The organism is Streptomyces sp. NPDC052687, from assembly GCF_040678395.1.
GTDB lineage: Bacteria > Actinomycetota > Actinomycetes > Streptomycetales > Streptomycetaceae > Streptomyces.
Genome location: NZ_JBFATR010000033.1, coordinates 1 through 56,497 on the forward strand (window position 1 = coordinate 1; position 56,497 = coordinate 56,497).

Below are 56,497 nucleotides of genomic sequence, written 5' to 3' on the forward strand. Positions count from 1 at the left end.
TGCCGGGGCTGTGGACAAACGCAGGCGCCGGGTGCGTCATGGGATGGTGAAGGAACGTGCGCGCATTCTCGTTGTCGGTGGCGGCTACGTCGGGACCGCGCCCCGTCGCACCCGTCACAGCCCGCGCACCCGGCGCAGTCCGCCTACCCGTCGCACCCGGCGCGCGCCGAGCACCCCGCCCGGCTCCCCGGCCAGAGCCAAGGCCGAGGCCGGGTCCAAGGCCGGGACCACGGCCGGGACCAGAGCCGTAGTCAGGGCGGGAGCCAGGGCGGTCAAGGCCCGGCGGCACCGGACCTCCGTCACTCCTGGAGCGCCCCACCAGCCCCCGGACTCTCGATGACCCACGCCCTCGGCGACCCCTTCGGCGATCGCCCGCCGTTCCGCCCGCTCGGCGGCCGGGTGCGCCGGCACACGGTCGCGGCCGCCGCCTGCGTCGTCCTCGGGCTCGGCCTGATCGGCGGCGCGGTCACCGGCAGCTGGCTCGTCGGCGACTCCTCGGAGGCGGGTGAGCGCGGCGCCTTCGCGACGGCCGCCGGACTCTGGCACAACGTGCCCGTCGACCGGCTGTTCCCGCCCACCGTGGCCGGCCGCGGCGCCGGTCCCGGCGGAGCCGACCGCACCTGGACCCGGATCGCCGTCGCCCCGGACGGCGGCTGCGCGGACGCCTTCGACCCGCTGCTGCGCAAGGCCCTCGCCCCCGCCGGCTGCGCCCGCCTGCTGCGCGCCACCTACACCGATGCGACCCAGAGCCACGTGACCACCGTCGGCCTGCTCTTCACCAAGGCCGACGCCGCCGGTATGCGCTCCCTCGAAGCGCGCTTCAAGGACGAGGGCCTGTACCGCCGTACCGACCTCATGCCCCGCCCCTACGCCGCGAAGGGCACCGCGGCCGCCGGCTTCGGCGACGCCCAGCGCGCCTCGTGGACCCTCTCGGTCCTCACCGACGCCCCCGTCGTCGTCTACGCCGTCTCCGGCTGGGCCGACGGCCGCGCCGTGGACGAACCGCAGCCCGCCGCCGACGCGATGGCCTCCGGCGCCACCACGGCCCCCGCCCAGGCAGGCCTCGGCCACGAGGCGAAGGGCCTCGCCGACCGCGTCGAACGGAGCCTGCGCAAGTCCGTCGTCGCCGCCACGGAGCAGCCCTCATGACCCGCCGCACCACGCACCGCCGAGCAGCAGGCCGGGCAACCGGCCGGACACCCCGCCGCGGGACCGGCCGCGGGACCCGCCGCGCCGCCCTGCTCGGCGCCCTCCTCGCCGCCTCCGTCGCCCTGGTGCCGCCCACCGCCGCGCACGCCGACAGCATCCGCGCGCAGCAGTGGGCCCTGGACGCCCTGCACACCCGCGAGGCCTGGCAGACCACCAAGGGCGCGGGCATCACCGTCGCCGTGCTCGACACGGGCGTCGACGCCACCCACCCCGACCTCGCCGGGAACGTGCTGGAGGGCCAGGACATGGTCGGCTTCGGCGCGCAGCGCGGCGACCGCGCGTGGGCCCGGCACGGCACCGCGATGGCGGGGATCATCGCCGGGCACGGACACGGCTACGGCGGCACCGAGGGCGTCATGGGCATCGCGCCCGAGGCGAAGATCCTCCCCGTCCGGGTGATCCTGGAGGACGGCGACCCGGCGCGCGGCAAGGCCCGCAAGACCCGCGGCAACGCCCTCGCGGACGGCATCCGCTGGGCGGCCGACCAGGGCGCCGACGTCATCAACCTCTCCCTGGGCGACGACTCCGCCTCCGCGCACCCCGAGCCGGCCGAGGACGAGGCCGTCCAGTACGCCCTGCGGAAGGGCTCCGTGGTCGTCGCCTCCGCCGGCAACGGCGGCGAGAAGGGCGACCACATCTCGTACCCGGCCGCCTACCCGGGCGTCATCGCCGCGACCGCCGTCGACAAGTTCGGCACCCGTGCCTCGTTCTCCACCCGCCGCTGGTACGCCACGGTCAGCGCCCCCGGCGTCGACGTCGTCATCGCCGACCCGGACCGCAAGTACTACGAGGGCTGGGGCACCAGCGCCGCCGCCGCGTTCGTCTCCGGCGCCGTCGCCCTGGTCAAGGCCGCCCACCCGGACCTCACCCCGGCCCAGATCAAGCGCCTCCTCGAAGACACCGCCCGCAACGCCCCCGCCGACGGCCGCGACGACTCCCGCGGCTTCGGCTTCATCGACCCCGCCGCCGCCATCGAGGCCGCCGCCCGCCTCGACCCGGCAGGCCTGCACTCGACCGCCTACAAGAAGCCCTACTTCGGCCCCGGCCCCGACACCACCGCCCGCGACGCCGGCACCACCGCCTGGGCAGGCCCCCTCGCCGGAAGCGCCGGCGGCGTCCTCCTCGTGACCGCCGTGATCCTGTGGCGAGGCCGCCGCCCCCACCACACCGACTACTGAACCAACCCCCCACCCGCCGCACGCCCCACCCAGTCCCGACCACCGCACCGGCCCGCCGCGCCCCAGCCCGCTGCCGCATCGCCCGCGCCGAGGCGCCGTACGGCCCGCACCGAGATGCCGCATCCCCCGCGCCCAGGGCGCAGTATCGGCCTGCCGCCGCCGGGCCGCAGCATCACCCGAGTCCGGACGCCCCCTGCCCCCCACTTGGCCGGGACGGCCTCCGGCCCTCGGGCTCCGGCCCCGGCCCCCGGCCTCCGCCCAGCGCCCCCGGCCTCCGGCCTCAGCACCAGCCCCCAGCCAGCGGCCACGCCCCTCGCCGCAGCCGCCCCGCGCCGCAGCCGCCCCGCGCAGCCCCCACCGTCACGCCCCTGAGCGTGCCGATAGGGTCGGTGAGGTGGCGAACAAGAACATTCCCGACCCCGGCTTCTCCGACGACGACGGCTCCGCCGATCCGCGGCTGAGTGCGGCGCTCGCGGCCTGGGCGCAGGACCGTACCGCCGTGGAGCCGGTGCTGCGGGCCCTCAAGGGGGCCCGGCTGCTCGTGCCCGTCGTCGCCGTGCTCGGCGAGGTCGAGGAGGACGAGAACGGGCTGCGCCGCGAGAAGACCAGTGACATGGCCGTCCCCACGCTGAAGGCCGCGGGCCGCACCGCGCTGCCCGCGTTCACCTCCACCGACTCCCTCGCCCGCTGGGACCCGCAGGCCCGCCCCGTGGCCGTACCGCTGCACCAGGCGCTCCAGGCCGCCGCGCACGAGAAGGCGGACACGGTCGTCCTGGACCTGGCCGGACCCGTGCCGTTCGAGCTGACCGGCCCGGCGCTGCTGGCGCTGGCGGAGGGCCGTACGACCACCGACCCGCTCGCCGACCCGGCCGTCCTGGAGGCGGTGCGCACCGCCGTAGCCGCCGAGCCGTCCGTGATCCGCGCCCACCTCGGACCCGGTCAGGCCGACGGCACCCTCGCCCTCGTCCTGGACCCGGCCGCCGCCCCCGCCGACACCGCCCGCGCCGTGGCGCGGCGGCTCGCCGCCGACGAGACACTGAGGGCCCGCCTGGTGCGCGGCCTCGACCTGGCACTGCTGCCGGCCGGGACCACGCCTCCGGGCGAGCCCTTGTACGTACGCGGATGAATGGTGAAGCGGCAGCCGGCGCCTAGCCGTAGACCGGCCCGGTGTACTTCTCGCCCGGCCCCTGGCCCGGCTCGTCCGGGACGATCGACGCCTCGCGGAACGCCAGCTGGAGCGACTTCAGGCCGTCGCGCAGCGGCGCCGCGTGGAACGAGCTGATCTCGGTGGCGCTGCCGTCCAGCAGGCCGGCCAGCGCGTGGATCAGCTTGCGGGCCTCGTCCAGGTCCTTGTGCTTGTCGCCCTCCTCGGTCAGACCGAGCTTCACGGCGGCGGCGCTCATCAGGTTGACGGCCACCGTCACGATCACCTCGACGGCGGGGACCTCCGCGATGTCGCGGGTCATGGCGTCGAAGTCGGGCGTCTCTTCACTCATGGCGTTCACCATAGGTGCTGCGGAGGGACCGGTCGTAGTCAGCCTCGGTTAGCCCTTTGCGGGCGAGGCTGCTAACCTTGTGTAACGACCGGTCGGACACGTGTGCCTCACAGTTCACGAGCCCGGCCCACAAGTGGAGGCTTTCGAACTCCCACCTGACCGCCCCCAGGGGCGGCGGGTCACCGGTCAGACGGTCCCGTCCCCGAGGCGGCTATCCGTCCGAATGCGCGCCCCGCGGTGATCGCGGCGGTGCTCCGGTAGCAGTTCGAGGAGCCCCGCCTGTGATCGTCCGGGGCATTTTTTCTGCTTCGGCGCGGTTAGGTCTAACGAACACAGACGTTACGCGGCTGTCCGCCAGACCGTCGCGTGGTGCTACCGAGGAGGATCCATCAGCGCCGAGCCCCGCATCAACGACCGGATTCGCGTTCCCGAGGTGCGACTTGTCGGTCCCAGCGGCGAGCAGGTCGGCATCGTGCCGCTTGCCAAGGCCCTGGAGCTTGCGCAGGAGTACGACCTGGACCTGGTCGAGGTCGCGGCGAACGCCCGTCCGCCCGTGTGCAAGCTCATGGACTACGGGAAGTTCAAGTACGAGTCGGCCATGAAGGCCCGTGAGGCGCGCAAGAACCAGGCGCACACGGTCATCAAGGAGATGAAGCTCCGGCCGAAGATCGACCCGCACGACTACGACACCAAGAAGGGTCACGTCGTCCGGTTCCTCAAGCAGGGCGACAAGGTCAAGATCACGATCATGTTCCGTGGTCGCGAGCAGTCCCGGCCCGAGCTGGGCTACCGGCTGCTGCAGCGCCTCGCGGAGGACGTCCAGGACCTCGGTTTCGTCGAGTCGAACCCGAAGCAGGACGGCCGCAACATGATCATGGTCCTCGGTCCGCACAAGAAGAAGACCGAGGCGATGGCCGAGGCACGCCAGGCGCAGGAGGCCCGCAAGGCTTCCGCGAAGGCCAACCCCGGTCGTTCGCAGAACCCTGCCGACGCCGAGGCCGCCCCCGAGGCTGCCGCCGAGGAACCCGCCGAGGCGTGATCCCGGGGACTTCCGAGTCCCGAGGCAGTATCCGAAACAAGTACGACGCTCCACCGTGCCCGGTTCTCGCGACCGGGCACCGGAGCGCCACCGACGAGGAGAGAACGGCGCTATGCCGAAGAACAAGTCGCACAGCGGTGCCAGCAAGCGCTTCAAGATCACCGGCTCCGGCAAGGTGCTCCGCGAGCGCGCCGGCAAGCGCCACCTGCTCGAGCACAAGTCGTCCCGCGTGACGCGTCGCCTCACCGGCAACGCCGAGATGGCCCCGGGCGACGCCGCGAAGATCAAGAAGCTTCTCGGCAAGTGAGGTCGGGCGCCCAGCGCCTGATCCACCGAGACACCGGGACCCAATCGATTTCCGGGTCGTGTGAGGACAACCACGACCCCGCTACAAGGAGTTAAAAAGTGGCACGCGTCAAGCGGGCAGTCAACGCCCACAAGAAGCGCCGGGCGATCCTCGAGCAGGCCTCCGGCTACCGCGGTCAGCGTTCGCGCCTGTACCGCAAGGCCAAGGAGCAGGTCACCCACTCGCTGGTCTACAACTACAACGACCGCAAGAAGCGCAAGGGCGACTTCCGTCAGCTGTGGATCCAGCGCATCAACGCCGCTGCCCGCGCCAACGGCATCACCTACAACCGCTTCATCCAGGGTCTGAAGGCCGCGAACATCGAGGTCGACCGCAAGATCCTGGCCGAGCTGGCGGTCAACGACGCGAACGCGTTCGCCGCGCTCGTCGAGGTCGCGCAGAAGGCGCTGCCGTCGGACGTCAACGCGCCCAAGGCCGCGTGACACGGCGCCGGCGCTGAGCCGACGTGACGGAACGGACCCGTGGGCTGTGTGCCCGCGGGTCCGTTGCTGTGTCGTCCGTCGCTGTGCGGTGAAGACCGCAAGACAGCGAACCTGAACTGCTGAACTGCTGAAGGTGAAGAAGAGGATGCCCCCCGCCAGCCCCGAGCTGATCTCCCCCCGTTCCCCCCGCGTCTCCGCCGCCCGGCGGCTGGCCAAGCGGAACTTCCGGGGCAAGGAGCGGCTGTTCCTCGCGGAGGGACCGCAGGCCGTGCGCGAGGCCGCGGCGTACGGGGACACCCTCGTCGAGCTGTTCGCCACCGTCGAGGCCGCCGAGCGGTACGCCGACATCGTCGGCGAGGCCCGCGATGCCGGCGCCCGCGTCCACCTCGCCTCCGAGCAGGTGATCGCCGACATCTCCACCACCGTCACCCCGCAGGGACTCGTCGGGATCTGCCGGTTCGTGGACACCCCGTTCGAGGAGATCCTGAAGGCGCGGCCCAAGCTGGTCGCCGTCCTCGCGCACGTCCGCGACCCAGGGAACGCCGGGACCGTGCTGCGCTGCGCCGACGCCGCGGGCGCCGAGGCGGTCGTCCTCACCGACGCCTCCGTCGACCTGTACAACCCGAAGGCCGTACGCGCCTCGGTGGGCTCCCTGTTCCACCTGCCCGTGGCCGTCGGCGTGCCCGTCGAGCGGGCCGTCGCCGGGCTCAAGGACGCCGGGGTGCGCATCCTCGCCGCCGACGGCGCCGGCACCGACGACCTCGACGACGAGCTGGACAAGGGCACCATGGGCGGCCCCACCGCCTGGATCTTCGGCAACGAGGCCTGGGGCCTGCCGGAGGAGACCCGCGACCTCGCGGACGCCGTGGTCCGCGTCCCGATCCACGGCAAGGCGGAGAGTCTGAACCTCGCCACCGCCGCCGCCGTATGTCTGTATGCCTCGGCCCGGGCACAGCGCGCCTTCGGCGGGTGCCGGACCGTCACCGAGAGCTGAGGCGCTGCCGCCGGGCCCGCCCTTCGGCCGGACGACGGGAATCCGGCGGCAGCGCCTAGTAGGGTGACGGGCTCGGGGCCCACTCAACCATCGGAGAGGTGGGATACGGGGATGAGCGTCGGCACGAGCAGCGCACCGGGGGCACGGGACACGCGGCACCCGCCCGCGCCCCGGGCCGGTGACCCGGCCGCCGAGCTCGGCATCGATCCCGACGACCTGCCCGACGGCCTCGTCGTCGCCGACGAGCACGGCCGCGTCGTCTGCTTCAACGCCGCCGCCGAGCGGATCACCGCCGTCCGCGCCGCCGACGCCCTCGGGCAGCGCCTGGAGAAGGCCCTGCCGTTAGAGGACCTGGACGGACGGCGCTGGTGGCAGCTCACCGACCCCTACGGCGGGCTCGCCATCCGGGTCCGCCAGCCCGAGCGCAACCTGCTGCTGCCCGGCGGCCGGGAAGTCCTCGTCTCCGCCCGCTATGTGCGCGCCGAGCCCACCGGGCCCGTCCGCCGCGTCGTGGTCTGCCTGCGCGACACCGAGGCCCGGCGCCGCACCGAACGCAGCCACGCCGAGCTGATCGCCACCGTCGCCCACGAACTGCGCTCCCCGCTCACCTCCGTCAAGGGCTTCACCGCGACCCTGCTCGCCAAGTGGGAGCGGTTCACGGACGACCAGAAGCGGCTGATGCTGGAGACCGTCGACGCGGACGCCGACCGCGTCACCCGGCTCATCGCCGAACTGCTGGACATCTCCCGGATCGACTCCGGGCGCCTGGAGGTCCGCCGCCAGCCCGTCGACATCGGCGCCGCCGTCGGCCGGCACATCCAGGCGTACGTCGCCGCCGGGCAGCCCGCCGACCGGTTCCTGCTGCGCATCGAGCAGCCGCTGCCCGACCTGTGGGCCGACCCCGACAAGATCGACCAGGTGCTGAGCAACCTGCTGGAAAATGCGGTGCGGCACGGCGAGGGAACCGTCACCATCGACATCACGGCCACGGCGTCCCCCCGCGAAGGGGAGGAGGCCGGCACGTCGGTCACGGTGAGCGACGAGGGGCCCGGCATCCCGGAGGAGTCCATGAACCGCGTCTTCACCCGCTTCTGGCGGGGCAGCAAGCGCGGCGGCACCGGCCTCGGGCTCTACATCGTCAAGGGCATCGTCGAGGCCCACGGCGGCTCCATCACCGTCGGCCGCGCCCCCCAGGGCGGCGCCGAGTTCCGATTTACCTTGCCCGTGGGGGCACCGGCGTATCTCGCCCAGTGACCCACGGGCGCATTCGTCCACCCTCACCCCGTTAGACTCGGCCTTTGGCACCTTTGTGTCCTGCACACGGCCCAGACGAGCCAGCTCACCGGCCGGTCACGGGGACCATCCGCCAGCCAATCGGAAGCACGGGAAGAGATGTCGGCACCCAATAAGTCGTACGACCCTGTCGAGGTCGAGGCGTTGAAACCGGAAGAGATCGAGCGCATGCGGGACGAGGCGCTCGCCGCCTTCGCCGCCGCGGACTCCCTCGACGCGCTCCACGAGGCCAAGGTCGCCCACACCGGCCCCACCTCCCCGCTGGCCCTCGCCAACCGCGAGATCGGCGCCCTGCCCCCGCACGCCAAGGCCGACGCCGGCAAGCGGGTCGGCATGGCCCGCGGCGCCGTGAACAAGGCGCTCGCCGCCCGTCAGACGGAGCTGGAGGCCGAGCGGGACGCCCGCGTGCTGGTCGAGGAGGACGTCGACGTCACGCTGCCGTACGACCGCGTCCCGGCCGGCGCCCGCCACCCGCTGACCACCCTGTCCGAGCGGATCGAGGACATCTTCGTGGCCATGGGCTACGAGGTCGCCGAGGGCCCGCAGGTCGAGGCCGAGTGGTTCAACTTCGACGCCCTCAACATCGGCCCGGACCACCCGGCGCGCGGCGAGGCCGACACCTTCTTCGTGGAGGGTCCGGACGGCACCGCCGACTCCGGCGTCGTGCTGCGCACCCACACCTCGCCGGTGCAGATCCGCTCCCTGCTCGACCGTGAGCTGCCGGTCTACGTGATCTGCCCCGGCCGCGTCTACCGCACCGACGAGCTGGACGCCACCCACACCCCGGTCTTCCACCAGGTCGAGCTGCTCGCCGTGGACGAGGGCCTGACCATGGCGGACCTCAAGGGCACCCTGGACCACATGGTCCAGTCGCTGTTCGGCGAGGGCATGAAGACCCGGCTGCGGCCGAACTTCTTCCCCTTCACCGAGCCGTCCGCCGAGATGGACATGGTGTGCTACGTCTGCCGCGGCGAGTCCGTCGGCAACCCCGACCGCCCCTGCCGCACCTGCTCCAGCGAGGGCTGGATCGAGCTGGGCGGCTGCGGCATGGTCAACCCGCGGGTGCTCACCGCCTGCGGCGTCGACCCGGAGAAGTACAGCGGCTTCGCCTTCGGGTTCGGCATCGAGCGGATGCTGATGTTCCGCCACAACGTCGAAGACATGCGAGACATGGTCGAGGGTGACATCCGGTTCACCCGGCCCTTCGGGATGGAGATCTGATGCGGGTCCCGCTTTCCTGGCTGCGGGAGTACGTCGACCTGCCGGCCACCGAGACCGGCCGTGACGTCCAGGCCAAACTCATTTCGGCCGGTCTGGAGGTCGAGACGGTCGAGCAGCTCGGCCACGACCTCAAGGGCCCCCTGGTCGTCGGCCAGGTGCTGACCATCGAGGAGCTGGAGGGCTTCAAGAAGCCGATCCGCTTCTGCACCGTCGACGTCGGCCAGGCCAACGGCACCGGCGAGCCCCAGGAGATCGTCTGCGGCGCCCGCAACTTCGCCGTCGGCGACAAGGTCGTCGTGGTCCTCCCCGGCGCCACCCTGCCCGGCGGCTTCTCCATCGCCGCGCGCAAGACCTACGGCAGGGTCTCGCACGGCATGATCTGCTCCAGCGACGAGCTGGGCATGGGCGACGACGGCACCAAGGGCATCATCGTGCTGCCCCCGGAGACCGAGGTCGGCCGCGACGCCATCGAGCTGCTGGAACTGGTCGACGAGGTCCTGGACATCGCCGTCACCGCCAACCGCGGCGACTGCCTGTCCATCCGCGGCGTCGCCCGCGAGACCGCCATCGCCTACGGCCTGCCGCTGCGCGACCCGGCCCTGCTCGACGTCCCCGCGCCGAACGCCTTCGGCTACCCGGTCAAGATCTCCGAGCCGCTCGGCTGCGACCGCTTCACCGCCCGCACCGTCTCCGGACTGCGCCCCGAGGCTCGCTCCCCGATCTGGCTCCAGCGCCGGCTCCAGAAGGTCGGCATGCGCCCGATCTCGCTCGCCGTCGACGTCACCAACTACGTGATGATGGAGCTGGGCCAGCCGCTGCACGCCTACGACCGGGGGCTGGTCCAGGGCACCATCGGCGTGCGCCGCGCCGAGGAGGGCGAGAAGATCGTCACCCTCGACGGCGTCGAGCGGACGCTGCACGCCGAGGACCTGGTCATCACCGACGACCGCGGCCCCATCGGCCTCGCGGGCGTCATGGGCGGCGCCAACACGGAGATCGCGGACCACGACGACACCGAGGGCGCCACGACCGACGTGGTGATCGAGGCCGCGCACTTCGACTCCGTCTCCATCGCCCGTACCGCCCGCCGCCACAAGCTGTCCTCCGAGGCCTCCCGCCGCTTCGAGCGCGGTGTCGACCCGCAGGCCGCCGCCGCGGCGGCCCAGCGCACCGTCGACCTGCTCGTGCTGCTCGCGGGCGGCACCGCCGACGCCGGCGTCACGGAGGTGATCGCCCCGTCCGCGCCGCACACCATCACCCTGCCCGCCGACCACCCCGACAAGGTCGCGGGCGTCACCTACGGCCGCGAGACCGTCGTACGGCGACTGCAGGAGATCGGCTGCGACGTGTACGGGCAGGACGAGCTGATCGTCACCGTCCCCTCCTGGCGGCCCGACCTGCTGGAGCCGAACGACCTCGCCGAGGAGGTCATCCGGCTGGAGGGCTACGAGAACCTGCCCTCCACCCTGCCCAAGCCGCCGTCCGGCCGGGGCCTCACCCACCGGCAGCGGCTGCACCGCCGGGTCGGGCGCGCGCTGGCCGGCGCCGGTTACGTCGAGGCCCCGAACTACCCGTTCGTCAGCGAGCAGGTCTTCGACCAGCTCGGCCTGGACGCCGACGACCCCGCCCGCCGCGTGGTCAAGCTGGTCAACCCGCTCAGCGACGAGGAGCCCGCGCTGCGCACCTCGCTGCTGCCGGGCCTGCTCGGCGCGCTGCGCCGCAACGACGGCCGCGGCTCGCACGACCTCGCGCTGTTCGAGACCGGTCTGGTCTTCCACCCGCGCGCGGAGCGGCCCGTCGCCGGGCACGTCCCGGTCGACCGCCGGCCCACCGACGAGGAGATCGCCGCGCTCGACGCAGCCCTGCCCGAGCAGCCGCGCCACGTCGCCGCCGTCCTCGCGGGCGCCCGCGAGCAGGCCGGCTGGTGGGGCAAGGGCCGCCCGTCCGACTGGGCCGACGCCGTCGAGGCCGCCCGTCTCGTCGCCCGTGAGGCCGGCGCCGAACTGGTCGTGCGCAAGGGCCAGTACGGGCCGTGGCACCCGGGCCGGTGCGCCGAGCTGCTCGTCGTCGCCGACGGCACCGAGCAGGTCGTCGGGCACGCGGGCGAGCTGCACCCGCGCGTGCTGAAGGCGCTCGGGCTGCCCGAGCGGACCTGCGCGATGGAGCTGAACCTGGACGCGCTGGAGCGGGCCGGCGACGACACGCCGCAGGCACCGGGCATCTCCACGTTCCCCGTGGCCACGCAGGACGTCGCGCTCGTCGTCGACAAGCCGGTGCCGCACGCGGAGGTCGAGGCCGCGCTGCGCGAGGGCGCCGGTGAACTGCTGGAGGCCATCCGGCTGTTCGACGTGTACGAGAACGCCGAGCAGCTGGGCGACGGGAAGAAGTCCCTGGCGTACGCGCTGCGGTTCCGGGCTTCGGACCGGACCCTGACCGTGGACGAGGCGTCCGCCGCGCGGGACGCGGCGGTGGCGCTGGCCGCGGAGCGGACCGGGGCAGTGCTGCGGGGCTAGTCCCCGGCGCCTGCCGAGCGGGGTGCTGCGCGACCGTGGGCGGCGGCTTCAAGCCGTCCGTGCCGGTCGCGCAGCACCCCGCGCCCTTTTTCGGGGGGCTCGCCCGTCCCTTTGCGGGGGGCGCGCCCGTTCCTTTGCGGGGGGCCCGTCCCTTTGTGAGGAGGCTTCGCCCCCCACAGCCTCCTCACTCATTCGAGTGAGAAAAACGGGCGATCTGGCTCGATCGGGGCTTGCGGTCGACAGAATCGGACCGGCCTTTCGGGGTCGGTCTGCGCTGTCAGGGCCTACATGGGGGGCCATCCGCATGATCCGTATCAGGGCACGGGGGCCCGGCCGCCGAGTGCTCGCGCTGGGACTGCCCACGGCCTGGGGCGCCATGGCCATCACCTACAAACTGGGCTGCCCGCTCGCCCAGCAGACCGGGCTCGGAGCGCGGATCGCCACCAGCGCCGTCTTCTTCGCCGTCGGCACCGGACTGGTGCTGCACGCGCGGCACGTGCTGCTGCGCGAACTCAAGCAGGTCCGCGAGGTCGCCGGGGCCGCGCAGAGCACGCTGCTGCGACCGCTGCCGTCCGAGATCGACGGGTTGCGGGTGGCCGCCGCCCAGCTGTCCGCCGACCGGGGTGCCGCGGTCGGCGGCGACCTGTACGAGGTCGTCGCCACCGAGCACGGCGTCCGGGCGGTGATGGGCGACGTCCGCGGGCACGGGATCGGCGCCGTCGGCACCGTCGCCGCCGTGCTCGGCAGCTTCCGCGAGGCCGTGCACGACGAGCCCGACCTCGGCCGGGTGCTGCGCCGCCTGGACCGGGCCCTCGCCCGCCATCTGCGCGAACGGGCCGCGGCGGACCCGGAGAGCCCGGTCGCCGAGGACTTCGTCACCGTGCTGCTGCTGGAGATCGGACGCGAGGGCGAGGTGCGCGCCCTCAACTGCGGCCACCCCTGGCCGTACCGGCTCCTGGACACCCGGGTCGAGCCGCTGTCGCGAGCCGAACCCCTGCCCCCGCTCGGTCCGTTCCCGCTGCCGCCCGAACTGCCCGCGGTGGCCTGCCCCGCGCTGCGTCCCGGTGAGGTGCTGTTCCTGCACACGGACGGCGCGGAGGACGCCCGGGACCCGCACGGCCGGTTCTTCCCGCTGGCAGCCGTGCTCGCGGCGGCGCTGAGCGCGGGCGCGCGAACTCCCCAGGCGCTGCTGGCCGCCGTGTTCACCCGCCTGCTGCGCCACACCCAGGGAGCCCCGGCCGACGACGTCGCCTTCCTGGTCCTGCGCGACGAACGGCCGCGCAGACGCGCCCCCTCGGGCGCGCGGGCGGCCGCGCGCTCCGCCACGACCCGGCCGCAGCCCACGAAGCACCTGTAGCGGGTGTCCCGTCGACCGGGCGGACCGGGTCCGTGCCCGGCGGGCGAGCCGTCCGCCCCGCCACGGAGTGTCGGGCAGGCGACGGGGCGGACGGCGAACACGGGCCGCCGCACTGTACGAGGGGGAGCCGACGGCCCGGCCTCTTTCGAGGCATTTCAGTCAACCCGCCGGCGACTCCCCGCGACAGCGCGCGCACGGTCCGGATTCGGGCACTCCGTTCACACCCCGTGTGAAGCCGGATTCACTACGCTGTCAGCACCGAGCCACCACCGGGGGGCCTGACCCATGCAGCCCAACACCCTGCTCGACGCGATCCTGGACGAGGCGGGCATCTCGCACGCCGGGCTGGCCGCGCACGTCAACCAGGCCGGCCGGGCGCGCGGCCTCGCGCTCCGCTACGAACACACCGCCGTGGCCCGCTGGTTGAAGGGCCAGCGCCCGCGCGGCCAGGTGCCCGACCTGATCTGCGAGGTGCTCGCCGCCCGGCTGCACCGGCCGGTCACCCTCGACGACATCGGCCTCGGCGTCCCCGGCGGCGAGCCCGGCGGGCACGGCACCTCGCTCTCCGGCTTCGTGGAGCGGGCCACCGCGCTGTGGCGCTCCGACGAGCAACAGCGCCCGCACATCCTGGGCGCCCCCGCGGTCACCGGCACCCCCGCCGTGATGCCGGTGTGGGAGTGGGAGAACCCGCCCGAGGACGTCGACGTCTCCCGCGGCGGACGCCACCGGGTCACCCCGGCCGACATCGAGATGCTGCGTGCCGCGCGCACCCACTACGAGCAGATGTACCGCAAGGCCGGCGGGGTGGCGACCCGCACCCGGATCGTCGGCTTCCTCAACGCCGAGGCCGCGCCGCTGCTGCGCGGCGGCTACACCGACGCGACGGGCCGTCAGCTGCACCGGGCCACCGGCGGGCTGGTGGCCATCGCGGGCATCTGCGCCTACGACTCCGACGCGCACGGCCTCGCCCAGCGCTACTTCCACCAGGCGCTGCGGCTGGCGAAGGCCAGCGGGGACCGGGGACTGGGTGCGTACGTGATCGCGCTGCTGGTCAACCAGTCGCTGTTCATGAAGGAGTACCGGCAGGCCGTGGCGTTCGCGGAGGCCGCGCTGCGCACCGCCGGCCGGCACATCACGCCCGCCCTCGCCTCCGACCTGTACGCGATGCAGGCGAAGGCCTACGCGCACCTCGGCGACGGCAGCAGCGCGCTGTCCTGCATCCGGCGGGCCGAGCAGGCCGCCGAGCGGATCCGCCGCGGGTACGAGCCGGACGAGACCGGCTATGTGCAGCCCGGCCTGGTCAACGTCCAGGTGGCGGAGGCGCTGCTCAGCCTGGGCGAACTGGCGGCGGCCCGCGAGCACGCCGAGGCGGCCGTGGACACCCCCGCCCACGACCGGGGCCGGGTGCACCGGCTGGCCATGCTCAGCACCATCGAGCTGCGCCAGGGCAACGCCGAGAAGGCCGTGGACACGGCGGTGCGGATGGCGGAGCAGGCACGGGGGATGGAGTCGCAGCGGCTGCGGGACAGACTCCGCGCGGTGCGCGAGCACCTGACGCGCAGCGGCGGCGCCGGCACGGCGGAGGCCGCCGAACTGATCGACGGGGCCCTGCGCGTACCGCTGTAGCCCCTTCCGGGGTCCCGTCCGGGGGACACCGTGCCGCACCGCCATGCCCACGCCACGCACGAGCCACACCCGAGCCGTGCACCGTCATGCCCCCTGCCGCACAGCCGTTCACGCTGATTCACCGCGATCCACCGCGATCCCCTGCGACACCCCGCGACACGCTGCGCCCGCCGCCGCCCCGCGAGCGGCCGCCGTGCGCCTGCTGCCCGCTCGCTCCTGCTGCGATATTGCCACTTACTCGGCGGAAGGTGGCAGAACCATGCAGTGGACGAAACAGAACGAACAAACTGTGTATGAAAACCGCTGGTTCAGCGTCAATCTGGCGGATGTCGAACTGCCGGACGGCCGGCATCTCGACCACTTCCTGATACGGCTGCGGCCCGTCGCCGTGGCCACGGTGGTGAACGAGGCCAACGAGGTCCTGCTCCTGTGGCGCCACCGCTTCATCACCGACAGCTGGGGGTGGGAACTCGCGGCCGGCGTCGTCGAGGACGGCGAGGACATCGCGGCGGCGGCCGCCCGGGAACTGGAGGAGGAGACCGGCTGGCGGCCGGGACCGCTGCGCCACCTGATGAGCGTGGAGCCGTCCAACGGGCTCACCGACGCCCGGCACCACATCTACTGGGCCGACGCGGGCGAGTACGTCGGTCACCCCGTGGACGACTTCGAGTCGGACCGGCGCGAATGGGTCCCCCTCAAGGTCGTCCCCGACCTGGTCGCCCGCGGTGAGGTCCCGGCCGCCAACATGGCGGCCGCACTGCTGTTACTGCATCATCTCCGGCTCGGCCACGACACCGTGCCCTAGGCGAACGGCCCGGCCCCAGGGGGTGGCTAGCGTCCGAAGGCCTGCCAGATGGCCACCACCAGGGCCCCGATCGCGGTCACCGCCGTGATCGAGGGCAGCGGCCACCGGGCGTGCTCCAGGTGGACGAGCCGGGTGTGCAGCTCGTCGACTTCCTTGGCGGTCTCCTCGGTGCGGTGGGACAGCAGGGCCAGTCCGCCCTCGACGCGGGCGTACGCCACGTCGAGGCGGCGACGTAACTCTGCGAGTTCCTCCAGGGAGACGGATTGCTGGGGATCGGCGGTCACGAAACCGCTCCTTTCCGTGTTCTCTCACGTCTCTTGCATGCGCATGCCTGAGTCAACTCGCCTGGTCGGCGCATGGGGAGTGTGTGCGCACGGCATATGCGTGGCCGCCGCGCACACGGTGTGTGAAACACGTGGGCCCGGCACCTTGTCCGGGTGCCGGGCCCTTACAGCTAGCGCTGGGTAATCAGCCGCGCGCCGGTCAGCCGTACGTGTAAAAGCCGGAACCGGTCTTGCGGCCCAGCCGCCCCGCGTCGACCATGCGCTGGAGCAGCGGGGGAGCGGCGTACAGCGGCTCCTTGTACTCCTCGTACATCGAGTGCGCCACGGAGGCGACCGTGTCCAGGCCGATGAGGTCGGAGAGCTTCAGCGGGCCCATGGGGTGGGCGCAGCCCATCTCCATGCCGTTGTCGATGTCCTCGCGGCTGGCGATGCCCGACTCGAACATCCGGATCGCGGAGAGCAGGTACGGGATCAGCAGCGCGTTGACCACGAAGCCGGAGCGGTCCTGGGCGCGGATGGCGTGCTTGCCGAGCACCTTCTCGGTGAACAGCTGCGCCCGGCTGAGGGTGCCCTCGGAGGTGGTGAGGGCCGGGATCAGCTCGACCAGCTGCTGCACCGGGGCCGGGTTGAAGAAGTGGATGCCGATGACCTGGTCCGGCCGCGCGGTGGCGACGGCCAGCTTCACCAGCGGGATGGAGGAGGTGTTGGAGGCCAGGATCGCGTCCGGGCGGGTCACCACCTGGTCGAGCACCTGGAAGATCTCGGTCTTGACCTGCTCGTTCTCGACGACCGCCTCGATCACCAGATCGCGGTCGGCGAACTCGCCGAGGTCGGTGGTGAAGCTCAGCCGGGCCTGTGTGGCGTCCCGCTCGGCCTCGCTGATCTTGCCCCGCTCGGCGGCCTTGGCCAGGGAGTTGAACAGCCGGGTGCGGCCGATCTCCAGGGCCTCGCCGGTGGTCTCGGCGACCTTGACGTCCAGTCCGGCGCGGGCGCACACCTCGGCGATACCGGCACCCATCTGGCCGCAGCCGACCACTCCGACGCGCGCGATGTCTCCCGCTGGGATGCCTGTCACATCGTCCCCTTCGCTGATCCGTTCGGCCGCGGCAGGGCCGCCGGGTCCCGGGGCCTGCGTCGAGCCTGCTTCGTGCCTGCTCCGTTCGTGCACGTTACCGCCAAGTATCGATGATCGATCGCCGGGGTCGGGCATTCTGGGCCCGGAGACGATCCGTGACCGCGCCAGGACGCGGTGTAGGGGGTGTTCTGCCATGGGACGTGTGACCCGTCGGGCGTTCGCCGCGGCAGCGGTGTCGGCCCTGCTGATGACGGGCGAGGCCGGTGCCGCCCACGCGCGGGCCGGGAGGTCGCCCGCCGACGAGGACCCGGCGCCCGACGCCGGGGACACCGGGCGGCCGGATCAGGCCACCTCGGCCGGGAAGACGGGCCACGGGGGCGGCGGCGCGGCGGCCGGGGAGATGCGCGGCATGTGGCTGGCCACGGTCGCCAACCGGGACTGGCCCTCGCGGACCGGACTGAGCGCCGCCCAGCAGCGCGCCGAACTGCTCGCCCATCTCGACCAGGCGGTGCGCAGCCGCCTCAACACGGTGATCTTCCAGGTGCGGCCCGCGGCCGACGCGCTGTGGCCCTCGCCGTACGAACCGTGGTCGCAGTTCCTCACCGGCACCCAGGGCAAGGACCCCGGCTGGGACCCGCTGGGCACGGCCGTCGAGGAGGCCCACCGGCGCGGACTGGAATTGCACGCCTGGTTCAACCCGCTGCGCGTCGCCACCCACGGGGACCCGGACCGGCTGGTGCCCGGCCACCCCGCCCGCCGCCATCCGGAGTGGGTGGTGAGCTACGGCGGACGGCTGTACTACAACCCGGGGCTGCCGGAGGTCCGTACCTTCGTGCGGACCGCGATGCTCGACGCCGTCGCCAAGTACCCGATCGACGCCGTCCACTTCGACGACTACTTCTACCCCTACCCGGTGCCGGGCCAGAGCTTCGACGACGACGCGGCCTACGACCGCCACGGCGGGGGCTTCGGCAACCGGGCCGACTGGCGGCGCGACAACATCGACCGGCTGGTGCGGGACATGGCGGCGGACATCAAGAAGGTCCGGCCCGCCGCCCGGTTCGGGATCAGCCCCTTCGGGGTGTGGCGCAACGCGGCCACCGACCCGCTCGGCTCGGACACCCGGGCCCTGCAGGCGTACGACGACCTGTACGCGGACACCCGCAAGTGGGTGCGGGAGAGCTGGATCGACTACATCTGCCCGCAGCTGTACTGGTACATCGGCTACTCCGCCGCCGACTACGCCAAGCTGGTCCCGTGGTGGTCCGAGGTCGCCCGGGGCACCGCGACCAAGCTGTACATCGGCGAGGCCCTGTACCGGGCCGGGAACCCGGCGCAGCCCGCGCCGTGGCAGGACCCGGCCGAGCTGTCCCGGCATCTGACGCTGGCCCGCGAGCATCCGCAGGTGCGCGGGCACGTCTTCTTCGCCGCCAAGGACGTGGCGGCCGACCCGATCGGCGCGATGGCGCGGGTGATCGCCGACCACTACCGGCAGCCGGCGAACCCCGCGCGCTGAGTCACTGTCCGGTCATCGGGGACCGGCCGGTCATCGGTGGCCGGCCGGTCGTGGGGGACTGGCCGGTCGTCGGAGACTGCCCGGTCGCCGGGGACTGGCCGGTCATCGGGGACTGGCCGGTCGTGGGGGACTGTCCCGTCGTCGGGGGCCGGCCGGTCATGGGGGACTGTCCGGACGCGGAAGGCTGGGCGCTCCGGTGCCGGATCTCGGTGTCGGGGCCCGGGGAGCACAGGCCCTCGTGCCCGTCCTCGAACCTGACGCGGTACGGGGGGTTGCCCCCCTGGCCGAGCACTTCAACGATCTCGCCGACCTTGTCGTGCTGTCCGACCACCCTGCCGTGCTGGACAAGCTGGTCGCCCACGCTTGCGCGCATCTGGGGCCTCCTCACCATCGAGTGAGCAGCGGTCCGTGACCGCGTGTTCCGCGGCGCTGCGCACCGGGCGATACCGGGTGGCGCACGCCGTTCAGCCTCGCGCCCGCTGGGTGACGGCGATGCAGACGAGCACGGCCGCGGCCGTCAGCGGAGCGGCCACTGTCAGGTGCTCGCCCAGCAGCAGCACCGACCACACCAGTGTGAGCAGGGGCTGGGCCAACTGCAACTGGCTCGCCTTCGGGATGCCGATGGCCGCCATGCCCCGGTACCAGACCACGAGGCCCAGGAACTGGGAGCCCGCCGCCACCCACAGCAGCCCGGCCACGGCGTGCGCCGTGAGGGTCACCGGCTCGTACGTCAGCGCGATCGCCGCCGCCGGGAGACTCAGCGGCAGACACAGCACCAGCGCCCAGCCGATCACCTGCCAGCCCGGCATGACCCGGGCCAGCCGGCCGCCCTCGGTGTAACCGGCCGCGCACACCAGCAGCGCGCCGAAGAGGTAGAGGTCGGCGGTGCTCAGGCCGCCGCCGCTCTGCTGCACGGTGAAGACGCCCACGGCGGCGGCGCCCGCGAGGGCCGCGGCCCAGAAGGTGCGGGACGGGCGGGTGCCGACGCGCAGCGCGGACAGCGCGGCGGTGGTCAGCGGCAGCAGTCCGACCACGACCGCCGCGTGCGAGGTGGTCGACGTCTGGAGGGCGAGGGTGGTCAGCATCGGGAAGCCGAGGACCACTCCGGCGGCGACCACGGCCAGCCCCGGCAGATGGCGGCGGTCCGGCAGCGGAACCTTCAGGGCCAGCAGACAGCCGCCGGCGATGAGCGCCGCCAGCACACTGCGCACGCCCACCAGCGACCAGGGACCGAAGCCCTCCAGGCCCCAGGCGGTGGCCGGGAAGGTGAGGGAGAAGGCGACGACGCCCAGGGCGGCCTGGAGGGTACCGCCGGAGACCTTGGCCCGCGGAGCGGCGGCGGTGTCGACCGCTATCGTGGTCGGCTTGATAGCGCTACTCTGTGCTCTCATGCAAGAGCGTAGCAGTGTGGGTGAACTGGCGGAACAGCTGCGGAGAGAGCTCGACCGCTACTCTCCGGGCGGAAAGCTGCCGTCGAGTCGGGTGCTGGTGGAGCGGTTCCGGGTGAGTCCCGTGACGGTCTCCCGGGCGCTGGCGCAGCTCGCCGCGGAAGGGCTCGTGGTCACCCGGCCCGGCGCGGGCGCCTTCCGCGCCGCGACCCGCCCGTCCGCCGCCGCGCCCGCCGGGGACACCTCCTGGCAGGAACTCACCCTCAGCGCGGACGGCACCGCCGAGCCGGTCCCGCGCTCCGTCGACGCCGCCGGGGTGCTGGTCTCGCTGGCCGCGCCGCCGCCGGGCGTGATCGAGTTCAACGGCGGCTATCTGCATCCGTCCCTCCAGCCCGAGCGGGCCATGGCCGCGGCGCTGTCCCGCGCGGGGCGCCGCCCCGGCGCCTGGGGGCGGCCGCCGATGGAGGGACTGCCGGAGCTGCGGGAGTGGTTCGCGCGCAGCATCGGCGGTCCGGGCGGGGCCGTCACGGCGGCCGAGGTACTGATCACCTCCGGCGGCCAGTCCGCGCTGACCACCGCCCTGCGCGCGCTCGCGCCGCCCGGCGCACCGGTCCTCGTGGAGTCGCCGACCTACCCCGGCATGCTGGCCATCGCCCGCGCGGCGGGCCTGCGGCCGGTGCCGGTCCCGGTGGACGCCGACGGGGTCCGCCCCGCGCTGCTCGCCGACGCGTTCCGCGCCACCGGCGCCCGCGTCTTCGTCTGCCAGCCGCTGTTCCAGAACCCCACCGGCGCCGTCCTCGCCCCCGAACGCCGGGGCGAGGTGCTGCGGATCGCCCGTGCGGCCGGGGCGTTCGTCGTCGAGGACGACTTCGTCCGGCGGCTGGTGCACGCGGACGCGCCGCCGCTGCCGCGTCCGCTGGCCGCCGAGGACCCCGACGGGGTCGTCGTCCACGTCTGCTCGCTCACCAAGGCCACCTCGCCGAGCTTCCGGGTGTGCGCGCTGGCCGCCCGCGGTCCGGTGCTGGAGCGGCTGCGCGCCATCCAGGTCGTCGACACCTTCTTCGTGCCGCGGCCGCTGCAGGAGGCGGCGCTGGAGCTGGTCGGCTCGCCCGCCTGGCCGCGCCATCTGCGGGCCGTGTCCGCCGAGCTGAAGGCCCGGCGCGACGCGATGACCGCCGCGCTCGCCCTGCACCTGCCCGAGCTGGCCCTGCCGCACATCCCGAGCGGCGGCTACCACCTGTGGCCGCGGCTGCCCGAGGGCACCGACGAGAGCGCCCTGACGGCGGCGGCCCTGCGCGCGGGTGTCGCCGTCACCCCCGGCCGCCCCTACTTCAGCGCCGAACCGCCCGCCTCCCACCTGCGCCTGAGCTTCGCCGCAGTGGCGGGCACGGGGGAGATCACGGAAGGCGTCCGGCGCCTGCGGACGGCCTGCGACGAGGTGTTCCGGGACGGCAGGACGGCCTGAGCCGAGGTGGTGCAGGGACGGCAGGACAGCCTGAGCCGAGGTGTTCTAGGCGGAGCGGGGCACCGCGGCGACGCCGCAGGTGAACTCGGCGGTCTCGAACAGCTCCGGCGTCAGGCGTATGCCGGTGACGCGGTGGGCGAGGGCGAAGGCGGCCTCGGTGTGGTGGTCGGTGTCCCGGTCGTCCGCCTCGCTCAGGTCGAAGCCCGACTCGCGCATCTCGGTGAGCAGTTCGTCGGGGTGGCTGCCGTCGCGGTGGTAGGCGAAGAGGGGTTCGAAGTGCAGGCGCAGGGTGCCGTCCTCGTACCAGTTGAAGTGGTCCACCGCATTGACGTTGCGGAAGTGGGACACCACCGTGCGCCCGCGCGACAGCGGCAGCATCGCCTCGTCCCGTATGCCCAGGTAGCCGTTGTACTCGAGCATCAGGGCCCAGTCGCCGACGGTGGTGGCGCCGACGTACATCCGGTAGGGCGTCTGCACCGCGTACGACGGCTCCGCGAGCGCGGCCACGCCGGTGGCCCGGCCCGCCGGTTCGGCCCTCAGCTCCTTGAGCAGTTCTTCGGCGGTCAGCCCGCGCACCAGCGTGACGCAGTACGCCTCCATCAGGTCCGCGTACCGCTCCTCCAGCCACGTGTAGTCCGCGGCGGTCGTGATCCCGTTCATGACCGCAGCATCGCACCCGCCACTGACAACGCCGGGCGACCTGCGAAAACCCCTGGATCAAGGGCGTCGGTACGGCGCTGGCGGCGGCCGTTCGGGAGGAGCTGCGGCCCGACGGGCTGTGGCGGATCCTGCTCGCCACGCACGACGCGCACGGCGTGTACGGCAAGCTGGGGTTCGCGCCGCTGGACCGGCCGGAGCAGTGGAGGGCGCTGTATTTCCAGGCAACACCGCAACACCTCTTGACCTGCGCACTCCCGGGCCGCACCATCCCCGCATGCCACTTCGGGTCACCTTCGTCGCCGCCGCGCGCAGCTCCCCGTCGGCGCCGGAACGGTTCGAGGACGACCGGCCGCTGGACCAGGCGGGCTGGGACGCGGTGCAGCGCGTCGCCCACGAGCTGCTGCCGCTCGCGGCGGCCGAGCTGCGCTACTGCTCGCCCACGCCGCGCAGCCGCGCCACCGGCGACGCCCTCGGCTACGCGCCGCTGGCGCAGCTCGCCCTGCGCGACTGCGACATGGGCCGCTGGCGGGGGCTGACCCTCGGCGAGGCGATGGCCCGCGAGCCGGAGGCCGTGGACGCCTGGCTCGCCGATCCGCGCGGCACCCCGTACGGCGGTGAGTCGCTGCTCGCCTTCATCGGCCGCGTCGGCGGCTGGCTGGACACCCGGCCGCGCGAGGACGGCTGCCGGATCGTGGCGGTGGCCGAGCCGTCGGTGATCCGCGCGGCACTGGTGTACGCGCTGCAGGCGCCCCCGTCGACGTACTGGAACATCGACGTCCGCCCGCTGTCGACGATCACGGTGACCGGGCACGCGGGCCGCTGGAACCTGCGGTTCGACGGCGGCTTCGGCGCCACCCACCCCGCTGTGGACGTCCGGGCTCAGTCCACGCGCGTGTAGTCCGTGGTCAGCACCAGGTCCTTCGCCGGGCCCCGGACCCGCCACACCGTCCGCCAGCGGTCCGCGTCCCGGACGGTGAACTCGCCGCGGTAGAGGTCGGCCGCGCACGGGTGGTCGGCGACCCAGCGCCCGGTCGTCAGGTCCAGGTCGTGGAAGGGCCGTCCGTCCGCGAACCGCACGTCGGCCGTCCCGGCGCCGGCCGCTCCCGGCAGGAAGCGCAGCGTGCGCTCGGCGGGCCGGGCGACGCCCCGCCACACGAAGGTGCCGGACTCCCGGTGCAGCAGCGCGCCGCCCTCGGAAGGGCTGAAAACCGTCGTTCCGTCGAAGCGGCCCTCGTCCCCGCTCGCGAGATCGCGCACCGACCGCTCGACCCGCCAGCTCCCGGCCAGGAACGCCAGCACCTCCGGAACTGGCCAGAACTCGCCCATCGCCTACTGCTCTCCGTCCCGTCCGTCGCCGCGCGACCCATTGACGCGTACCCGCCCCCTCCCTATCTTGCCGTTCGAAGTGCTGACCAAGGTCCGATATTTCGAACAGCTCCCGCTCGGGAGCACAGAGCCGCGGAGTATCCATGTCACGCACCACCCGCACCACCCGCCGGAGACTGGGCCTGGCCGCGACCGCCGCACTGGCCGTCTCCTGCGCGCTCGTGCCCGCGCCGGCGCACGCCGAGCCCGTCACCGACTACGCGATCACCGTCGACCCGTCCGCCACCGGCGCGACGATCGACGACACCATGTACGGCGTCTTCTTCGAGGACATCAACCGCGCCGCCGACGGCGGTCTGTACGCCGAGCTGGTGCAGAACCGGTCCTTCGAGTACTCCACCGCCGACAACGGCTCGTACACCCCGCTGACCTCCTGGACGGTCGACGGCACCGCCCAGGTCCTGAACGACGACGGGCGGCTCAACGAGCGCAACCGCAACTACCTCTTTCTGGGCGCCGGCTCGTCCGTCACCAACGCCGGCTACAACACCGGCATCCGGGTCGAGCAGGGCAAGAAGTACGACTTCTCCGTCTGGGCCCGCGCCGCCGCCGGCACCACCCTCACCGTGTCCCTGAAGGACGCCGCCGGCACTTTGGCCACCGCCCGCCAGGTGGCCGTCGAGGGCGGCTGGGCCAAGTACACCGCCACCTTCACCGCGACCCGGACCGGCAACCGGGGCCGCCTCGCGGTCGCCTCCTCCGGCGCGGTCGCGCTCGACATGGTCTCGCTGTTCCCGCGCGACACCTACAAGAACCAGCCCAACGGCCTGCGCAAGGACCTCGCCGAGAAGATCGAGGCCCTGAAGCCGGGCTTCGTCCGCTTCCCCGGCGGCTGCCTGGTCAACACCGGCTCCATGCAGGACTACAGCGAGGCCACCGGCTGGCAGCGCAAGCGGGCCTACCAGTGGAAGGACACCATCGGCCCGGTCGAGCAGCGCGCCACCAACGCCAACTTCTGGGGCTACAACCAGAGCTACGGCCTCGGCTACTACGAGTACTTCCGCTTCGCCGAGGACATCGGCGCCATGCCCCTGCCCGTCGTCCCCGCCCTGGTCACCGGCTGCGGCCAGAACCGCGCCACCGACGACGAGGCGCTGCTGAAACGGCACATCCAGGACACCCTCGACCTGATCGAGTTCGCCAACGGCCCGGCCACCTCGACGTGGGGCAAGGTGCGCGCCCGGATGGGCCACCCCAAGCCCTTCGGCCTCACCCACATCGGCGTCGGCAACGAGGAGAACCTGCCGGACGCGTTCTTCGCCCGCTTCCAGAAGTTCCGCGCCGCGATCGAGGCGAAGTACCCGGACATCACCGTCGTCTCCAACTCCGGCCCCGACGACACCGGCACCACGTTCGACCGCCTGTGGCAGCTCAACCGCGAGGCCGGCGTCGGCATGGTCGACGAGCACTACTACAACAGCCCGCAGTGGTTCCTCCAGAACAACGACCGCTACGACGACTACGACCGCGGCGGCCCGAAGGTCTTCCTCGGCGAGTACGCCTCCCAGGGCAACGCCTTCAAGAACGCCCTCGCCGAGGCCGCGTTCATGACCGGTCTGGAGCGCAACGCGGACATCGTCAAGCTCGCCTCGTACGCCCCGCTGCTCGCCAACGAGGACTACGTGCAGTGGAGCCCCGACATGATCTGGTTCAACAACCGCGCCTCCTGGAACTCGGCCAACTACGAGGTCCAGAAGCTGTTCATGAACAACGTCGGCGACCGCGTGATCCCCTCCACCGCCACCGGCACCCCGGACGTCAGCGGCCCCATCACCGGCGCGGTCGGCCTGTCCACCTGGGCCACCAGCGCCGCCTACGACGACGTGAAGGTCACCGCGGCCGACGGCACCACCCTGCTCAGCGACGACTTCTCCGCGGGCGCCGCGCAGTGGAAGCACGTCGGCGCGGGCAGCTGGTCCGTCCAGGACGGCGCCTACGTCCAGACCGACGCCGCCGCCGAGAACACCCTGGTCACGGCGGGCGACCCGGCGTGGAAGGACTACGACCTGCACGTGAAGGCCACCAAGAGGTCCGGCAAGGAGGGCTTCCTCGTCGCCTTCGGCGTGCGGGACACCGGCAATTACTACTGGTGGAACCTCGGCGGCTGGAACAACACCCAGTCCGCCGTGGAGCAGGCATCCGACGGCGGCAAGTCCACACTGCTCTCCAAGCCGCACTCGATCGAGACGGGCCGCGCCTACGACATCGACATCAAGGTGCGGGGCCGCCAGGTCGCCCTCTACCTGGACGGGCAGCTGTGGGGCAGCTTCACCGACGACAAGCCGGCCGAGCCGTTCCGCCAGGTCGTCACCGAGGACCGGCGCACTGGTGACCTGATCGTCAAGGTCGTCAACGCGCAGTCCACGGCGGCCCGCACCGCGATCGACCTCGGCGGCGCGAAGGTCTCCTCGCGGGCCCGGGTCACCACGCTGGCCGCCGACCCGCAGGACGTGAACACCGAGACCGACACCCCGGTCACCCCGGTGACGTCCACGTTCTCGGGCGTCGCCACGAAGTTCACGTACACCTTCCCGGCGAACTCGGTCACCTTCCTGCGGATCGCCAGGCGATAGGGAGCGAGGGAACCGCGAAGGCAGCGAAACAGAGCGGGAACGGGCGGCCCGTCCGCGAGGTGCACCCGGGCCGCCCGCACCCCCTCAGGTCCTCACTCCCTCTCGAACTGCGCCGCGTTGACCGCGGCTTGAAGCCGAAGCCAGGTGGGATCCGATGCGCCGGCCGCGGTCACCGTCGCCAGGTCGTCCGCCTCCCATGTACGGGTCCCGTCGGTCACGACGAGGTGTGTCTCCAGGCTGTCGCCGTCGTCCGGAACCTCGGCAGTGGCCTCCAGGAACGCCGTGGCCGCGGCTCTGGAGACCTCCCTGCTCGCGGCGCGGGTCTGCGGGGAGCCGGAGGACACGGACAGGAGCACCAGCTCTCCTCCGCCGCCGGCGACGAGGAGCTCGCCCGTCGCCGTGGCGGCCAGCGCGGACAAGCGGGTCCCGGTCAGCACCGCGTGCTCGACGGCCTGCGAGGCGTCGAGGTCCACCTCGATCAGTGCCCCCGTGGGCGTGGCGATCCACAGCACACCCGGCTGGGACCCGAAGGCGAGGTTGTGACGCGACCAGGACGTCATCTCGTCGAGCCACTCCTGCGGGTAGGGATAGCCGGGGCAGGGGTCGCCGAGGGGCGTGGCCAGAACCCGGCGCAGCGAAGGGAACTCGAAGACGTCCACCGTGTTGCCGTACGCGTTGCCACGGATCGCGATGTGGCGTCCGTCCGCGCTGAAGAGCGGCGTCCGGTAACCGTCGCAGTCCAGGATCAGCGCCCGGCGCAGCGGTCGCATCGCGGCGGGCGCGGTCCCCTGATCGACGCGCGCGAACAGGCAGTAGGTCGCGCCCTGGTCGCTGACGAGCGTGGCGACGAGTCCGCCCCCTGGGTGCTCCGCCACTCCCGTGTCCCACCGGGGCCCGGCACCGATGGTCCCGGAGGCGAGGTCGAGGGCGTCGGAGCTCTCCCACCCGCCGCCCTCGTCGCGGAACGACGGTGCGCCCCACAGGGTCTGCCCGTCCGGGCTGAAGGCCAGACCGCGGTAGGAAGCCCCGGCCGGAGCGCCTTGCGGTGCGCGGACCCCGGCGGGAGTCCATTGCCGCAGTCCCTCTTCGCCTGCCACGACGAGCAGGGGCTCGTCCGGATGCCACGCCGCAGCGGGCGTCCGCTGGGCCCGCTCCCACCCGAAGGCGCCTCCATAGGCCTCCGACGTGAGGCCCACGGAACCGAGTGCGCGTAGCTGCCCCGCGCCGCAGTCCCATAGGTGGACGGCCGGACGCTCGGAGTCCCAGCAGGCCACCAGCGGAAGCCGCGGATGGCATCTCAGCTGTTCGAAGGAGCGCTCTCCGCCGGCCGTCCCGCGTGCCACTACCTCAAGATCGGTCACCCCGGCACCGTAGTTCCCGCCGGCCTGCGCGGCGAGCCCCTCACCCGGCGACCTGGTGCGGGCGTCGCATCTCGAGCCGCATTCCGGCGTGCTCCACGGCCATCGGCCCGGCTGCGCGCTGTCTGCGGACGGCCGCACGGTGCTCGACCGGAAAGATCAGCCCGCCATTGCATAAAAGTGCAGCGAAACGTATAGTCATGCCATCCAGGAGGAGGACCCATGACGGTACGTGCGGCAGTGGCCGGAGCGAGCGGATACGCGGGCGGAGAGCTGCTGCGCCTGCTTCTCGCGCACCCCGAGGTCAAGATCGGCGCCCTGACCGGCAACTCCAACGCCGGACAGCGGCTCGGCGCGCTCCAGCCGCACCTGCTGCCGCTGGCCGGCCGGGTGCTCGACGAGACCACCGCCGACGTGCTCGCCGGGCACGACGTGGTCTTCCTCGCCCTGCCGCACGGCCAGTCCGCCGCCGTCGCCGAACAGCTCGGCCCGGACGTCCTCGTCGTCGACATGGGCGCCGACTTCCGGCTGAGGGACGCCGCCGACTGGGAGAGGTTCTACGGCTCCCCGCACGCCGGGACCTGGCCCTACGGCCTCCCCGAACTGCCGGGTGCCCGCGCCGCGCTGGAGGGGTCCAAGCGCATCGCGGTGCCCGGCTGCTACCCCACGGCCGTCTCCCTCGCCCTCTTCCCGGCCTACGCCGCGGGACTCGCCGAGGCCGAGGCCGTGATCGTCGCCGCGTCCGGCACGTCGGGCGCCGGCAAGGCGCCCAAGCCGCATCTGCTGGGCAGCGAGGTCATGGGCTCCATGACGCCGTACGGCGTCGGCGGCGGCCACCGGCACACGCCCGAGATGATCCAGAACCTCAGCGCGGTGGCCGGGCGGACCGTGAGCGTCTCCTTCACCCCCACCCTCGCGCCCATGCCGCGCGGCATCCTCGCCACGTGCAGCGCGAAGGCGAGGCCCGGCGTGACCGCCGAGTCCGTCCGCGCCGCCTACGAGAAGGCCTTCGCCGACGAGCCCTTCGTGCACCTGCTGCCCGAGGGCCAGTGGCCGGCCACGGCGTCCGTCTGCGGTTCCAACGCCGTGCACACGCAGGTCGCGTACGACGCGGCCGCCGGCCGGATCATCGCGGTCAGCGCCATCGACAACCTCACCAAGGGCACCGCAGGCGGTGCCGTACAGAGCATGAACATCGCCCTCGGATTCCCCGAGGAGCTGGGTCTTTCCACGATCGGAGTCGCACCGTGAGCGACGCGCGGGCGGCCGCCGGGCCGCAGACGACGACGATGGCCGCACCGGTGCGCCGCCCGGGCGGAGAAGCGAACAAGGAGATGCAGTGAGCGTCACGGCAGCCAAGGGATTCACGGCGGCGGGCATCGCCGCCGGGATCAAGGAGAACGGCAACCCGGACCTGGCCCTCGTGGTCAACACCGGGCCGCGCCGCGCCGCCGCGGGCGTCTTCACCTCCAACCGCGTCAAGGCCGCCCCGGTCCTGTGGTCCGAGCAGGTCCTCAAGAGCGGGCAGCTCACGGCCGTCGTCCTCAACTCCGGCGGCGCCAACGCCTGCACCGGCCCGAAGGGCTTCCAGGACACCCACGCCACCGCCGAGAAGGTGGCCGAGGTGCTGGACATCGGCGCCGGCGAGGTCGCCGTCTGCTCCACCGGACTCATCGGCGTCCTGCTGCCCATGGACAAGCTGCTGCCCGGCGTCGAGACCGCCGCCGCCCGGCTGTCCGAGCACGGCGGTGAGAAGGCCGCCATCGCCATCAAGACCACCGACACCGTCCACAAGACGTCCGTCGTCAGCCGGGACGGCTGGACCGTCGGCGGCATGGCCAAGGGCGCCGGGATGCTCGCGCCCGGCCTCGCCACCATGCTCGTCGTCCTCACCACCGACGCCGACGTCGACAGCGCGACCCTGGACAAGGCGCTGCGCGCCGCCACCAGGGTCACCTTCGACCGGGTCGACTCCGACGGCTGCATGTCCACCAACGACACCGTGCTGCTGCTCGCCTCCGGCGCCTCCGGGATCATCCCCGGGTACGACGCGTTCGCCGAGGCCGTCCGGGCCGTCTGCGACGACCTCGGTCAGCAGCTGATCCGGGACGCCGAGGGCGCCAGCAAGGACATCAAGGTCGAGGTGGTGGGCGCCGCGACCGAGGCGGACGCCGTCGAGGTGGGCCGCTCCATCGCCCGCAACAACCTCCTCAAGTGCGCCATCCACGGCGAGGACCCCAACTGGGGCCGGGTCCTCTCCGCGATCGGCACCACGAAGGCCGCCTTCGAGCCGGACCGGCTGAACGTCGCCATCAACGGCGTCTGGGTGTGCAAGAACGGCTCCGTCGGCGAGGACCGCGAGAAGGTCGACATGCGCTACCGCGAGGTGCACATCGTCGCCGACCTCGCCGCCGGCTCCGAGACCGCCACCATCTGGACCAACGACCTCACCGCCGACTACGTCCACGAGAACAGCGCCTACTCCTCATGAGCACACGCAAGCACACGGCACTGCCGAAAGCGCAGATCCTCATCGAGGCGCTGCCCTGGCTGGTGCGGCACAACGGCAAGACCGTCGTCATCAAGTTCGGCGGCAACGCCATGGTCGACGAGGATCTGAAGGCCGCCTTCGCCCAGGACGTCGTCTTCCTGCACCACGCCGGGCTCAAGCCCGTCGTCGTGCACGGCGGCGGCCCGCAGATCAGCGCCGCCCTCGACAAGCACGGCATCGTCAGCGAGTTCAAGGCGGGCCTGCGCGTCACCACCGAGGACGCCATGGACGTCGTACGGATGGTGCTCGCCGGGCAGGTGCAGCGCGAGCTGGTCGGACTGCTCAACCAGCACGGCCCGCTCGCCGTCGGCCTCACCGGCGAGGACGCGCACACCATCACCGCCGTCAAGCACCAGCCGGAGATCGACGGCGAACTCGTCGACATCGGCCGGGTCGGCGAGATCACCGACATCGACACCGGCGCGATCGAGGCGCTGCTCGCCGACGGACGCATCCCGGTCGTCTCGTCCATCGCCCGCTCCCGCGACGACGGGCACGTCTACAACGTCAACGCCGACACGGCGGCCGCGGCCCTCGCCGCCGCCCTGGGCGCCGAGACCCTGATGGTCCTCACCGACGTCGAGGGACTCTACGAGGACTGGCCGAACAGCGACGAGGTGATCAGCCGCCTCACCGCCTCCCAGCTGGAGAAACTGCTGCCCGAGCTGTCCTCCGGCATGGTGCCGAAGATGGAGGGCTGCCTGCACGCCGTACGCAACGGCGTCAGGACCGCCCGCGTCATCGACGGCCGGGTCCAGCACTCGATCCTGCTGGAGATCTTCACCGACGAGGGCATCGGCACGATGGTCGTGCCCGACGGGCAAGTGGCGCCCGACGGACAAGAGGGGGACGGGAAGTGACGGACGAGCTGACGGGCAATCAGGGGCTGACCCGGCGGTGGCAGGGCGCCCTCATGAACAACTACGGCACCCCGCGCCTGCCCCTCGTGCGCGGCGAGGGCACCCGGCTGTGGGACGCCGACGGCAAGCAGTACCTCGACTTCGTCGGCGGTATCGCCGTCAACGCGCTCGGCCACGCGCACCCGGCCGTCGTCGAGGCCGTCAGCCGGCAGATCGCCGCCCTCGGCCACGTCTCCAACCTGTTCGTCGCCGAACCGCCCGTCGCCCTCGCCGAACGGCTCCTTTCGCTCTTCGGCCGCGACGGCAAGGTCTACTTCTGCAACTCCGGCGCCGAGGCCAACGAGGCAGCCTTCAAGATCGGCCGGCTCACCGGGCGCACCCACATGGTCGCCACCCAGGGCGGCTTCCACGGCCGCACCATGGGCGCCCTCGCCCTCACCGGCCAGCCCGCCAAGCAGGAGCCGTTCCTGCCGCTGCCCGGCGACGTCACCCACGTCCCCTACGGCGACGCGCAGGCGCTCGCCGCCGCGGTCACCGAGGACACCGCCCTCGTCGTCATCGAGCCGATCCAGGGCGAGAACGGCGTCGTCGTCCCGCCCCCCGCCTACCTCAAGGCCGCCCGCGCCATCACCGCCGCCACCGGCTCGCTGCTCGTCCTCGACGAGGTGCAGACCGGCATCGGCCGCACCGGGCACTGGTTCGAGTACCAGGCCCACGAGGGCGTCCTGCCCGACGTCGTCACCCTCGCCAAGGGCCTCGGCGGCGGACTGCCGCTCGGCGCGACCGTCGCCTTCGGCCGCGCCGCCGACCTGCTCCAGCCGGGCCAGCACGGCACCACCTTCGGCGGCAACCCCGTCGCCTGCGCGGCCGGACTCGCCGTCCTCGACACCATCGCGGACGAGGGACTGCTGGAGAACGTCAAGCACCGCGGTGACCAGCTCCGGGGCGGAATCGAGGGTCTGGGCCACCCGCTCGTCGCCCACGTCCGGGGCGCGGGCCTGCTCCTGGGTATCGTGCTCACCGAACCGCTTGCGGCACAGGTGCAGCAGGCGGCTCAGGACGCCGGTTTCCTGGTGAACGCGCCCGCCCCCGATGTCGTACGGCTGATGCCGCCGCTGAACCTCGGTGACGACGATGTGGCGGCGCTGCTCCAGGCGCTGCCCGGCATCCTCGACGCAGCGAACGGGGACGGACGATCCGGAGAATGAGACGACGATGAGCCAGGCGCAGGATCACGAGCAGACCGCCGGGCCTGCCGTGCCGCAGACCCGCACCGCACGGCACCGCCGGATCGTGGACATCCTCAACCGGCAACCGGTGCGCAGTCAGAGCCAGTTGGCGAAGCTCCTCGCGGACGACGGGCTGAGCGTCACCCAGGCGACGCTCTCCCGGGACCTGGACGAGCTGAACGCGGTGAAGATCCGCAACACCGACGGCGATCTGATCTACGCGGTGCCGAGCGAGGGGGGCTTCCGGACCCCCCGGGCCCCGCTCGGCGAGTCCGCCAAGGAGGAGCGGATGCGGCGGCTCTCGCAGGAGCTGCTGATCTCCGCGGAGGCCTCGGCGAATCTCGTGGTCCTGCGGACGCCTCCGGGGGCGGCGCAGTTCCTGGCCTCGGCGATCGACCAGGCGGAACTGCACGACATCCTGGGGACGATCGCCGGTGACGACACGCTGCTGCTGATCTCCCGGCGGCCGGACGGGGGACAGGCGCTGGCCGATCATCTGTTGCGGTTGGCTCAGAACGGCCACTGAGCGTCGTCCGGTCGTCTGCGGGTGGGTGGGGGCTGGTCGCGCAGCTCCCCGCGCCCCCGACGGTGGGGACGCTCACCCGAGTCGGGACGCCAGGCCCTTCGTGCACCGGACCTCGTCGCCCGCCGTGATCAGGAGGGCCTCCACGTCCGGCAGGCTCTCCAGCCAGGTCAGGCCCTGGCGGGCGCCCATCGCGAAGGCGGCGGTGGCCCAGCAGTCCGCCCAGGTGAGGCGGGGCGCCACCACCGTCACGGCGAGCAGGTCGGTGACGGCCGGTTTTCCGGTGCGGGGGTCGGTGATGTGGGCGCCGCGTTCGGCGGTGCCGGAGGTGGCGACGGCCAGTTCCGTGGTGCCGGCCGCGGTGATGACCGCCGCGAGGCCGCCGGGCCGGAGCGGGTCCGCGACGCCGACGCGCCACGGGCGGCCCGCGCCCGGCGCGCCCAGCAGCTGGACGTCGCCGCCCCCGTTGACACTGACCCCGCTCGCCCCGGCCGCCGCCAGCGTGCGCGCCGCGCGCTCGACCGCCCAGCCCTTGACGATGCCCGTCGGATCGAGGCGGCCCTCGTAGGTGGAGCTGAACCAGCCGTCGCTCACCCGCTCCGCCTCCGCGGCCAGCTCCAGCACCTCGGCGACCTCCGGGTCGCACTCCCCGGCGGTCAGCTCGCCGCGCGCCAGCCGGGAGAGCTGGCTGTCCTCGCGATAGGTGCTGAACACCGCGTCGGCCCGGTGCAGCCCGCCGACCGCCTCTCCCAGGGCCGCGCGGACGGCACGGGGATCCCCGCCGCGGACGTCGAACGAGAAGACGGTCCCCATCGCCTCCTCCGTCCGGCGCACCGCGACGGGAGCCTGCGTCACGTCACCCACCGACCCGGTCCAGGGCGGACTGGAGGGACTGGCGGTAGCCGGTGCTGGTGTAGGTCGCTCCGGAGACGGCGTCGATGTCCGCGGTGCCCGCGGTGACGGCGGCCTGGTTGAGGCGGGGTACGGCGTCGGCGGTGATCTGGCTGCTGCGGCCCCCGCTCGGGGCGCGCACCGCCTCGGCGTCGACGATCCGCCCGCCGCTGACCGTGATCCGGACCTGGACCGGGCCGTACTGGGTGTCGGCGACGGCACCGGTCACGGTGCGCGGTTGCGCCTCCGCCGCGGCCCCTGCGCCTGCCTCGGCACCAGCCCCGGTCCCTGTTCCGGCCTCGGCTCCCGTCCCGGTCCCGGCTCCCGTCCCGGCCCCCGCCCCGGCTCCGGCCCCGGCCTCGCCCCCGGCCTCCGCGCCGCCCACCCGGTCCAGGGCGGACTGGAGGGACTGGCGGTAGCCGGTGCTGGTGTAGGTCGCTCCGGAGACGGCGTCGATGTCCGCGGTGCCCGCGGTGACGGCGGCCTGGTTGAGGCGGGGTACGGCGTCGGCGGTGATCTGGCTGCTGCGGCCCCCGCTCGGGGCGCGCACCGCCTCGGCGTCGACGATCCGCCCGCCGCTGACGGTCAGACGGACCTGGACCGGCCCGTACTGGGTGCGGACCGCGTCACCGGTGACGATGGTGGCGCCCGCGGCCCCGGTGCCGCCCTGCGGGGACGGGGCCACCGCCGTCGGCTGCGGTGCCGCGCCGCCGGCCGCCGAGGCGGAGGCCGGGTCGGACGCCGGCTTCAACGACAGCAGCAGCACGATGCCGGACACCGTGGCGGCGGTGGCGAGCAGGGCACGCCGGATCGGGTGACTCTTCCTCATGACTCCGCAAGCTCCTGAATGACCGTCGATCACATTTCGAACGACTCGTGATGGATACGGCGCGCGGGCACCCCCGCGCCGCGCAGCGCCTCGTACACGGACTGCGCGAAGCCCGGCGGCCCGCACAGGAAGACGTCGTGCTGCTCGATGTCGGGGACCTTCTCCCGCAGCCGCTCCGCCGAGATGTCCGGGCGCGCCCCGTCGGGGCTGTTCACCGCGTACATCAGCCGCGCGCCCCGCTCGTCGGCGATGGCGGCCAGCTCGCCCCACAGGGCCAGGTCCTGGGTGCTGTTGGCCCGGTAGAGGAGGGTGATGTCACCGGCCGCGCCCGGCAGGGTCTCGAACAGGGCGCGCATCGGGGTGATGCCGACCCCGCCGGCCACCAGCAGCACCTTGCCGCGGCTGCGGCGCTGCGCGGTCAGTGCCCCGTAGGGGCCCTCGGCCCACACCCGGGTGCCGGGGGTGAGGTCGCGCAGCCGGGCGCTGTGGTCGCCGATCGCCTTCACGGTGATCCGCAGCATGCCGGGGCGGGGCGCCGCCGACAGCGAGTACGGATGCGAGCTGCACCGCATGCCCGGCGCGAGGAACCGCCAGCGGAAGAACTGCCCGGCCTCCGCGCCGATCCGGTGCAGTTTCCGCCCGCCGATCAGCACCGACACGATCCCCGGCGTCTCCTCGATGACCGCCTCGACCCGCATCCGGTGCCTGAGGTTGAGACGCACCGGGGTGAGGACGCGGTACCAGACGACGAGCGCGGTGACCGTGCCGTACAGCCCGTACCAGAAGGTCTTCGCGACGGGCTCGACGGCGAAGTCGTTGCCGGTGCTGATCTGGTGCCAGAACGTCAGGTACACGGCGGCGTACGTCAGCAGGTGCACGTGGTACCAGGCGTCGTACGGCAGCCGGCGGCGGATCCCGCCGGCCGAGATCAGCCCGATGAACAGCAGCAGCGCGGTGCCGATGGCCGCCTTCCCCATGTCCGGCAGCTGGGTCACCGACTCCACGGTCTGCGTGACGATGTCACCGAGGGTCCGCCCGGCCTGGAGCGCGTACCCCCACATGATGAGGAACACGTGCGCGATGACCAGGCAGAGCGTGTAGCGGCCGGTCATCGCGTGCCAGCGGGCGACCCGGTCGGAGCCCACCCGCCGCTCCAGCGCGGGCACACGGGCCATCTGGAGCACGACCAGGGCCATCAGATAGCCCGCGAGCAGCCCGGTGATCCGGCCCGCGCCGATGATCCGGCCCGTCGTGTCCGCGATGGACGGGGTGGTGTGCCACCACAGCCACAGCACCGCGCCCGCCCCGGCCCACAGGGCCAGCAGCAGCGGCACGGCGGGGGAACGGCGCGGACGGATGCGGCGCATCGTCTGGCGCCGGGCGGCGCGGCCGCCTGCGAGCGTGGTGGTCACGGTTCCTCCGGGGACGGGGGCAACGGGCGTGTCGTAGTCCCTTGGCCCAGAGATACGTGGGGGAGGGGGCCGGTGTTCAGTACCGGGTCACGGCCGTTCGCCCGCTCGTCGTCCCGATGGCGATGTGCGGCCGCGCGGCGGGCTTCGCCCAGGCGAGCAGCCGCCGCATCGCGTCCGCCGGCACGGAGACACAGCCGGCGGTGGCGCCGCGCCCGTGGACATGGAGGAAGATCCCCGCGCCCCGGCCGCGCACGGGCCGGTCGTAGTTGAAGCCGATGACGAGCGCGTGGGCGTACTGCGTGCCGTAGGAGACCAAGTGCTCGGCCTCGGCCGCGCGGCAGTCGGCCGGGCGGGGCTCGGTCCAGCGGTTGTAGGCGCGGGAGTCGTTGTCCTGGCACCACCAGGAGTGCTCGCGGACCGGGCGGTAGCGGTAGGTGGTCCCGCGCGGGGCCGCCGCGATGCCGAACGCGTACGGCAGGTCGTACAGCCCGGTCGGGGTGGTGCTGGTGCCCTGGCGGCGGGCGGCGCCCTCGACCAGCCCGTTCTTGCCGAACCGGGCCGGCGCGGAGCCCTTCTGCACCCATCGCCCGCCGCGCCGCTCCCACCACGTCAGCGTGCCGGTGGTGGCCCCGGTGCGCGGCGCGACCGCGGTGATCAGCTGCCGGCCGCCGCCGGTATCGGCCATCCGGTCCGGCAGCGTGCCGCCGCCGGACGGGGCGACGGCGGTGAGGGACGCGCAGGCGATGCAGGCGAACAGGGACACGGCGGCGACGGCGGGACGCATGCCGTCGACGCTAGCGACGGACCGGGTGCGGTGTCGGTCCGGTTGCGCCGTTCGGGCTCAGGCCCGCGCGGTGAGCGGCGGCAGCGGCAGCGGGAGTCCGGGCAGTCCGTCCAAGCTCGTCGCGATGTGGTCCTTCTTCTCGAAGTAGGCGCTCAGCGAGGCGTCGTCCTCCCGCGCGAAACGCCTGCCGTGCAGATCGCGGTCCTCGTCGTACGACATGAAGGGCACCGCGTAGCCGCAGCTGTCGCGGACGACGTCGGCGGTCACGACGATGATCGCGCGCAGGCCGTGCGCGGTGGGGTCGATGTCCGGGAAACGGGCGAGCAGTCCGGCGAAGCGCGGGTCGTCACGGAACACCGGCTCCCCGCGGCCGTGCACGCGCACGATGTTCGGCGGGCCCTGGAAGGCGCACCACATGAGGGTGATCCGGCCGTTCTCCCGCAGATGCGCGATGGTCTCCGCGTTGGACCCCGCGAAGTCGAGGTAGGCCACGCGGTGTTCGTCGAGGACCACGAAGGAGCCCTTGAGGCCCTTGGGCGAGAGGTTCACCGTGCCGTCGCCGGCCAGCGGCGCCGTCGCGGTGAAGAAGATCGGCTGCTCCTCTATGAACGCCCGGAGTCTGCCGTCGATGCGCTCGTAAGTCTTTCCCATGTCTAAGGATTATTGCCGTCCCTCGCTCATCTGTCCGATGAACGGGGCGTTTGGCAGGAGGGCGTTGCGGCAGGGATGGCGGCTCCCCGGCCGGCGCACACCTGGCCGACCGGGGCGCCGACCCAGTCGGCCGGGGAGCCACCCGCCGCGCCCTACCGCACCGTGCAGGCGGCGAGGGAGCCGAGCCCCTGGGGTTTGGCGGTGGTGCGGCCGATGGCGATGGCGATGCGGTCGATGGCGGCGGTGCGCTTGGAGGCGAGGGGGCCGAGGATGGCGTTCTGGACGAAGTCGGGTCCGCCCTGGCCGACGGTTTCGGCGAGGCGCTTGTCGGCTTCGGCGATCTGGGTCCGCAGGAGGGCGAGGTTGCGGTCGACCTCGGCCCTGGCGGAGGCGGGGACGGCCGGGAGCCGGGAGGCCACGTCCGGGCAGGAGACGGTGCGCGCGGCGGTGGCGCCGGACGGTGTGCTCGCCGCCGGGGCCGGCGGCGCCGTGGTGGCCGGGCCGCCTCCCGCGCCCAGCGTGCAGGTGGCGAGGGAGCCGAGCCCCTGGGGTTTGGCGGTGGTGCGGCCGATGGCGATGGCGATGCGGTCGATGGCGGCGGTGCGCTTGGAGGCGAGGGGGCCGAGGATGGCGTTCTGGACGAAGTCGGGTCCGCCCTGGCCGACGGTTTCGGCAAGGCGCTTATTGGCTTCGGCGATCTGGGTCTGCAGGAGGGCGAGGTTGCGGTCGACCTCGGCCTTGGCGGAGGCGGGGACGACGGGGAGCCGGGAGGCCACGTCCGGGCAGGAGATGCTGCCGGGACTCGCCAGGGGCCGGGCGGCCGAGGTGTTCCCGGACGTCTCGCCGGCGAGGGCCGAGCCGGCGATCAGCGCACCGGAGAGCACCACGGCGGCCGCGCCGCCGATCGTCGCCACGCGGCGCTTGTTGTACTTCGGAAGAGCCCTGGACATGCGGAATCCTCGCTGGAATCGGTGGGTGGGGTCTGCGCCGGCGTTCGGTGAGCAGTACGGGAAAGCGGTTTCCCGCGTTCAAGCCCCGGCGAAATTGACGAATCATGCAGACCTCTGCATACTCATGCAGAACAGCGACAGTGAGGAGCAGCGCGAGTGAGCAACAACAGCGGTGACGTACGGCTCTGGGGCGGCCGTTTCGCCGACGGTCCCGCCGAGGCCCTGGCCAAGCTGTCCGCGTCCGTCCACTTCGACTGGCGCCTCGCGCCGTACGACATCGCCGGCTCGCGTGCCCACGCGCGCGTGCTGCACCGGGCCGGGCTCCTCACGGAGGACGAGCTGACCCGCATGCTCGCCGGCCTCGACCGGCTCGAAGCGGACGTGGCCTCCGGCGACTTCACCGGCACGATCGCCGACGAGGACGTGCACACCGCCCTGGAACGCGGCCTGCTGGAGCGCCTCGGCCCCGACCTCGGCGGCAAGCTGCGCGCCGGCCGGTCCCGCAACGACCAGGTCGCCACCCTCTTCCGGATGTACCTGCGCGACCACGCCCGGATCATCGGCGGCCTGATCGCCGAGCTCCAGGACGCCCTCATCGGCCTCGCCGAGGCCCACCGGGACGTCGCCATGCCGGGCCGCACCCACCTCCAGCACGCGCAGCCGGTGCTCTTCGCCCACCACGTCCTCGCCCACGTCCAGGCCCTGTCCCGGGACGCCGAGCGGCTGCGCCAGTGGGACGAGCGTACTGCCGTCTCGCCGTACGGCTCCGGCGCCCTGGCCGGTTCCTCCCTCGGCCTGGACCCCGAGGCCGTCGCCCGCGACCTCGGCTTCGAGCACGGCAGCGCCGCCAACTCCATCGACGGCACGGCCTCCCGTGACTTCGTCGCCGAGTTCGCCTTCATCACCGCGATGATCGGCGTGAACCTCTCCCGGATCGCCGAGGAGGTCATCATCTGGAACACGAAGGAGTTCTCCTTCGTGACCCTGCACGACGCCTTCTCCACCGGCTCGTCGATCATGCCGCAGAAGAAGAACCCGGACATCGCCGAGCTGGCGCGCGGCAAGTCCGGCCGCCTCATCGGCAACCTCACCGGCCTCATGGCCACCCTCAAGGCCCTCCCGCTCGCCTACAACCGCGACCTCCAGGAGGACAAGGAGCCGGTCTTCGACTCCATCGACCAGCTGGAGATCCTGCTCCCCGCCTTCACCGGCATGATGGCCACCCTCACCGTGCACCGCGAGCGCATGGAGGAGCTGGCCCCCGCCGGGTTCTCGCTCGCCACCGACATCGCCGAGTGGCTGGTCAGGCAGGGCGTGCCGTTCCGGGTCGCGCACGAGGTCGCCGGCGAGTGCGTGAAGGTCGCCGAGGCCGAGGGCAAGGAGCTGGACGAGCTCACCGACGAACAGTTCGCGAAGATCTCCGAGCACCTCACCCCCAAGGTCCGCTCCGTCCTCGACGTGCCCGGCGCCCTCGCCTCCCGCGACGGCCGGGGCGGCACCGCGCCCAGCGCGGTCGCCGTCCAGCTCGCCGAGGTCAAGGCGGACGTCGCCGCCCAGCACGCGTGGGCGAACGCCAAGAAGTGACGTAAGGGCGTCGCGGGTTACGTTGGTCGCAGCCAGCCAGCCAGCCAGCCAGCCAGCCAGCCAGCCAGCCGGCCAGCCGGCCAGCCGGCCAGCCGGCCAGCCGGCCAGCCGGCCAGCCGGCCAGCCGGCCGACCGACCGAACGGAGCCCGCGATGCCCTTCGCCCGTCTCGCCCGCGCGACCACGCCCACCTGCCACATCGGCCTGGGCCTCGCCGCCGTCGGCCGCCCCGGCTACATCACCCTCGGCCGGGACCAGGACCTCGGCGCCGACCGCAGCGTGGCGGCGCTGCGCGCCCGCACCCACGAACTCCTCGACGCCGCCTACGCCCAGGGCGTCCGCTATGTCGACGCGGCCCGCTCCTACGGCCGCTCCGAGGAGTTCCTGGCCGGCTGGCTGGCCGCGCACCCCGAGATCGACGACGTCGTCGTCGGCAGCAAGTGGGGCTACACCTACACCGCCGACTGGGCCACCGACGCCGAGCGGCACGAGGTCAAGGACCACAGTCTGGAGACCTACGAGCGCCAGCGCGCCGAGACCGCCGCCCTGCTCGGCGACCGGCTCGACCTCTACCAGATCCACTCGGTCACCCCCGACAGCCCCGCCCTGACCGACAAGAACCTGCACGCCCGCCTCGCCGAGGCCGCCGCGCAGGGCGTCAGCGTCGGCTTCTCCACCAGCGGCCCCGCCCAGGCCGACGCGATCCGGGCCGCGCTCGCCGTGACCGTCGACGGCGAGCCGCTGTTCCGTACCGTCCAGTCGACGTACAACCTCCTGGAGACCTCCGCCGCCCCCGCCCTGGCCGAGGCGCACGACGCCGGACTGACGGTGATCGTCAAGGAGGGCATGGCCAACGGCCGGCTCGCCGAGGAGCACGCGCCGCCGGAGCTGCGGGCTGTGGCGCGCGAGACCGGGCTGGGCTGTGACGCCGTCGCCCTCGCCGTGATCCTGCGGCAGCCGTGGGCGGGCGTGGTGCTGTCCGGCGCGGCGACCGTCGCCCAGCTCACCTCGAATCTGCACGCCCCCGCCGTGGACCTCGACGAGGGGCAACGGGAACGCCTCGCCGCCCTAGCGGAGGACCCGCGCGCGTACTGGGAGCGGCGCGGGCAGCTGCCCTGGCACTGACCGGCACCACTGCCGACCACCGATGAGTCGCGCATGCCCAGCATGAGACAAAGATGTCTCATGTGGTCTATGGTTGTCTCATGGCCGTCGACCGAGAGCACGTGCTGCGCAGCGCAGCCGACCTGCTGACCCGTAAATCCACCGCGACCATGGACGAGGTCGCCAAGGCCGCCGGGATCAGCCGGGCCACCCTGCACCGGCAGTTCGCCGGGCGCGACGCGCTGGTGCGGGCGCTGGAGGCGCTGGGCATCGCCGAGTGCGAGGCCGCGCTGGACCGGGCCCGGCTCGACGAGGGCCCCGCGAGCGAGGCCGTCCGCCGCCTGGTCCGCGAGATCCAGCCGGCCGCCGGACTGCTCGCCTTCCTCTACAGCGAGAACCAGCTGTTCGAGGGCGAGGAACAGAACGCGGGCTGGGCCCGGATCGACGCCCGCGTCACCGCGCTGTTCCGGCGCGGCCAGGACGGCGGCGAGTTCCGGATCGACCTCTCGCCCACCTGGCTCACCGAAGCGCTCTACGGCCTGTTCGCCGCCGGCGCCTGGGCGGTGCTCGACGGCAAGGCCGCCCGCAACGACTTTCCCTTCATGATCGCCGAGCTGATGCTCGGCGGCGCACTACGGAGAGAGGAACCATGACCAGCACCCTGCAGCCGGCGCACCACGACGAGGCGGTGAAGCGCCCGGGCCGCTGGCTCGCGCTGTCCGTCCTCGTCCTCGCCGTGCTGCTGGTGGCCGTCGACGCCACCGTCCTCGGCCTCGCGACCCCGTACATCAGTGAGGACCTCGCGCCGTCCGGCACCCAGCTGCTGTGGATCGGCGACGTCTACTCCTTCGTCATCGCCGGCCTGCTCGTCACCATGGGCAGCCTCGGCGACCGCATCGGCCGCAAGCGGATCCTGCTGATCGGCGCCACGGCGTTCGGCGCGGTGTCCGTGCTCAACGCCTACGCCACCAGCCCCGAGCTGATGATCCTCGCGCGGGCGCTGCTCGGTGTCGCCGGCGCGACCCTGATGCCGGCCACCCTCGCCCTGATCCGCAACCTCTTCCACGACCCGCGCGAGCGCAGCCTCGCCATCGGCATCTGGGGCGCCACCGCCTCGGCCGGCACGGCGGTCGGCCCGATCGCGGGCGGCTTCCTGCTGGAGCACTTCTGGTGGGGCTCGGTCTTCCTGATCAACCTGCCCGTGATGGCGGTCCTGGTCCTCGTCGGCGTCAGGCTGCTGCCGGAGTCCCGCAACCCGGACCCGGGCCCGTGGGACCTGCCCAGCGTGCTGCTCTCGCTGGCCGGCATGATCGGCGTGGTCTACGCCGTGAAGGAGACCGCCGCGCACGGGTTCGCGTGGGCGACGCTCGCCGCCGGTGCGCTGGGCGCCGCCGCGCTGTACGGCTTCGTCCGCCGGCAGCTGACGCTCCCCGCCCCGCTCCTCGACATGCGGCTGTTCCGCGACCGGGGCTTCAGCGGCGCGGTGCTGGCCGACCTGCTGACCATCCTGGGCCTGTCCGGCCTGGTGTTCTTCCTCTCCCAGTACCTCCAGCTGGTGCAGGGCAGGCGGCCTCTGGAGGCGGGTCTGGCGGAACTGCCCGCCGCGATCGGCGCCGTGTCGGCCGGTCTGGTCGCCGGTGCGGCGGCCCGCCGCTTCTCGGTGCGGGCCGTGGTGGCCGGCGGCCTCGCCGCGGTCGGCCTCGCCCTCGCCTCGCTGGCCTTCCTCGACCAGTCCACCGGTTACCCGCTGCTCGGTGCGGCCCTGCTCGTCGTGGGCATCGGCGCCGGCTTCTCCTTCACGGTGACCGCCGACGTCATCCTGGCCTCCGTGCCGAAGGAGCAGGCGGGCGCCGCCTCCGCGGTCTCGGAGACGGCGTACGAGCTGGGCGCCGCCCTCGGTATCGCCGTCCTCGGCTCCATCGTCACCGGCGTCTACCAGGGCTTCCCGTCACCGCCGGGCACGCCCGGGAGCGCGCACGAGTCGCTGGGCGGGGCGGCCGAGGCCGCCCACGCCCTGCCGGCGGACACGGCGGCGGCCCTGCTGGACGCGGCCCGCCGGGCCTTCGTGGACGGTCTGGCGATCGCGGCGGGCGTGGGCGCGGCGGTCCTGCTGGCCGCGTCCGTCGCGGCATGGTTCCTGCTGAAGGGCCGGCACCTCGAGAGCTCCGGCCCCGAGGGCTGACCCGATGGGGCGCGGGGAACCGCGCGACCGGCCACAACGGCGCCGCACCCGCCCCGCTTCCCGCAGCCCTCCCACCACGCAGCCCCCGCCACCGCAGCCCCGCCACCCCGCCGGGCTCCTCACTTGCGGTAACCGAGCACCGTCATCATCCCGCTCTCCGAGTGGTACTGGTTGTGGCAGTGCAGCATCCACAGCCCGGGGTTGTCGGCGTCGAAGTCGATCACCAGTTTCCGGTGCGGCAGCACCACGGCGGTGTCCTTCAGGGCGCCGGCCGAGTCGATCCCGGTGAGCGCGAAGGTGTGCCCGTGCAGGTGCAGCGGGTGCCACATGTCCGTGGCGTTGATGAGGGTGAGCCGCACCCGTTCACCGGCGCGGACCGGGTAGCGCCGGCGGACGGAGTACGGCTGGTGGTCGAACCCCCAGTCGTACTTCTCCATGCCCCCGGTGAGGCGGATGCGCATCTCGCGGTCGGGCTCGCGGTCGTCCAGGGCCACGGAGTCGTCCGGCTGGAGGCGGCGCGCGGGCACCGTCTTCCCCTGGAGTTCGTCCGGGCGCACCGAGGGCGGGGGCAGCTGGCCCCTGCCCTTGCTCGTGCGCAGGACGGCGAGGGCCTCGCCCTTCTTGCCCTCCGGCAGGGCGATCAGCGGGAACACGCCGTCCCGCGCGGTGACCAGGACGTCGTACCGCTCCGCCATGCCGACCAGGAGGGCGTCGGTCGTGCGGTGCTTCACGGGATAGCCGTCGGTGTGCGTGACGGTCATCTCGTGGTCGCCCAGCGCGACCCGGAAGGCGGTGTCGGAACCGGCGTTGATGATGCGCAGCCGGACCCGGTCGCCGGGACGGCAGCGGAACACCGACGGGCTGCTCGGCACGCGCCCGTTGACCAGGTAGTGGGGGTAGGCGACGTTGCCGCCCTCCCCGTGCAGGATGCGGCTGTAGGAGTCGTGCAGCACCCGTGAGGGGCCGGTGGTGCCGGGGCCCGGTCCCATGGCCATGTGCTCCGCCCCCTCGGGCAGCAGCTGGTCGAGCACCGCCTCGGGGGTGGACCCCTCCACGCCGTCCAGCCAGTCGTCCAGGACGACGATCCACTCCTTGTCGTACGACAGGGGCTCCCTGGGGTCGTCGACGACGAACGGCGCGTACAGGGCGCGGTCGGGCTGCATACCGACGTGGGAGTGGAGCAGGTACGTGCCCGGGTGGGGGACGGCGAAGCGGTAGACGAAGTCCGCGCCCGAGGGGATGGCGCGCTGGGTCAGTCCCGGGACGCCGTCCATGTCGCAGCGGAGCCGGAGCCCGTGGGAGTGCAGCGTGGTCGTGGCGGGCAGCCGGTTGGCGAGGGCCAGGTCGAGGGTGTCGCCGGCGGTGACGCGGACCAGCGGGCCGGGGAGCGCCTCGTCGTACGCCCAGCTGCGGACGGTCCGGCCGCCCAGGTCCAGGGTGGTCACGCCGGCCGTCATCCGGTACGTGCGGACGGGGCCGGAACCGCGCTCGCGCTCGGCGGCGAGGACTTCCGGGTCCGACGGATTGACGTATCCCCGGGGCCCGGCCGGCACGAACGCCGCCTCGCCGCCGGTGCCTTGGAGGCCCGGAGTGGACCGGGAGCCGGGCCCGGAGCCGGAGCCGGGCCGGGAACCGGGGCCGGAGCAGCCGGCCAGCAGGCCCGCGCCGGCGGCGAACGAGGTGCGGAGGAGTGTGCGCCGAGAAGGTGTGAACATGTCTGAATGAGACATGTCGCATGATCATATGGTCGGGCGATTCGGTCGAATGCCCGATGTGTCGGTGTCAGATTCCACCGGCAGGCGGACGGAGAGGCGCCCTCGCGGACCTCGCGGACCCTCACGGGACCTTGCGGACCTCACAGACCTCACGGCCCTCGCGGACCTCGTGCCGTCCGCCGCGCGGCGACACTCAGGCAGCCTTGGCCTTGGTGGCGTACATGTCGACGTACTCCTGGCCCGACAGGCGCATGACCTCGGCCATCACCGAGTCGGTCACCGCCCGCAGCACATAGCGGTCCCGGTCCATGCCCTCGTACCGGGAGAACTCCATCGCCTCGCCGAACCGCACGGTCACCCGGCACGGCCGGGGGATGCCCGCGCCGCCCGGCTGGATCCGGTCCGTGCCGATCATCGCGAACGGCACCACCGGCGCCCCGGTCATCAGCGTCAGCCGCGCGATGCCGGTACGGCCCCGGTACAGCCGTCCGTCGGGCGAGCGGGTGCCCTCGGGGTAGATCCCGAAGACCTTGCCCTCCTCCAGGATGCGCCGCCCGGTCATCAGCGCCGCGACCCCGCCCTTGCCGCCGTCCCGGTCGACCGGGATCATGCCGACGCCGGTGAAGAACCAGGCCATCAGCCGGCCCTTGAGGCCCTTGCCGGTGACGTACTCGTCCTTGCCGATGAAGAAGACCTGACGGTCGCAGACCAGCGGCAGGATCATCGAGTCGATGAACGTCAGGTGGTTGCCCGCCAGGATCACCGGCCCGTCGCCCGGGATGTGCTCCACGCCCTCCACCCGGGGGCGGAACATCAGGCGCATGATCGGACCGAGCACTGCCTTGATGAGCGCGAAGCGGGACAACGGGCCCTCCGGTGTCGAGAGATCCAATGTGCGAAACGTCATGAGTCTGTGCAGGTGAGGACGATACTCGCGGTTCGGGGGCCGGCGCACATCGGGTTCACCGAGGCCTTACGCGCTGTTGACGCACGTTCACCTGCCCCCCGGGGCCGCGGACGGCGCCCCGCCCGGCCGTCACGGTGTGACCCATATCGCCCCGCGGCCACCGCGAGAGGGCTGCCGGACCACTCCGTGGCCCCGTCCTCACCGCCCGGCTGCCCGCGTCCCGCCCGGTCAAGCCGACGGCATGTCACTTTGCGCCGTCCGTACGCCATTCGTCGTCATCCATGTGTTCGATCCAGGGCCTCCCCCCGGTCATCTCCACCCCCCTACGATCGGCCCGCACCGCGGTCGAACAACGGCCGAGCCGATTGCCGGGAGGCGCCGATGGGAACGCAGGAGACGAACGGACACGCCCGCACTCCGGGACGACGGGCGCTGCTCGGCGCCGCCGTGCTGGGCGCGGGCGGAACGGTCCTCGGGCTGGGCGGTACGGCGAGGGCCGAGGCGAGCAGGGAGGGCCGCGGTGTGAAGAGCCTGCCCGTGCCGACGATCATCGGCCACCGCGGCGCCAGCGGCTACCGCCCCGAGCACACCCTCGCCGCCTACCAGCTCGCCCTCGACATGGGCGCCGACATCGTCGAGGCCGGCGACCTCGTCCCCACCAAGGACGGCCACCTCGTCTGCCGCCACGAGCCGGAGATCGGCGGCACCACGGACGTCGCCGACCACCCCGAGTTCGCCGGCCGCAGGACCACCAAGACCGTCGACGGCGTGGCCACCACCGGCTGGTTCACCGAGGACTTCACGCTCGCCGAGCTGAAGACCCTGCGCGCCAAGGAGCGGATCCCCGCCAACCGCCCGCACAACACCCTCTACGACGGCCGCTGGGAGATCCCCACCTTCGAGGAGGTGCTGCGCTGGCAGGACGAGCAGACCAGGCGGCGCGGCAAGCAGGTCTGGATCTACCCGGAGCTGAAGCACCCCACCTACTTCCGCGAGCTCGGTCTCGGTCTGGAGGAGCGGGTCGCCAAGGTGCTGCGCAAGCACGGCAAGCACAAGTGGCACTCGCCGGTCATCCTCCAGTCCTTCGAGCCGACGAGCATCCAGCGCCTGAACAAGCTGGTCGACAACCCGCTCGTGGTCCTGCTGTCCGGTGCGAACACCCGCCCCTGGGACTTCGTCGCGACCGGCGACCCCCGCACCGTCGCCGACCTGGTCAAGCCCGCCGGCCTGCGCGAGATCGCCTCCTACGCCCAGGGCATCGGCCCCACCCTCGACCTGGTCATCCCGAAGGACAAGGCCGGCCACCTCACCCAGCCGACCACCCTGGTCGCCGACGCCCACAAGGTCGGCCTGATCCTGCACCCCTACACCCTGCGCAACGAGAACCCGTTCCTCCCGGCGGACTTCCGCAAGGGCACGGACCCCGACGCCTACGGCGACGTCTTCGGCGCCTACCGGGCGTACTTCGCGACCGGCATCGACGGCGTCTTCACCGACCACCCGGACACCGGCCTGCTCGCCCGCGAGGAGTTCGTCAACGGTTGAACCATCCGGCCCCGTTCGGGCTGACTCCCCGCCGCCCGGGCAACCTCCGGCCCGGGCGGCGCGTCGTGCCGCATATGACGCACGACCTGCTCACCACCCTGCGCCCGCTGCTCACCGCCGAGGCCCTCGCCGAGGCGCACGCCGGTACCGAACCCGGCGACCTCGAACAGGCGGTCTGGCTCCGCCTCCTGGAACGCCTCGACAGCGACGGCCCGCCGCACGACCCCGAGCGCTGGCTGCGCCGCGCCGTCCGCTCCGAGGCACGCCGCTGCCGCCGTACGACCCGGCGGGAACGGCCGTACGAAACGGAACCGGCCGACGAGCGCGACCGCACCCCGGAACAGCTCGCCCTCGCCTCGGCCCACCGCCGCGCCCTGCGCGACGCGGTCCGCCGGCTGCCCGGCCGCTGCCCGTCCCTGCTGGAGGCCCTGATGGCTCCGGAGGACCTGACATACCGTGAGATCGCGGGGGAGTTGGGTATCTCACAGGGCAGTCTCGGACCGGAACGTTCCAGATGTCTGGGATGTCTGCGTCGAATGCTCACACCGGAGGTTGCGGCCCGGAGAGCACGGGGATAGGAGTGAGGGACGACAGGCGACAGGTGAGCGGGAGGCGTGCACACATGGGCATGAGCGTGATCATCTCCGAGGCGACCGAACAGGACGCCGAGCAGATCTTCAAGCTGCAGTACCTGTGCTTCCAGAGCGAGGCCGCGCTGTACGGCAACTACCGCATCGACCCGCTCGTCCAGTCCCTCGACTCCGTGCGCCGGGAGGTCGCCGACGACTGCGTCGTCGTCGCCCGGCTCGGCGACGAGGTGGTCGGCTCGGTGCACGGCACGGTCACCGAGGACGGCGCCGCCGCGATCGGCAAGCTCTGCGTCCACCCCCGCCTCCAGGGCCACGGCATCGGCGCCCGCCTGCTGCGCGCGGCCGAGTCCGCCCTCGTGGAACAGCGCGGCGCCAGGAAGTTCCGCCTCAGCACCGGCCACCGCAGCGAGAGCAGCCTGCGCCTGTACCGCCGCGTCGGCTACGAGAAGGTGGGCACCGCCGAGGGCGCGGACGGCATCCCGATGGTCGTCCTGGAGAAGCAGGCCGAGGCGTACGTCCAGACCGCCTGAGCCGGCGAACCGTCAAGCCGGCCGCGCGCCGCGCGCCTTGCGCAGCCACACCAGCGCGGAGACGGGCAGGAGCACGGGGATGAACAGGTAACCCATCCCGAAGTCCGACCACACGGTCGCGTCCGGGAACGCGGACGGCTCCACCAGCGTCCACAGGCCGACGGTCACCACACCCACCAGCTCGGCGGCGCAGCACACCAGCGCCGCCCTGCGGGCCCGTTCCCCGCCGCGCACCAGGGTGTAGGTGATGAAGCCGTACACCACCCCCGCCACCGCCGACAGCGTGTAGGCGAGCGGCGCCCGGTCGAACTCGGTGGCGATCTGGTACGCGGAGCGCGACACCGCGCCGACGACCATCACGCCGTACAGCCAGACGAGCAGCGTCCCGGGCCCGCTCGCCAGCCGCCGCTTCTCCTCGGCCGCGCTCACCTCAGCCTCCCCAGATGTCGTAGAGCCGCACCTCGAGCACGGCGAGCACGACGCCGCCGGCGGCCACGGTCACCGAACCCCACTTGGAGCGCTCGGCCAGCGACATGAACCCGGCGGCCGGCACGCACGCGAACGCGCCCAGCAGATACGCCACGAAGATCGTCGTACCCTGCTCCGGCTGTTCGCCCCGTGCCAGCCGCACGACGCCGACCACCAGCTGGACCAGGGTCAGCAGCGTCACCACGGCCATCCCGATGAAGTGCCAGTCCTTCGTCGGCTGGTCACGGTAGGCGGCCCAGCCGCACCACGCGGCGAGCAGCAGGGCGGCGACCCCGGTCACCAGCGTCAGGGCATCAAGCATGCAGCGACCTTATTACGACGCATCGGACACCCCGCTCCCGCCCCCGGCTGGGCGCGAGGGCGGCAGACGGGGGCGTGGCCTTGGCCACACCCGCCCCGCCGGCGCGCTCGGCCCCGACGCCGGCCCGCGGGTCCGTCGGTCCCGTCCGTGCTGGTCACGGGCGGGGGAGCGGCAATGGGCGGACGGGAGGGACGTACGCCGGCCGCCGTCCCAGCGCTGTCCACTATGCGGACGGCGATGACCGGTCAGCCGCGTAAGTCTGCTTTACTGACCGCATGACCACGACGAGCTGCCGCACCCTTGCGACCGAGGCGACCATGACGCCCGGTGCTCGTTGTCTGTGTCCGCGTCGAATGTGCGCCTTCTAGAGGGCCCCTGCACCATCCGCGCCTCGCGCCCCGAAGCGAGTGCCCGCTCGGATCCGCCGTAGCCCCCGACCTATGGCACCGAGCCGCCCCGCGCACATGTTCTCCCCCGGTTCCCACCACCGCGAGAACCGTGCCGCGTTCCCGACCGCATGCACCCGTGCCCGGGCACACCCACGCCCGCGCACTCGACAGTGACGGAAACCCCAGTGATCACCACATCGGGTCTGACGAAGATCTACCGGGCCGACGGCTCACGAGGCCGCGAGGTCACCGCCCTCGACGGTGTCGACCTGCACGTCCGCGAAGGCGAGGTGTACGGCGTCATCGGCCAGTCCGGCGCCGGCAAGTCCTCGCTCATCCGCTGCGTCAACCTCCTGGAGCGCCCCACCTCCGGCACCGTGATCGTCGACGGGCAGGACCTCACCGCCCTCGCCGGCCGCGGCCCGCGCGCCGGACGGGAACTGCGGCAGGCGCGCAGCCGGATCGGCATGGTCTTCCAGCACTTCAACCTGCTGTCCACCCGGACCGTGCAGGACAACGTCGAACTGCCCCTGGAGATCCTCGGGAAGTCGGGGAAGGAACGCTCCCGCAAGGCGCTGGAACTCCTCGACCTCGTCGGCCTCGCCGACAAGGCCAAGGCCTACCCCGCCCAGCTCTCCGGCGGCCAGAAGCAGCGCGTCGGCATCGCCCGCGCCCTGGCCGGCGACCCCAAGGTGCTGCTCTCCGACGAGGCCACCAGCGCCCTCGACCCGGAGACCACCCGCTCGATCCTGGCGCTGCTGCGCGACCTCAACCGGCAGCTCGGCCTGACCGTCCTGCTCATCACCCACGAGATGGACGTCGTGAAGTCGATCTGCGACTCGGCCGCGCTGATGGAGAAGGGACGCCTCGTCGAGTCCGGCACGGTCAGCGAACTGCTCGCCACCCCCGGCTCCCAGCTCGCCGCCGCGCTCTTCCCCGTCGGCGGGGAGGCCTCCGCCGACGACCGCACCGTCCTCGACGTCACCTTCCACGGCGAGGCCGCCACCCAGCCGGTCGTCTCCCAGCTGGCCCGCACCTACAACATCGACATCTCGATCCTCGGCGCCGCCATCGACACCGTCGGCGGACTCCAGGTCGGCCGGATGCGCATCGAACTGCCCGGCCGCTATGAGGACAACGTCGTGCCGATCGGCTTCCTGCGCGAGCAGGGCCTCCAGATCGACGTCGTCGGTCTCACGGACGACGACAACGCGCCCGCGCTGGTGAAGGAAGGTGCCAAGTGACCTGGTCCGAGATGCAGCCCCTGCTGGAGCAGGCCTGTACCGAGACGCTGATCATGGTCGGCTGGTCCACCCTGATCGCGGTCGTCCTCGGCCTGCCGATCGGTGTCCTGCTGGTCCTCACCGACAAGGGCGGACTGCTGCAGAACACCGTGGTGAACAAGGTCATCGGGCAGATCGTGAACGTCGGCCGCTCGATGCCGTTCATCATCCTCATGGTCGCGCTGATGAACTTCACCCGCTGGGTCACCGGCACCACCATCGGCAGCGAGGCCGCGATCGTGCCGCTCGCCATCGGCGGCATCCCGTTCTTCGCCCGGCTCGTCGAGACCGCCGTCCGCGAGGTGGACCACGGGCTGGTCGAGGCCGTGCAGTCGATGGGCGGCAACACCTGGACCATCGTCCGCAAGGTCCTCATCCCCGAGGCCCTGCCCTCCCTGATCGCGTCCACCACCACCACGGTCATCGCGCTCATCGGCTACTCCGCCATGGCCGGCACCGTCGGCGGCGGCGGCCTCGGCGACCTCGCGGTCCGCTACGGCTACCAGCGCTTCGAGACCGGACTGATGTGGATCACCGTGGCGATCCTCGCCGTGGTCATCTCCCTGATCCAGTTCGCCGGCGACTACGCGGCCCGCTCCCTGCACCGCCGCGGCGGCCGCTCCGGCCCCGCCCCCAAGCTCCGCCTGCTGCGGGCGAAGGAGCCGGCGGCGGCCGACATCGGCAAGGTCGCCTGACCCCGCGCCGAACCGCGCGGCCGCCCGGCCGCGCAGGCACCCCACAGACTCCCCGTCCACCCACGACGGGGTCGCACCACCCATAAGGAAAGGCACTTTTCGTGCGTAACACCGCCAAGATCACCACCGCCGTCCTCGCCGCCGGAGCCCTCACCTTCGGGCTCACCGCCTGCGGTTCCTCCGACTCCGGCTCCGACACCGACGGCCCCCTGGTCGTAGCCGCCAGCCCCGTCCCGCACGCCGAAATCCTGAACTACGTCCGGGACAACCTCGCCAAGGACGCGGGCCTGGAGCTGGAGGTCCGCGAGTTCACCGACTACGTGACGCCGAACACGGCCACGGAGGACGGCTCCGTCGACGCCAACTACTTCCAGAACCAGCCGTACCTCGACGACTTCAACAAGAAGAAGGGCACCCACATCGTGCCCGTCGTCACGGTCCACCTGGAGCCGCTGGGCCTGTACTCCCACAAGGTCAAGAGCGCCGACGACCTCAAGAGCGGTGCCACCATCGCCGTCCCCAACGACACCGTGAACGAGGCGCGCGCCCTGAAGCTGCTCGCCGACAACGGCCTGATCACCCTCAAGGACGGCGTGGGCAACGAGGCGACCCCCGCGGACATCACCAAGAACCCCAAGAAGCTCAAGTTCAAGGAGCTGGAGGCGGCCCAGACCCCGCGCTCCCTGGACGACGTGGACGCCGCCGTCGTCAACGGCAACTACGCCATCGAGGCCGACCTCCAGCCCGCGAAGGACGCCCTCGTGCTGGAGTCCCCCAAGGACAACCCGTACGGCAACTTCCTCGCCGTGAAGGAGGGCAACGAGGACGACCCGCGCGTCAAGAAGCTCGCCGAGCTGCTCACCTCCCCCGAGGTCGAGAAGTTCATCGAGGACAAGTACGCCGGCTCGGTCATCGCCTCCTTCTGACCCGCCGAGAGGAGTCTCCCCGTGCGCAAGACCCCTCTCGTCACGGTCGCGGCAGCGGCACTCGCCCTGGGCCTCACCGCCTGCGGCTCCGGCTCCTCCGGGACCGGCGGCGGCTCCGACGACACCCTCGTCGTCGGCGCCACCGCCGTCCCGGCCGGCGAAGTCCTCACCTACATCAAGGACAACCTCGCCGAGGACGCCGGCCTGAAGCTGGAGATCCGCGAGTTCACGGACTACGTCCTGCCGAACACCGCCCTCCAGGAGGGCTCGCTGGACGCCAACCTGTACCAGAACAAGCCCTACCTGGACGACTTCAACCAGGCCAAGGGCACCGACCTGGTGCCGGTCGTGGACGCCTACCTGCCGCCCATGGGCGTCTACTCCAAGACGGCCGACGACGTGACCGAGCTCGCCGACGGAGCCACCGTCGCCGTGCCCAACGACACCACCAACGAGGGCCGCGCCCTGCGCCTGCTGGCCTCCGAGGGCGTCATCACGCTCGCGAAGGACGCCGGCACCGACGCGTCCCCCGCGGACGTCACCGCCAACCCCAGGCACCTGAAGTTCAAGGAACTGGACCCCGCCCAGCTGCCCCGCTCCCTCGACGACGTGGCCGCCGCGGTCATCAACAACAACTACGCCCAGGACGCGGGCCTCAGCCCCGCCAAGGACGCCATCCTCCTGGAATCGGCGAAGGACAACCCCTACGCCAACCTCCTCGCGGTCAAACGCGGCAACGAGGACGACCCCCGCGTGAAGACCCTCGCCGGCCTGCTCACCTCACCCGAGGTGCGGCGGTTCATCGAGGACAAGTACCAGGGATCCGTCCTGCCCGTCACCCCCCGCTGACCCGGCACACCGCACCACACGCCCCCTCCCCGCCGGAGGGGGCCCGTGGTGCGGTCCGGTGCTTTCATGCTGCATGCTGGGCAGTTCAGCAGGCCCTGACGGTTCAACAGGTTACGGAGCGGCGCCCATGACGAGCACCTTCCCCAACATCTCCATCAGCACGGAGCGGTTGGTCCTGCGCCCCTTCGAAGAGCCCGACACCGAGGCCCTCGCCGCGATGATGAACGACGAACTCGTCGTCGCCTGGACCTCCGTACCGCACCCCTACACCGAGGCCGACGCCCGCGCCTGGATCACCGAACTGGCCCCCGCCGAACGCACCGAGGGCCGCGGCATCGTCCTCGCCGTCACCGAGTTCCTCACCCAGCGCCTCGTCGGCATCGTCCACCTGCGCAACACCGACTGGCGGGTCCGCTCCAGCGAGCTCTCCTACGTCATCGCCCCCTGGGCCCGCGGCGAGGGCTACGCCTGTGAAGCCGCCCTCGCCACCGCCCAGTGGCTCTTCAACGACCAGAAGTTCGAACGGCTGGAACTGCGCACGGCCGCCGACAACACCGCCTCCCAGCAGGTCGCCCAGAAGATCGGCTGCATCAGCGAGGGCGTCCTGCGCGGCGCCTGGATAGCGCGCGCCCGCACCGGGAGCGGGCCGTGGACCGACGTCCGCACCGACGTCATCGTGTGGAGCCTGCTGCCGGAGGACCTGGCCGGCGTCGCCGACGAACTGGCCGGCAACGGAGGTTTCACCTCCTACTCGGACTGGAACTGAACCCACGGCGAGGCCGCCCGCCCCGCCTCCGCTCCCACCAGGTACCCTCACGGAGCCTGCCCGACGACCTGCGCAAACCCACGGGAGACTGACGACGATGGCCGACCGGGTCACGGTGATCGGCTGGGACGGCTCTCCGCTGACCGCCGCGGCACGCGCCGCCCTCGGCGCCGCCACCCTGGTGGCAGGTGCCGCCCACCACCTCGCGCTGCCCGAGGTACCGCCCGCCGCCGAGCGCGTCCGCCTCGGCAGTGTCGCCCTCGCCGCCCGCCGCATCGCCGCCCACCGCGGCACGGCCGTCGTGCTCGCCGACGGCGACCCCGGCTTCTTCGGCGTCGTCCGCACCCTGCGCGCTCCCGAGTTCGGCCTGGAGGTCGAAGTCGTCCCCGCGGTCTCCTCGGTCGCCGCCGCCTTCGCCCGCGCCGGAATGCCCTGGGACGACGCCCACGTGGTCGTCGCCCACCCCCGCACCCTGCGCCGCGCGGTGAACGTGTGCCGGGCCCACACCAAGGTGGCGGTCCTCACCGCCCCCGGCGCCGGCCCCGCCGAACTCGGCCTGCTGCTGGACGGCGTCCACCGCACCTTCGTCATCTGCGAGGAACTCGGCACCGAGCGCGAACAGGTCACCGTCGTCACCTCCGACAAGGCCCCCGACCACACCTGGCGCGACCCGAACGTCGTCATCGTCATCGGCGGACCCGCCGGCGCCGGCGAGAGCGGCGGCTGGATCGCCGGCCGCGACCCGGCGGCCGGACCGCGCGGCTGGACCCTCCCCGCCGACGCCTACGACACCCCGCTCGGCGAAGGCGAGACCGAACCGCTGCGCGCCGCCCAACTCGCCCGGCTCGGCCCCCGCCTCGGCGACCTGGTGTGGGACATCGGCTCCGGCTCCGGCGCCTTCGCCGTCGAGGCCGCCCGGGCCGGCGCCGCCGTCATCGCCGTCGACCGGGACCCCGCCGCCTGCGCCCGCGCCGAGACCGCAGCCCGCCGCTTCGGCGTCCAGCTGCACGTCGTCCACGGCACCGCCCCGCACGTCCTGGAGAACCTGCCCGAACCGGACGTCGTCCGGGTCGGCGGCGGGGGAGCCGCCGTGGTCTCCGCGGTGGCCGACCGCCGCCCGCAGCGCATCGTCACCCACGCCGCCACCCGCGACGCGGCCGAACTCGTCGGCCGCGATCTGACCGAGCACGGCTACCGGGTCCAGTGCGCCCTGCTCCAGTCCGTGGAACTCGACACCCGGCACTGGTCGGAGACGGAGCGGAGCGTCGCGTTCCTGCTCAGCGGGGTCCTCCCGGACCGCGCCCAGTGATCCTGTTGTCATACCGGCGCGGTAGGCTGGCCGATCGCTGCACCGCACCAGGACGTCCGGCGCCCCGTCGGTCAATGTCCGGTCGACGCGCCCGCTTTGGGGTGTGTGCGGTACGGCACACACCGGACACCGCGCAACGTGGCGCAGTCCACAGCGGGCCGTCGCGGATCGAGCTGTCCTGACGGCGGAACGACCGCGACAATGCCACTGAATGGCTTTGTCGCCTTTTCCGGGCGGTCGTTCGTGCCGCTGGGCACGCACGCTCGTTCTTCACTACGGGCGGTCGGTGCGCCGTTCCGGGTGAGCTGGTCGTAGAAGCATCAACCGATGGGCGAGGGGTACGCATGACCGACACCGGCCAGGTCCCGGGCGAGGGGCTGCCGGAGAACGCAGGCACGGTGGAGCAGCCGGGCGTTCCCGCACCCGGCGCGTACACCTACCTCTCCGAGACACCCGCCGAGGACGAAGACCTGCTGCTGCCCGGCGCCCAGGGCGCCTGGGGCAACGAGGTGCCGCCGCCCGCCCCGGAGCCGGTCGTCGAGGCGGTGCACGAGCCCGGCCCGCACGAGCTGGGCGGCCGCGACAGCGGTTCGGTCGACCTGACCGGCGTACGGCTGCCGAACCCGACGGTGCCGACGGCCCCGACGACGCCGATCCCGCCGATCACCCCGCGCCGTCCGCTGCACCTCGGCCCGCCGATCCCCGACACCTCCGCCAGCCCGGTCCGCTCCCTCGCCGACCGCGGTCCCGCGGGCGTGCCGGTCCGTCAGCCCGGCCAGCCGGCCGCCGGCCCCGAGTACCTCGACGTCCCGCGCGAGGCGGCCCCGCAGGGCGCCGCACCGTGGGGCGCGCAGGCCGCGGCTCCGGCCCCGGCCGCCGCCCCGGCCCAGGTCGTCACCGAGGCCATGCCTGCCGAAACGGTTGTCCCGGTCGCGCCCCAGCCCCACCCGGAACCCGCTCCGGAGCCCACGGACGCGGCCCAGGCCGCGGTCGCCCGCCTGACGACCCAGGCGGCGTCGTCGATGACGGGCGCGCAGACGGGCGCGCAGGGCGAGCCGGAGCAGGTGCCGGGTGAGCTGCCGGGGGAGGAGGCGCAGGCTGTCGAGGGCGCCGAGACCACCGAGGCCGTTGTCGCGCCGGTCGCCGAGGCCGCGCAGGTGCCTGCCGACGGGACGGTTCCCGGTGACGCCGCTCAGGTGCCCGCCGAGGTGCCGGTCGCGGCCGATGCCGGGCAGGCCGCTGCCGCGGTGCCGGTCGAGGGTGACGGTGGTGACGCTGTCGGCGGCGACGCCGCTGAGGTGCCCGCTGCCACGCCGGCCGCCGACGAGGCGGCCCAGGCTTCCCCCGCCGTGCCGGCCGCCGCCGAGGCTCCGGCCGTGGCTCAGGCCGCCCCCGTCGAGGGTGCCGCGCAGCCGCAGCCCGCCGAGCC

General features: G+C 72.8%; 53 protein-coding genes and 2 pseudogenes (1 of these 55 cut by a window edge). 37 read left to right on the forward strand and 18 right to left on the reverse strand.

Annotated features, from left to right (window positions below; all coding sequences use genetic code 11):
- Window positions 1–336: 336 nt before the first annotated feature.
- From AB0K92_RS23430 to AB0K92_RS23440, 3 genes are all read left to right on the forward strand, one after another.
- Window positions 337–1,149 carry a hypothetical protein gene (locus AB0K92_RS23430; protein ID WP_365925815.1) on the forward strand — a complete coding sequence of 271 codons (813 nt, stop codon included), beginning with the start codon at window positions 337–339 and terminating at the stop codon, window positions 1,147–1,149.
- Window positions 1,146–2,387 (forward strand): type VII secretion-associated serine protease mycosin, encoded by a 1,242-nt coding sequence (gene mycP / locus AB0K92_RS23435; RefSeq protein ID WP_365925817.1) that lies wholly within the window; start codon window positions 1,146–1,148, stop codon window positions 2,385–2,387. The genes AB0K92_RS23430 and mycP overlap by 4 nt, the downstream gene beginning before the upstream one ends.
- A 394-nt stretch (window positions 2,388–2,781) precedes the next feature.
- Window positions 2,782–3,513: an SseB family protein gene (locus AB0K92_RS23440; protein ID WP_365925819.1), complete on the forward strand. Its 732-nt coding sequence runs from the start codon at window positions 2,782–2,784 to the stop codon at window positions 3,511–3,513.
- A 22-nt stretch (window positions 3,514–3,535) separates the two neighbouring features.
- On the opposite strand, the gene AB0K92_RS23445 is transcribed toward AB0K92_RS23440, so the two are convergent.
- A complete protein-coding gene (locus AB0K92_RS23445; protein ID WP_165996883.1) occupies window positions 3,536–3,883 on the reverse strand; it encodes a DUF1844 domain-containing protein in 348 nt (115 codons plus the stop codon).
- Between the two features lie 388 nt (window positions 3,884–4,271).
- On the opposite strand from AB0K92_RS23445, the gene infC reads away from it, so the two are divergent.
- From infC to AB0K92_RS23495, 10 genes are all read left to right on the forward strand, one after another.
- Window positions 4,272–4,922 (forward strand): translation initiation factor IF-3, encoded by a 651-nt coding sequence (gene infC / locus AB0K92_RS23450; RefSeq protein ID WP_166004705.1) that lies wholly within the window; start codon window positions 4,272–4,274, stop codon window positions 4,920–4,922.
- 112 nt (window positions 4,923–5,034) lie between these two features.
- A complete protein-coding gene (gene rpmI, locus AB0K92_RS23455; protein WP_003977225.1) occupies window positions 5,035–5,229 on the forward strand; it encodes a 50S ribosomal protein L35 in 195 nt (64 codons plus the stop codon).
- A gap of 98 nt (window positions 5,230–5,327) precedes the next feature.
- Window positions 5,328–5,711, forward strand: coding sequence for a 50S ribosomal protein L20 (gene rplT, locus AB0K92_RS23460; RefSeq protein WP_016642495.1), 384 nt, complete (start codon window positions 5,328–5,330; stop codon window positions 5,709–5,711).
- Between the two features lie 145 nt (window positions 5,712–5,856).
- Window positions 5,857–6,705, forward strand: coding sequence for an RNA methyltransferase (locus AB0K92_RS23465; RefSeq protein ID WP_365925822.1), 849 nt, complete (start codon window positions 5,857–5,859; stop codon window positions 6,703–6,705).
- A gap of 111 nt (window positions 6,706–6,816) precedes the next feature.
- A complete protein-coding gene (locus AB0K92_RS23470) occupies window positions 6,817–7,959 on the forward strand; it encodes an ATP-binding protein (protein ID WP_165996879.1) in 1,143 nt (380 codons plus the stop codon).
- 138 nt (window positions 7,960–8,097) lie between these two features.
- Window positions 8,098–9,219: a phenylalanine--tRNA ligase subunit alpha gene (gene pheS, locus AB0K92_RS23475; protein WP_165996877.1), complete on the forward strand. Its 1,122-nt coding sequence runs from the start codon at window positions 8,098–8,100 to the stop codon at window positions 9,217–9,219.
- Window positions 9,219–11,732, forward strand: coding sequence for a phenylalanine--tRNA ligase subunit beta (gene pheT, locus AB0K92_RS23480; RefSeq protein ID WP_365925825.1), 2,514 nt, complete (start codon window positions 9,219–9,221; stop codon window positions 11,730–11,732). Before pheS ends, pheT begins: the two co-directional genes overlap by 1 nt.
- Window positions 11,733–12,036: 304 nt before the next feature.
- Entirely contained in the window at window positions 12,037–13,089 is a 1,053-nt protein-coding gene (locus AB0K92_RS23485) for a PP2C family protein-serine/threonine phosphatase (protein WP_365925827.1), read from the forward strand.
- A gap of 285 nt (window positions 13,090–13,374) precedes the next feature.
- Window positions 13,375–14,715 carry a transcriptional regulator gene (locus AB0K92_RS23490; protein WP_365925829.1) on the forward strand — a complete coding sequence of 447 codons (1,341 nt, stop codon included), beginning with the start codon at window positions 13,375–13,377 and terminating at the stop codon, window positions 14,713–14,715.
- A gap of 259 nt (window positions 14,716–14,974) precedes the next feature.
- Complete coding sequence (locus AB0K92_RS23495) at window positions 14,975–15,520, forward strand: NUDIX domain-containing protein (protein WP_165996868.1); 546 nt, start codon at window positions 14,975–14,977, stop codon at window positions 15,518–15,520.
- A 26-nt stretch (window positions 15,521–15,546) separates the two neighbouring features.
- Here the strand turns inward: AB0K92_RS23495 and AB0K92_RS23500 are convergent, their stop codons facing one another.
- Entirely contained in the window at window positions 15,547–15,804 is a 258-nt protein-coding gene (locus AB0K92_RS23500) for a hypothetical protein (RefSeq protein WP_365925832.1), read from the reverse strand.
- A gap of 199 nt (window positions 15,805–16,003) precedes the next feature.
- Window positions 16,004–16,879 (reverse strand): 3-hydroxybutyryl-CoA dehydrogenase, encoded by an 876-nt coding sequence (locus tag AB0K92_RS23505; protein WP_165996865.1) that lies wholly within the window; start codon window positions 16,877–16,879, stop codon window positions 16,004–16,006.
- Window positions 16,880–17,072: 193 nt separating this feature from the next.
- Between AB0K92_RS23505 and AB0K92_RS23510 the strand changes: the two genes are divergently transcribed.
- Window positions 17,073–18,395: a family 10 glycosylhydrolase gene (locus tag AB0K92_RS23510; protein ID WP_365925834.1), complete on the forward strand. Its 1,323-nt coding sequence runs from the start codon at window positions 17,073–17,075 to the stop codon at window positions 18,393–18,395.
- Between the two features lie 193 nt (window positions 18,396–18,588).
- Here AB0K92_RS23510 and AB0K92_RS23515 read toward each other — a convergent pair.
- Together AB0K92_RS23515 and AB0K92_RS23520 are read right to left on the reverse strand one after the other, a co-directional pair.
- Window positions 18,589–18,768: pseudogene (locus tag AB0K92_RS23515) on the reverse strand (DUF1918 domain-containing protein); the annotation flags it as partial.
- Between the two features lie 91 nt (window positions 18,769–18,859).
- Entirely contained in the window at window positions 18,860–19,786 is a 927-nt protein-coding gene (locus AB0K92_RS23520; protein WP_365925836.1) for a DMT family transporter, read from the reverse strand.
- On the opposite strand from AB0K92_RS23520, the gene AB0K92_RS23525 reads away from it, so the two are divergent.
- On the forward strand, window positions 19,785–21,248 hold the full coding sequence (locus tag AB0K92_RS23525; RefSeq protein WP_365925838.1) for a PLP-dependent aminotransferase family protein: 1,464 nt from the start codon (window positions 19,785–19,787) through the stop codon (window positions 21,246–21,248). The genes AB0K92_RS23520 and AB0K92_RS23525 overlap by 2 nt on opposite strands.
- 45 nt (window positions 21,249–21,293) lie before the next feature.
- Here AB0K92_RS23525 and AB0K92_RS23530 read toward each other — a convergent pair whose 3' ends face one another.
- Window positions 21,294–21,908 (reverse strand): DUF6461 domain-containing protein, encoded by a 615-nt coding sequence (locus AB0K92_RS23530; RefSeq protein WP_365925840.1) that lies wholly within the window; start codon window positions 21,906–21,908, stop codon window positions 21,294–21,296.
- A 59-nt stretch (window positions 21,909–21,967) separates the two neighbouring features.
- Here AB0K92_RS23530 and AB0K92_RS23535 point away from each other — a divergent pair.
- Together AB0K92_RS23535 and AB0K92_RS23540 are read left to right on the forward strand one after the other, a co-directional pair.
- A pseudogene (locus tag AB0K92_RS23535) lies at window positions 21,968–22,126 on the forward strand (GNAT family N-acetyltransferase); the annotation flags it as partial.
- 56 nt (window positions 22,127–22,182) lie between these two features.
- A complete protein-coding gene (locus tag AB0K92_RS23540) occupies window positions 22,183–22,806 on the forward strand; it encodes a histidine phosphatase family protein (protein ID WP_365925842.1) in 624 nt (207 codons plus the stop codon).
- On the opposite strand, the gene AB0K92_RS23545 is transcribed toward AB0K92_RS23540, so the two are convergent.
- Complete coding sequence (locus AB0K92_RS23545) at window positions 22,788–23,234, reverse strand: DUF6314 family protein (RefSeq protein ID WP_365925844.1); 447 nt, start codon at window positions 23,232–23,234, stop codon at window positions 22,788–22,790. The two genes, AB0K92_RS23540 and AB0K92_RS23545, sit on opposite strands and share 19 nt — an antisense overlap.
- Before the next feature lie 143 nt (window positions 23,235–23,377).
- Here AB0K92_RS23545 and AB0K92_RS23550 point away from each other — a divergent pair, with 143 nt between their 5' ends.
- Window positions 23,378–25,867 carry an alpha-L-arabinofuranosidase C-terminal domain-containing protein gene (locus AB0K92_RS23550; protein ID WP_365925846.1) on the forward strand — a complete coding sequence of 830 codons (2,490 nt, stop codon included), beginning with the start codon at window positions 23,378–23,380 and terminating at the stop codon, window positions 25,865–25,867.
- A 92-nt stretch (window positions 25,868–25,959) separates the two neighbouring features.
- On the opposite strand, the gene AB0K92_RS23555 is transcribed toward AB0K92_RS23550, so the two are convergent.
- Window positions 25,960–26,964: a hypothetical protein gene (locus AB0K92_RS23555; protein ID WP_365925848.1), complete on the reverse strand. Its 1,005-nt coding sequence runs from the start codon at window positions 26,962–26,964 to the stop codon at window positions 25,960–25,962.
- Between the two features lie 483 nt (window positions 26,965–27,447).
- Here AB0K92_RS23555 and argC point away from each other — a divergent pair, with 483 nt between their 5' ends.
- The 5 genes from argC to AB0K92_RS23580 all read left to right on the forward strand — a co-directional run bounded on the left by argC (window position 27,448) and on the right by AB0K92_RS23580 (window position 32,391).
- On the forward strand, window positions 27,448–28,476 hold the full coding sequence (argC, locus tag AB0K92_RS23560; protein ID WP_365925850.1) for an N-acetyl-gamma-glutamyl-phosphate reductase: 1,029 nt from the start codon (window positions 27,448–27,450) through the stop codon (window positions 28,474–28,476).
- Between the two features lie 88 nt (window positions 28,477–28,564).
- Complete coding sequence (gene argJ, locus AB0K92_RS23565) at window positions 28,565–29,716, forward strand: bifunctional glutamate N-acetyltransferase/amino-acid acetyltransferase ArgJ (RefSeq protein WP_365925852.1); 1,152 nt, start codon at window positions 28,565–28,567, stop codon at window positions 29,714–29,716.
- Window positions 29,713–30,636 carry an acetylglutamate kinase gene (argB, locus tag AB0K92_RS23570; RefSeq protein ID WP_365925854.1) on the forward strand — a complete coding sequence of 308 codons (924 nt, stop codon included), beginning with the start codon at window positions 29,713–29,715 and terminating at the stop codon, window positions 30,634–30,636. The genes argJ and argB overlap by 4 nt, the downstream gene beginning before the upstream one ends.
- Window positions 30,633–31,844 carry an acetylornithine transaminase gene (locus tag AB0K92_RS23575; RefSeq protein WP_365925856.1) on the forward strand — a complete coding sequence of 404 codons (1,212 nt, stop codon included), beginning with the start codon at window positions 30,633–30,635 and terminating at the stop codon, window positions 31,842–31,844. The genes argB and AB0K92_RS23575 overlap by 4 nt, the downstream gene beginning before the upstream one ends.
- A gap of 7 nt (window positions 31,845–31,851) precedes the next feature.
- Window positions 31,852–32,391: an arginine repressor gene (locus AB0K92_RS23580; RefSeq protein WP_165996843.1), complete on the forward strand. Its 540-nt coding sequence runs from the start codon at window positions 31,852–31,854 to the stop codon at window positions 32,389–32,391.
- 72 nt (window positions 32,392–32,463) lie between these two features.
- Here the strand turns inward: AB0K92_RS23580 and AB0K92_RS23585 are convergent, their stop codons facing one another.
- The 6 genes from AB0K92_RS23585 to AB0K92_RS23610 form a co-directional block, all read right to left on the reverse strand.
- Window positions 32,464–33,201 (reverse strand): FAD:protein FMN transferase, encoded by a 738-nt coding sequence (locus tag AB0K92_RS23585; RefSeq protein WP_365925924.1) that lies wholly within the window; start codon window positions 33,199–33,201, stop codon window positions 32,464–32,466.
- Window positions 33,202–33,244: 43 nt separating this feature from the next.
- On the reverse strand, window positions 33,245–34,108 hold the full coding sequence (locus AB0K92_RS23590) for an FMN-binding protein (protein WP_365925858.1): 864 nt from the start codon (window positions 34,106–34,108) through the stop codon (window positions 33,245–33,247).
- Window positions 34,109–34,137: 29 nt separating this feature from the next.
- Window positions 34,138–35,520: a ferredoxin reductase family protein gene (locus AB0K92_RS23595; protein ID WP_365925860.1), complete on the reverse strand. Its 1,383-nt coding sequence runs from the start codon at window positions 35,518–35,520 to the stop codon at window positions 34,138–34,140.
- A gap of 76 nt (window positions 35,521–35,596) precedes the next feature.
- Entirely contained in the window at window positions 35,597–36,304 is a 708-nt protein-coding gene (locus tag AB0K92_RS23600) for a L,D-transpeptidase family protein (RefSeq protein WP_365925862.1), read from the reverse strand.
- Window positions 36,305–36,361: 57 nt separating this feature from the next.
- A complete protein-coding gene (locus AB0K92_RS23605) occupies window positions 36,362–36,955 on the reverse strand; it encodes a pyridoxamine 5'-phosphate oxidase family protein (RefSeq protein ID WP_365925864.1) in 594 nt (197 codons plus the stop codon).
- Between the two features lie 152 nt (window positions 36,956–37,107).
- Window positions 37,108–37,905, reverse strand: a complete 798-nt coding sequence (locus AB0K92_RS23610) for a hypothetical protein (RefSeq protein ID WP_365925866.1) — start codon at window positions 37,903–37,905, stop codon at window positions 37,108–37,110.
- A gap of 156 nt (window positions 37,906–38,061) precedes the next feature.
- Between AB0K92_RS23610 and argH the strand changes: the two genes are divergently transcribed.
- The 4 genes from argH (at window position 38,062) to AB0K92_RS23630 (ending at window position 42,774) form a co-directional block, all read left to right on the forward strand.
- Entirely contained in the window at window positions 38,062–39,489 is a 1,428-nt protein-coding gene (gene argH, locus AB0K92_RS23615; RefSeq protein ID WP_365925868.1) for an argininosuccinate lyase, read from the forward strand.
- Window positions 39,490–39,641: 152 nt separating this feature from the next.
- Window positions 39,642–40,613, forward strand: coding sequence for an aldo/keto reductase (locus AB0K92_RS23620; protein ID WP_365925870.1), 972 nt, complete (start codon window positions 39,642–39,644; stop codon window positions 40,611–40,613).
- A gap of 80 nt (window positions 40,614–40,693) precedes the next feature.
- On the forward strand, window positions 40,694–41,245 hold the full coding sequence (locus tag AB0K92_RS23625; RefSeq protein ID WP_365925872.1) for a helix-turn-helix domain-containing protein: 552 nt from the start codon (window positions 40,694–40,696) through the stop codon (window positions 41,243–41,245).
- Entirely contained in the window at window positions 41,242–42,774 is a 1,533-nt protein-coding gene (locus AB0K92_RS23630) for an MFS transporter (RefSeq protein WP_365925874.1), read from the forward strand. Before AB0K92_RS23625 ends, AB0K92_RS23630 begins: the two co-directional genes overlap by 4 nt.
- 119 nt (window positions 42,775–42,893) lie before the next feature.
- Here the strand turns inward: AB0K92_RS23630 and AB0K92_RS23635 are convergent, their stop codons facing one another.
- Both AB0K92_RS23635 and AB0K92_RS23640 read right to left on the reverse strand, forming a co-directional pair.
- Window positions 42,894–44,489, reverse strand: coding sequence for a multicopper oxidase family protein (locus tag AB0K92_RS23635; protein WP_365925876.1), 1,596 nt, complete (start codon window positions 44,487–44,489; stop codon window positions 42,894–42,896).
- Between the two features lie 193 nt (window positions 44,490–44,682).
- A complete protein-coding gene (locus tag AB0K92_RS23640; RefSeq protein WP_166004693.1) occupies window positions 44,683–45,354 on the reverse strand; it encodes a lysophospholipid acyltransferase family protein in 672 nt (223 codons plus the stop codon).
- Window positions 45,355–45,777: 423 nt separating this feature from the next.
- On the opposite strand from AB0K92_RS23640, the gene AB0K92_RS23645 reads away from it, so the two are divergent.
- The 3 genes from AB0K92_RS23645 to AB0K92_RS23655 all read left to right on the forward strand — a co-directional run bounded on the left by AB0K92_RS23645 (window position 45,778) and on the right by AB0K92_RS23655 (window position 48,061).
- Window positions 45,778–46,941 (forward strand): glycerophosphodiester phosphodiesterase, encoded by a 1,164-nt coding sequence (locus tag AB0K92_RS23645; RefSeq protein ID WP_365925878.1) that lies wholly within the window; start codon window positions 45,778–45,780, stop codon window positions 46,939–46,941.
- A 74-nt stretch (window positions 46,942–47,015) separates the two neighbouring features.
- A complete protein-coding gene (locus tag AB0K92_RS23650) occupies window positions 47,016–47,519 on the forward strand; it encodes a sigma-70 family RNA polymerase sigma factor (RefSeq protein WP_365925880.1) in 504 nt (167 codons plus the stop codon).
- 44 nt (window positions 47,520–47,563) lie between these two features.
- Entirely contained in the window at window positions 47,564–48,061 is a 498-nt protein-coding gene (locus AB0K92_RS23655) for an N-acetyltransferase (protein ID WP_165996823.1), read from the forward strand.
- A gap of 12 nt (window positions 48,062–48,073) precedes the next feature.
- Here the strand turns inward: AB0K92_RS23655 and AB0K92_RS23660 are convergent, their stop codons facing one another.
- Both AB0K92_RS23660 and AB0K92_RS23665 read right to left on the reverse strand, forming a co-directional pair.
- On the reverse strand, window positions 48,074–48,490 hold the full coding sequence (locus AB0K92_RS23660; protein ID WP_365925883.1) for a hypothetical protein: 417 nt from the start codon (window positions 48,488–48,490) through the stop codon (window positions 48,074–48,076).
- 1 nt (window position 48,491) lies between these two features.
- On the reverse strand, window positions 48,492–48,851 hold the full coding sequence (locus AB0K92_RS23665; protein WP_165996819.1) for a hypothetical protein: 360 nt from the start codon (window positions 48,849–48,851) through the stop codon (window positions 48,492–48,494).
- A 574-nt stretch (window positions 48,852–49,425) separates the two neighbouring features.
- Here AB0K92_RS23665 and AB0K92_RS23670 point away from each other — a divergent pair.
- The 7 genes from AB0K92_RS23670 to cobT all read left to right on the forward strand — a co-directional run.
- Window positions 49,426–50,484, forward strand: a complete 1,059-nt coding sequence (locus AB0K92_RS23670) for an ATP-binding cassette domain-containing protein (RefSeq protein WP_365925885.1) — start codon at window positions 49,426–49,428, stop codon at window positions 50,482–50,484.
- A complete protein-coding gene (locus tag AB0K92_RS23675) occupies window positions 50,481–51,218 on the forward strand; it encodes a methionine ABC transporter permease (protein WP_165996816.1) in 738 nt (245 codons plus the stop codon). The genes AB0K92_RS23670 and AB0K92_RS23675 overlap by 4 nt, the downstream gene beginning before the upstream one ends.
- A 101-nt stretch (window positions 51,219–51,319) precedes the next feature.
- Window positions 51,320–52,144 (forward strand): MetQ/NlpA family ABC transporter substrate-binding protein, encoded by an 825-nt coding sequence (locus AB0K92_RS23680; RefSeq protein WP_365925887.1) that lies wholly within the window; start codon window positions 51,320–51,322, stop codon window positions 52,142–52,144.
- 21 nt (window positions 52,145–52,165) lie between these two features.
- Entirely contained in the window at window positions 52,166–52,993 is an 828-nt protein-coding gene (locus AB0K92_RS23685) for a MetQ/NlpA family ABC transporter substrate-binding protein (protein WP_365925889.1), read from the forward strand.
- A 127-nt stretch (window positions 52,994–53,120) separates the two neighbouring features.
- On the forward strand, window positions 53,121–53,759 hold the full coding sequence (locus AB0K92_RS23690; protein ID WP_365925891.1) for a GNAT family N-acetyltransferase: 639 nt from the start codon (window positions 53,121–53,123) through the stop codon (window positions 53,757–53,759).
- A 97-nt stretch (window positions 53,760–53,856) separates the two neighbouring features.
- On the forward strand, window positions 53,857–55,068 hold the full coding sequence (cbiE, locus tag AB0K92_RS23695; protein ID WP_365925893.1) for a precorrin-6y C5,15-methyltransferase (decarboxylating) subunit CbiE: 1,212 nt from the start codon (window positions 53,857–53,859) through the stop codon (window positions 55,066–55,068).
- A gap of 344 nt (window positions 55,069–55,412) precedes the next feature.
- Window positions 55,413–56,497, forward strand: the start of a protein-coding gene (gene cobT, locus AB0K92_RS23700) for a nicotinate-nucleotide--dimethylbenzimidazole phosphoribosyltransferase (protein ID WP_365925895.1). 3,154 nt of this gene lie beyond the right edge of the window; only the first 1,085 of its 4,239 coding nucleotides appear in the window; it begins with the start codon at window positions 55,413–55,415; its stop codon lies beyond the right edge, outside the window.

Bases quoted from the DNA above. Each gene is read 5' to 3' on its own strand.
- AB0K92_RS23585 (WP_365925924.1), bottom strand. From the start codon at position 33,201: ATGGGGACCGTCTTCTCGTTCGACGTCCGCGGCGGGGATCCCCGTGCC.
- AB0K92_RS23580 (WP_165996843.1), top strand. From the start codon at position 31,852: ATGAGCCAGGCGCAGGATCACGAGCAGACCGCCGGGCCTGCCGTGCCG.
- rpmI (WP_003977225.1), top strand. From the start codon at position 5,035: ATGCCGAAGAACAAGTCGCACAGCGGTGCCAGCAAGCGCTTCAAGATC.
- argC (WP_365925850.1), top strand. From the start codon at position 27,448: ATGACGGTACGTGCGGCAGTGGCCGGAGCGAGCGGATACGCGGGCGGA.
- AB0K92_RS23445 (WP_165996883.1), bottom strand. From the start codon at position 3,883: ATGAGTGAAGAGACGCCCGACTTCGACGCCATGACCCGCGACATCGCG.
- AB0K92_RS23530 (WP_365925840.1), bottom strand. From the start codon at position 21,908: ATGAACGGGATCACGACCGCCGCGGACTACACGTGGCTGGAGGAGCGG.
- AB0K92_RS23645 (WP_365925878.1), top strand. From the start codon at position 45,778: ATGGGAACGCAGGAGACGAACGGACACGCCCGCACTCCGGGACGACGG.
- AB0K92_RS23430 (WP_365925815.1), top strand. From the start codon at position 337: ATGACCCACGCCCTCGGCGACCCCTTCGGCGATCGCCCGCCGTTCCGC.
- AB0K92_RS23620 (WP_365925870.1), top strand. From the start codon at position 39,642: ATGCCCTTCGCCCGTCTCGCCCGCGCGACCACGCCCACCTGCCACATC.
- cbiE (WP_365925893.1), top strand. From the start codon at position 53,857: ATGGCCGACCGGGTCACGGTGATCGGCTGGGACGGCTCTCCGCTGACC.
- pheS (WP_165996877.1), top strand. From the start codon at position 8,098: ATGTCGGCACCCAATAAGTCGTACGACCCTGTCGAGGTCGAGGCGTTG.
- AB0K92_RS23540 (WP_365925842.1), top strand. From the start codon at position 22,183: ATGCCACTTCGGGTCACCTTCGTCGCCGCCGCGCGCAGCTCCCCGTCG.
- AB0K92_RS23650 (WP_365925880.1), top strand. From the start codon at position 47,016: ATGACGCACGACCTGCTCACCACCCTGCGCCCGCTGCTCACCGCCGAG.
- AB0K92_RS23605 (WP_365925864.1), bottom strand. From the start codon at position 36,955: ATGGGAAAGACTTACGAGCGCATCGACGGCAGACTCCGGGCGTTCATA.
- AB0K92_RS23600 (WP_365925862.1), bottom strand. From the start codon at position 36,304: ATGCGTCCCGCCGTCGCCGCCGTGTCCCTGTTCGCCTGCATCGCCTGC.
- AB0K92_RS23550 (WP_365925846.1), top strand. From the start codon at position 23,378: ATGTCACGCACCACCCGCACCACCCGCCGGAGACTGGGCCTGGCCGCG.
- AB0K92_RS23520 (WP_365925836.1), bottom strand. From the start codon at position 19,786: ATGAGAGCACAGAGTAGCGCTATCAAGCCGACCACGATAGCGGTCGAC.
- pheT (WP_365925825.1), top strand. From the start codon at position 9,219: ATGCGGGTCCCGCTTTCCTGGCTGCGGGAGTACGTCGACCTGCCGGCC.
- AB0K92_RS23495 (WP_165996868.1), top strand. From the start codon at position 14,975: ATGCAGTGGACGAAACAGAACGAACAAACTGTGTATGAAAACCGCTGG.
- AB0K92_RS23590 (WP_365925858.1), bottom strand. From the start codon at position 34,108: ATGAGGAAGAGTCACCCGATCCGGCGTGCCCTGCTCGCCACCGCCGCC.
- AB0K92_RS23470 (WP_165996879.1), top strand. From the start codon at position 6,817: ATGAGCGTCGGCACGAGCAGCGCACCGGGGGCACGGGACACGCGGCAC.
- AB0K92_RS23665 (WP_165996819.1), bottom strand. From the start codon at position 48,851: ATGCTTGATGCCCTGACGCTGGTGACCGGGGTCGCCGCCCTGCTGCTC.
- mycP (WP_365925817.1), top strand. From the start codon at position 1,146: ATGACCCGCCGCACCACGCACCGCCGAGCAGCAGGCCGGGCAACCGGC.
- AB0K92_RS23635 (WP_365925876.1), bottom strand. From the start codon at position 44,489: ATGTTCACACCTTCTCGGCGCACACTCCTCCGCACCTCGTTCGCCGCC.
- AB0K92_RS23655 (WP_165996823.1), top strand. From the start codon at position 47,564: ATGGGCATGAGCGTGATCATCTCCGAGGCGACCGAACAGGACGCCGAG.
- AB0K92_RS23630 (WP_365925874.1), top strand. From the start codon at position 41,242: ATGACCAGCACCCTGCAGCCGGCGCACCACGACGAGGCGGTGAAGCGC.
- AB0K92_RS23525 (WP_365925838.1), top strand. From the start codon at position 19,785: ATGCAAGAGCGTAGCAGTGTGGGTGAACTGGCGGAACAGCTGCGGAGA.
- AB0K92_RS23610 (WP_365925866.1), bottom strand. From the start codon at position 37,905: ATGTCCAGGGCTCTTCCGAAGTACAACAAGCGCCGCGTGGCGACGATC.
- AB0K92_RS23465 (WP_365925822.1), top strand. From the start codon at position 5,857: ATGCCCCCCGCCAGCCCCGAGCTGATCTCCCCCCGTTCCCCCCGCGTC.
- argB (WP_365925854.1), top strand. From the start codon at position 29,713: ATGAGCACACGCAAGCACACGGCACTGCCGAAAGCGCAGATCCTCATC.
- AB0K92_RS23510 (WP_365925834.1), top strand. From the start codon at position 17,073: ATGGGACGTGTGACCCGTCGGGCGTTCGCCGCGGCAGCGGTGTCGGCC.
- AB0K92_RS23545 (WP_365925844.1), bottom strand. From the start codon at position 23,234: ATGGGCGAGTTCTGGCCAGTTCCGGAGGTGCTGGCGTTCCTGGCCGGG.
- AB0K92_RS23490 (WP_365925829.1), top strand. From the start codon at position 13,375: ATGCAGCCCAACACCCTGCTCGACGCGATCCTGGACGAGGCGGGCATC.
- AB0K92_RS23690 (WP_365925891.1), top strand. From the start codon at position 53,121: ATGACGAGCACCTTCCCCAACATCTCCATCAGCACGGAGCGGTTGGTC.
- AB0K92_RS23625 (WP_365925872.1), top strand. From the start codon at position 40,694: ATGGCCGTCGACCGAGAGCACGTGCTGCGCAGCGCAGCCGACCTGCTG.
- AB0K92_RS23485 (WP_365925827.1), top strand. From the start codon at position 12,037: ATGATCCGTATCAGGGCACGGGGGCCCGGCCGCCGAGTGCTCGCGCTG.